Annotated in this window: 58 protein-coding genes and 1 pseudogene (2 of these 59 only partly in view); 31 read left to right on the top strand and 28 right to left on the bottom strand. The window is 73.8% G+C overall.

All coding sequences use genetic code 11. From position 1 onward, the window contains the following. The 4 genes in view from Val02_RS12265 to Val02_RS12280 are tightly spaced (at most 9 nt apart) and all read right to left on the bottom strand, a layout consistent with a single transcriptional unit that may run on beyond the window. On the bottom strand, window positions 1–264 hold the 5' portion of the coding sequence (locus Val02_RS12265) for a BUD32 family EKC/KEOPS complex subunit (RefSeq protein ID WP_239152763.1). 708 nt of this gene lie to the left of the window's left edge; only the first 264 of its 972 coding nucleotides appear in the window; its start codon is at window positions 262–264; its stop codon lies off the left edge, out of view. Further along, entirely contained in the window at window positions 261–545 is a 285-nt protein-coding gene (locus tag Val02_RS12270; protein ID WP_203899095.1) for an Rdx family protein, read from the bottom strand. Before Val02_RS12270 ends, Val02_RS12265 begins: the two co-directional genes overlap by 4 nt. Window positions 546–554: 9 nt before the next feature. Beyond that, complete coding sequence (locus Val02_RS12275; protein ID WP_203899096.1) at window positions 555–1,691, bottom strand: sensor histidine kinase; 1,137 nt, start codon at window positions 1,689–1,691, stop codon at window positions 555–557. After that, entirely contained in the window at window positions 1,688–2,344 is a 657-nt protein-coding gene (locus Val02_RS12280) for a response regulator transcription factor (RefSeq protein WP_203899097.1), read from the bottom strand. The genes Val02_RS12275 and Val02_RS12280 overlap by 4 nt, the downstream gene beginning before the upstream one ends. An 88-nt stretch (window positions 2,345–2,432) precedes the next feature. Between Val02_RS12280 and Val02_RS12285 the strand changes: the two genes are divergently transcribed. The 4 genes and pseudogenes from Val02_RS12285 (at window position 2,433) to Val02_RS12300 (ending at window position 6,046) form a co-directional block, all read left to right on the top strand. Beyond that, entirely contained in the window at window positions 2,433–2,939 is a 507-nt protein-coding gene (locus tag Val02_RS12285) for a hypothetical protein (protein WP_203899098.1), read from the top strand. Beyond that, entirely contained in the window at window positions 2,939–3,952 is a 1,014-nt protein-coding gene (locus Val02_RS12290; protein ID WP_203899099.1) for a peptidoglycan-binding protein, read from the top strand. Before Val02_RS12285 ends, Val02_RS12290 begins: the two co-directional genes overlap by 1 nt. A gap of 34 nt (window positions 3,953–3,986) precedes the next feature. Next, a pseudogene (locus Val02_RS12295) lies at window positions 3,987–4,637 on the top strand (ABC transporter ATP-binding protein); the annotation flags it as partial. Between the two features lie 254 nt (window positions 4,638–4,891). Continuing rightward, window positions 4,892–6,046, top strand: a complete 1,155-nt coding sequence (locus Val02_RS12300; RefSeq protein ID WP_203899188.1) for an ABC transporter permease — start codon at window positions 4,892–4,894, stop codon at window positions 6,044–6,046. Window positions 6,047–6,061: 15 nt separating this feature from the next. Here Val02_RS12300 and Val02_RS12305 read toward each other — a convergent pair whose 3' ends face one another. Both Val02_RS12305 and Val02_RS12310 read right to left on the bottom strand, forming a co-directional pair. After that, a complete protein-coding gene (locus Val02_RS12305; protein ID WP_203899101.1) occupies window positions 6,062–6,361 on the bottom strand; it encodes a hypothetical protein in 300 nt (99 codons plus the stop codon). Window positions 6,362–6,395: 34 nt separating this feature from the next. Continuing rightward, window positions 6,396–6,563: a hypothetical protein gene (locus Val02_RS12310; protein ID WP_203899102.1), complete on the bottom strand. Its 168-nt coding sequence runs from the start codon at window positions 6,561–6,563 to the stop codon at window positions 6,396–6,398. A 229-nt stretch (window positions 6,564–6,792) separates the two neighbouring features. Between Val02_RS12310 and Val02_RS12315 the strand changes: the two genes are divergently transcribed. Continuing rightward, a complete protein-coding gene (locus Val02_RS12315; protein WP_203899103.1) occupies window positions 6,793–7,923 on the top strand; it encodes a coiled-coil domain-containing protein in 1,131 nt (376 codons plus the stop codon). 67 nt (window positions 7,924–7,990) lie between these two features. Further along, window positions 7,991–9,619, top strand: coding sequence for a methyl-accepting chemotaxis protein (locus tag Val02_RS12320; RefSeq protein ID WP_203899104.1), 1,629 nt, complete (start codon window positions 7,991–7,993; stop codon window positions 9,617–9,619). Window positions 9,620–9,635: 16 nt separating this feature from the next. On the opposite strand, the gene Val02_RS12325 is transcribed toward Val02_RS12320, so the two are convergent. Genes Val02_RS12325 through Val02_RS12340 form a run of 4 tightly spaced genes read right to left on the bottom strand, consistent with a single transcriptional unit; the run spans window position 9,636 to window position 13,697 of the window. Next, a complete protein-coding gene (locus tag Val02_RS12325; protein ID WP_203899105.1) occupies window positions 9,636–11,642 on the bottom strand; it encodes a hypothetical protein in 2,007 nt (668 codons plus the stop codon). Between the two features lie 45 nt (window positions 11,643–11,687). Further along, window positions 11,688–12,482: an ABC-2 membrane transporter-related protein gene (locus Val02_RS12330; RefSeq protein WP_203899106.1), complete on the bottom strand. Its 795-nt coding sequence runs from the start codon at window positions 12,480–12,482 to the stop codon at window positions 11,688–11,690. Continuing rightward, window positions 12,479–13,336: an ABC transporter ATP-binding protein gene (locus Val02_RS12335; protein ID WP_203899107.1), complete on the bottom strand. Its 858-nt coding sequence runs from the start codon at window positions 13,334–13,336 to the stop codon at window positions 12,479–12,481. Before Val02_RS12335 ends, Val02_RS12330 begins: the two co-directional genes overlap by 4 nt. Then, window positions 13,326–13,697, bottom strand: coding sequence for a GntR family transcriptional regulator (locus tag Val02_RS12340; protein WP_203899108.1), 372 nt, complete (start codon window positions 13,695–13,697; stop codon window positions 13,326–13,328). Before Val02_RS12340 ends, Val02_RS12335 begins: the two co-directional genes overlap by 11 nt. A gap of 127 nt (window positions 13,698–13,824) precedes the next feature. Between Val02_RS12340 and Val02_RS12345 the strand changes: the two genes are divergently transcribed. From Val02_RS12345 to Val02_RS12370, 6 genes are read left to right on the top strand one after another with little or no spacing between them, the layout of a single operon-like run. Further along, the gene (locus Val02_RS12345; RefSeq protein ID WP_203899109.1) at window positions 13,825–14,400 is read left to right on the top strand and encodes an adenylate kinase; all 576 of its coding nucleotides are present in this window, start codon (window positions 13,825–13,827) and stop codon (window positions 14,398–14,400) included. A gap of 57 nt (window positions 14,401–14,457) precedes the next feature. Further along, entirely contained in the window at window positions 14,458–15,066 is a 609-nt protein-coding gene (locus Val02_RS12350) for a TetR/AcrR family transcriptional regulator (protein ID WP_239152765.1), read from the top strand. Window positions 15,067–15,068: 2 nt separating this feature from the next. Continuing rightward, the gene (locus tag Val02_RS12355) at window positions 15,069–17,213 is read left to right on the top strand and encodes an MMPL family transporter (RefSeq protein WP_203899110.1); all 2,145 of its coding nucleotides are present in this window, start codon (window positions 15,069–15,071) and stop codon (window positions 17,211–17,213) included. A 24-nt stretch (window positions 17,214–17,237) separates the two neighbouring features. Continuing rightward, window positions 17,238–17,636 (top strand): DUF3224 domain-containing protein, encoded by a 399-nt coding sequence (locus Val02_RS12360; protein WP_203899111.1) that lies wholly within the window; start codon window positions 17,238–17,240, stop codon window positions 17,634–17,636. Window positions 17,637–17,644: 8 nt separating this feature from the next. Next, complete coding sequence (locus tag Val02_RS12365; RefSeq protein ID WP_203899112.1) at window positions 17,645–18,199, top strand: MarR family winged helix-turn-helix transcriptional regulator; 555 nt, start codon at window positions 17,645–17,647, stop codon at window positions 18,197–18,199. 9 nt (window positions 18,200–18,208) lie between these two features. Beyond that, the gene (locus tag Val02_RS12370) at window positions 18,209–18,724 is read left to right on the top strand and encodes a GNAT family N-acetyltransferase (RefSeq protein ID WP_239152767.1); all 516 of its coding nucleotides are present in this window, start codon (window positions 18,209–18,211) and stop codon (window positions 18,722–18,724) included. Here Val02_RS12370 and Val02_RS12375 read toward each other — a convergent pair. Further along, a complete protein-coding gene (locus Val02_RS12375) occupies window positions 18,721–19,932 on the bottom strand; it encodes an acyl-CoA thioesterase/bile acid-CoA:amino acid N-acyltransferase family protein (protein ID WP_203899113.1) in 1,212 nt (403 codons plus the stop codon). The two genes, Val02_RS12370 and Val02_RS12375, sit on opposite strands and share 4 nt — an antisense overlap. Before the next feature lie 74 nt (window positions 19,933–20,006). Between Val02_RS12375 and Val02_RS12380 the strand changes: the two genes are divergently transcribed. The 3 genes from Val02_RS12380 to Val02_RS12390 are packed head-to-tail and all read left to right on the top strand — an operon-like array spanning window position 20,007 to window position 21,837. Continuing rightward, window positions 20,007–20,342, top strand: coding sequence for a PadR family transcriptional regulator (locus Val02_RS12380; protein WP_203899114.1), 336 nt, complete (start codon window positions 20,007–20,009; stop codon window positions 20,340–20,342). Then, complete coding sequence (locus Val02_RS12385; RefSeq protein WP_203899115.1) at window positions 20,342–21,151, top strand: ABC transporter ATP-binding protein; 810 nt, start codon at window positions 20,342–20,344, stop codon at window positions 21,149–21,151. The genes Val02_RS12380 and Val02_RS12385 overlap by 1 nt, the downstream gene beginning before the upstream one ends. After that, window positions 21,151–21,837: a hypothetical protein gene (locus Val02_RS12390; RefSeq protein WP_203899116.1), complete on the top strand. Its 687-nt coding sequence runs from the start codon at window positions 21,151–21,153 to the stop codon at window positions 21,835–21,837. The genes Val02_RS12385 and Val02_RS12390 overlap by 1 nt, the downstream gene beginning before the upstream one ends. A gap of 38 nt (window positions 21,838–21,875) precedes the next feature. On the opposite strand, the gene Val02_RS12395 is transcribed toward Val02_RS12390, so the two are convergent. Then, window positions 21,876–23,432 carry an acyl-CoA dehydrogenase family protein gene (locus Val02_RS12395; protein WP_203899117.1) on the bottom strand — a complete coding sequence of 519 codons (1,557 nt, stop codon included), beginning with the start codon at window positions 23,430–23,432 and terminating at the stop codon, window positions 21,876–21,878. Between the two features lie 107 nt (window positions 23,433–23,539). Between Val02_RS12395 and Val02_RS12400 the strand changes: the two genes are divergently transcribed. The 3 genes from Val02_RS12400 to Val02_RS12410 all read left to right on the top strand — a co-directional run bounded on the left by Val02_RS12400 (window position 23,540) and on the right by Val02_RS12410 (window position 25,950). Then, the gene (locus Val02_RS12400) at window positions 23,540–24,217 is read left to right on the top strand and encodes a hypothetical protein (RefSeq protein WP_203899118.1); all 678 of its coding nucleotides are present in this window, start codon (window positions 23,540–23,542) and stop codon (window positions 24,215–24,217) included. A 111-nt stretch (window positions 24,218–24,328) separates the two neighbouring features. Beyond that, complete coding sequence (locus tag Val02_RS12405) at window positions 24,329–25,189, top strand: oxidoreductase (protein ID WP_275415567.1); 861 nt, start codon at window positions 24,329–24,331, stop codon at window positions 25,187–25,189. Continuing rightward, window positions 25,189–25,950 (top strand): SAM-dependent methyltransferase, encoded by a 762-nt coding sequence (locus Val02_RS12410; protein WP_203899120.1) that lies wholly within the window; start codon window positions 25,189–25,191, stop codon window positions 25,948–25,950. Before Val02_RS12405 ends, Val02_RS12410 begins: the two co-directional genes overlap by 1 nt. On the opposite strand, the gene Val02_RS12415 is transcribed toward Val02_RS12410, so the two are convergent. From Val02_RS12415 to Val02_RS12425, 3 genes are read right to left on the bottom strand one after another with little or no spacing between them, the layout of a single operon-like run. Next, complete coding sequence (locus Val02_RS12415) at window positions 25,947–26,645, bottom strand: thymidine kinase (protein WP_239152769.1); 699 nt, start codon at window positions 26,643–26,645, stop codon at window positions 25,947–25,949. The two genes, Val02_RS12410 and Val02_RS12415, sit on opposite strands and share 4 nt — an antisense overlap. A gap of 11 nt (window positions 26,646–26,656) precedes the next feature. Next, on the bottom strand, window positions 26,657–28,051 hold the full coding sequence (locus tag Val02_RS12420) for an MFS transporter (RefSeq protein ID WP_203899121.1): 1,395 nt from the start codon (window positions 28,049–28,051) through the stop codon (window positions 26,657–26,659). An 18-nt stretch (window positions 28,052–28,069) separates the two neighbouring features. Next, the gene (locus Val02_RS12425) at window positions 28,070–28,840 is read right to left on the bottom strand and encodes a glycerophosphodiester phosphodiesterase family protein (RefSeq protein WP_373317886.1); all 771 of its coding nucleotides are present in this window, start codon (window positions 28,838–28,840) and stop codon (window positions 28,070–28,072) included. Window positions 28,841–28,918: 78 nt separating this feature from the next. Between Val02_RS12425 and Val02_RS12430 the strand changes: the two genes are divergently transcribed. Next, a complete protein-coding gene (locus tag Val02_RS12430; RefSeq protein WP_239152772.1) occupies window positions 28,919–30,562 on the top strand; it encodes an Hsp70 family protein in 1,644 nt (547 codons plus the stop codon). A 12-nt stretch (window positions 30,563–30,574) separates the two neighbouring features. Here Val02_RS12430 and Val02_RS12435 read toward each other — a convergent pair whose 3' ends face one another. Continuing rightward, window positions 30,575–31,327: an SDR family NAD(P)-dependent oxidoreductase gene (locus Val02_RS12435; protein WP_203899123.1), complete on the bottom strand. Its 753-nt coding sequence runs from the start codon at window positions 31,325–31,327 to the stop codon at window positions 30,575–30,577. A 63-nt stretch (window positions 31,328–31,390) separates the two neighbouring features. On the opposite strand from Val02_RS12435, the gene Val02_RS12440 reads away from it, so the two are divergent. Further along, window positions 31,391–31,786, top strand: coding sequence for a winged helix-turn-helix transcriptional regulator (locus Val02_RS12440; RefSeq protein WP_239152774.1), 396 nt, complete (start codon window positions 31,391–31,393; stop codon window positions 31,784–31,786). 25 nt (window positions 31,787–31,811) lie between these two features. Here Val02_RS12440 and Val02_RS12445 read toward each other — a convergent pair whose 3' ends face one another. The 4 genes from Val02_RS12445 to Val02_RS12460 are packed head-to-tail and all read right to left on the bottom strand — an operon-like array spanning window position 31,812 to window position 36,800. After that, window positions 31,812–32,471, bottom strand: a complete 660-nt coding sequence (locus Val02_RS12445) for a hypothetical protein (RefSeq protein ID WP_203899124.1) — start codon at window positions 32,469–32,471, stop codon at window positions 31,812–31,814. A gap of 3 nt (window positions 32,472–32,474) precedes the next feature. Continuing rightward, complete coding sequence (locus tag Val02_RS12450; RefSeq protein ID WP_239152776.1) at window positions 32,475–34,397, bottom strand: dynamin family protein; 1,923 nt, start codon at window positions 34,395–34,397, stop codon at window positions 32,475–32,477. Further along, window positions 34,394–35,278, bottom strand: coding sequence for a nucleotide exchange factor GrpE (locus tag Val02_RS12455; protein WP_203899125.1), 885 nt, complete (start codon window positions 35,276–35,278; stop codon window positions 34,394–34,396). Before Val02_RS12455 ends, Val02_RS12450 begins: the two co-directional genes overlap by 4 nt. A gap of 10 nt (window positions 35,279–35,288) precedes the next feature. After that, complete coding sequence (locus tag Val02_RS12460) at window positions 35,289–36,800, bottom strand: dynamin family protein (protein ID WP_203899126.1); 1,512 nt, start codon at window positions 36,798–36,800, stop codon at window positions 35,289–35,291. A gap of 350 nt (window positions 36,801–37,150) precedes the next feature. Here Val02_RS12460 and Val02_RS12465 point away from each other — a divergent pair, with 350 nt between their 5' ends. Genes Val02_RS12465 through Val02_RS12475 form a run of 3 tightly spaced genes read left to right on the top strand, consistent with a single transcriptional unit; the run spans window position 37,151 to window position 40,637 of the window. Continuing rightward, on the top strand, window positions 37,151–39,667 hold the full coding sequence (locus Val02_RS12465; protein WP_239152777.1) for a helix-turn-helix transcriptional regulator: 2,517 nt from the start codon (window positions 37,151–37,153) through the stop codon (window positions 39,665–39,667). 7 nt (window positions 39,668–39,674) lie between these two features. Continuing rightward, window positions 39,675–40,226: a LuxR family transcriptional regulator gene (locus tag Val02_RS12470; RefSeq protein WP_203899127.1), complete on the top strand. Its 552-nt coding sequence runs from the start codon at window positions 39,675–39,677 to the stop codon at window positions 40,224–40,226. Continuing rightward, window positions 40,227–40,637: a GNAT family N-acetyltransferase gene (locus Val02_RS12475; RefSeq protein WP_203899128.1), complete on the top strand. Its 411-nt coding sequence runs from the start codon at window positions 40,227–40,229 to the stop codon at window positions 40,635–40,637. On the opposite strand, the gene Val02_RS12480 is transcribed toward Val02_RS12475, so the two are convergent. Genes Val02_RS12480 through Val02_RS12490 form a run of 3 tightly spaced genes read right to left on the bottom strand, consistent with a single transcriptional unit; the run spans window position 40,634 to window position 42,759 of the window. After that, window positions 40,634–41,239: a helix-turn-helix domain-containing protein gene (locus Val02_RS12480; protein WP_203899129.1), complete on the bottom strand. Its 606-nt coding sequence runs from the start codon at window positions 41,237–41,239 to the stop codon at window positions 40,634–40,636. The two genes, Val02_RS12475 and Val02_RS12480, sit on opposite strands and share 4 nt — an antisense overlap. 9 nt (window positions 41,240–41,248) lie before the next feature. After that, window positions 41,249–42,037 (bottom strand): hypothetical protein, encoded by a 789-nt coding sequence (locus Val02_RS12485; RefSeq protein ID WP_203899130.1) that lies wholly within the window; start codon window positions 42,035–42,037, stop codon window positions 41,249–41,251. Continuing rightward, window positions 42,034–42,759, bottom strand: a complete 726-nt coding sequence (locus Val02_RS12490; protein WP_239152779.1) for an ATP-binding cassette domain-containing protein — start codon at window positions 42,757–42,759, stop codon at window positions 42,034–42,036. Before Val02_RS12490 ends, Val02_RS12485 begins: the two co-directional genes overlap by 4 nt. A gap of 64 nt (window positions 42,760–42,823) precedes the next feature. On the opposite strand from Val02_RS12490, the gene Val02_RS12495 reads away from it, so the two are divergent. Both Val02_RS12495 and Val02_RS12500 read left to right on the top strand, forming a co-directional pair. Then, window positions 42,824–43,960 carry a sensor histidine kinase gene (locus Val02_RS12495; protein ID WP_203899131.1) on the top strand — a complete coding sequence of 379 codons (1,137 nt, stop codon included), beginning with the start codon at window positions 42,824–42,826 and terminating at the stop codon, window positions 43,958–43,960. After that, the gene (locus Val02_RS12500; RefSeq protein WP_203899132.1) at window positions 43,957–44,628 is read left to right on the top strand and encodes a response regulator; all 672 of its coding nucleotides are present in this window, start codon (window positions 43,957–43,959) and stop codon (window positions 44,626–44,628) included. Before Val02_RS12495 ends, Val02_RS12500 begins: the two co-directional genes overlap by 4 nt. Here the strand turns inward: Val02_RS12500 and Val02_RS12505 are convergent. From Val02_RS12505 to Val02_RS12515, 3 genes are all read right to left on the bottom strand, one after another. Next, the gene (locus Val02_RS12505; protein WP_239152781.1) at window positions 44,621–45,715 is read right to left on the bottom strand and encodes a lysylphosphatidylglycerol synthase transmembrane domain-containing protein; all 1,095 of its coding nucleotides are present in this window, start codon (window positions 45,713–45,715) and stop codon (window positions 44,621–44,623) included. The two genes, Val02_RS12500 and Val02_RS12505, sit on opposite strands and share 8 nt — an antisense overlap. A 199-nt stretch (window positions 45,716–45,914) precedes the next feature. Then, a complete protein-coding gene (locus tag Val02_RS12510) occupies window positions 45,915–46,730 on the bottom strand; it encodes a lysophospholipid acyltransferase family protein (RefSeq protein WP_203899134.1) in 816 nt (271 codons plus the stop codon). A 230-nt stretch (window positions 46,731–46,960) separates the two neighbouring features. Next, a complete protein-coding gene (locus Val02_RS12515) occupies window positions 46,961–47,806 on the bottom strand; it encodes a hypothetical protein (RefSeq protein ID WP_203899135.1) in 846 nt (281 codons plus the stop codon). A gap of 157 nt (window positions 47,807–47,963) precedes the next feature. Here Val02_RS12515 and Val02_RS12520 point away from each other — a divergent pair, with 157 nt between their 5' ends. From Val02_RS12520 to Val02_RS12530, 3 genes are all read left to right on the top strand, one after another. Further along, window positions 47,964–49,295 carry a glycosyltransferase 87 family protein gene (locus Val02_RS12520; RefSeq protein ID WP_203899136.1) on the top strand — a complete coding sequence of 444 codons (1,332 nt, stop codon included), beginning with the start codon at window positions 47,964–47,966 and terminating at the stop codon, window positions 49,293–49,295. Window positions 49,296–49,406: 111 nt separating this feature from the next. Further along, a complete protein-coding gene (locus tag Val02_RS12525; RefSeq protein WP_203899137.1) occupies window positions 49,407–49,796 on the top strand; it encodes a YciI family protein in 390 nt (129 codons plus the stop codon). Window positions 49,797–49,906: 110 nt separating this feature from the next. Beyond that, window positions 49,907–50,734: a prolyl oligopeptidase family serine peptidase gene (locus tag Val02_RS12530; protein ID WP_203899138.1), complete on the top strand. Its 828-nt coding sequence runs from the start codon at window positions 49,907–49,909 to the stop codon at window positions 50,732–50,734. Here Val02_RS12530 and Val02_RS12535 read toward each other — a convergent pair whose 3' ends face one another. Then, window positions 50,735–51,871, bottom strand: coding sequence for a hypothetical protein (locus Val02_RS12535; RefSeq protein WP_203899139.1), 1,137 nt, complete (start codon window positions 51,869–51,871; stop codon window positions 50,735–50,737). 257 nt (window positions 51,872–52,128) lie between these two features. Here Val02_RS12535 and Val02_RS12540 point away from each other — a divergent pair, with 257 nt between their 5' ends. Further along, entirely contained in the window at window positions 52,129–52,755 is a 627-nt protein-coding gene (locus Val02_RS12540; protein WP_203899140.1) for a LysE family transporter, read from the top strand. Between the two features lie 84 nt (window positions 52,756–52,839). Here the strand turns inward: Val02_RS12540 and Val02_RS12545 are convergent, their stop codons facing one another. Then, on the bottom strand, window positions 52,840–53,601 hold the full coding sequence (locus tag Val02_RS12545; RefSeq protein ID WP_203899141.1) for a dihydrodipicolinate synthase family protein: 762 nt from the start codon (window positions 53,599–53,601) through the stop codon (window positions 52,840–52,842). Window positions 53,602–53,805: 204 nt separating this feature from the next. On the opposite strand from Val02_RS12545, the gene Val02_RS12550 reads away from it, so the two are divergent. Together Val02_RS12550 and Val02_RS12555 are read left to right on the top strand one after the other, a co-directional pair. Continuing rightward, a complete protein-coding gene (locus tag Val02_RS12550; protein ID WP_239152783.1) occupies window positions 53,806–55,293 on the top strand; it encodes an IucA/IucC family protein in 1,488 nt (495 codons plus the stop codon). Beyond that, window positions 55,290–55,631 carry the start of an IucA/IucC family protein gene (locus Val02_RS12555; RefSeq protein ID WP_203899142.1) on the top strand. Its footprint extends 1,305 nt past the window's final position, so only the first 342 of its 1,647 coding nucleotides appear in the window; it begins with the start codon at window positions 55,290–55,292; its stop codon lies beyond the right edge, outside the window. The genes Val02_RS12550 and Val02_RS12555 overlap by 4 nt, the downstream gene beginning before the upstream one ends.

The raw sequence follows: 55,631 nt of genomic DNA on the forward strand, positions 1-55,631 counted from the left end.
GCCGGGTGAGTTGATGCCGTACTGCCAGTGGGTGGCGAGCCCGAACAGGTTGGCGGTGGAGTGCGGGTGGGCGCGTTCGACGTCGGTGAGCGGGATGCGTTTGGCGAACACGCGTACTGCGTCGACGTCGAGTACGCGGGCGGTGCCGCCGATGCCGGAGCGGGTGATCGGTGTGGCGTCGAGAAGTTCGACCAACTGCTTGTCGCTGCGTACGGCGAGCGTGTCGGCGACGGTCCGGTAGCGCGCGAGCCGTGCCGTCGTCATGTCCTGGCGCGGTCGGCGTGGCCGAGGGGACGGCCGGGTAGGCCGGTGTCGCGGACCCGGCGCTTCAGCTCGACGATGTCGGGGAATCCGCCGTCGGCCTTGCGGTCCCAGACGGTGGTGCCGTCGACGGCGACGACGAAGACGCCTCCGGTGCCCGGTCGCAGGGTGATTCCGCCGAGCTCGGTGCCGAACGTCTGCAGCAGTTCCTGCGCGACCCAGCCGGCGCGCAGGAGCCAGTTGCATTGCGTGCAGTACTCGACGGTGACGTGCGGTGCGGTCATGCCGGAACCCTATCCGGCGGCGGGCAGGCGTACTTCGACGGTGAGTCCGCCGGAGGGCCGTGGTGTCGCGGTCCAGGTGCCGGTGTGCGCGTCGACGACGGCGTCGACGATGGCGAGTCCGAGGCCGTGGCCGCCGGTGCGGCCGCCGCCGCGTTGGAACGCCCGTCGCAGCCGGCCGATGTCGTCGTTGTCGAGGTGGGGGCCGGTGTTCTCCACGGTGAGCACGGCGGTGCCGGCGCGGGCGTCGGTGCGGATCCAGACGGTGCCGCCGTCGGTGTTGTGTCGCACGGCGTTGTCGACGAGGTTGCGCAGCAGCAGTTCCAGCTGGGCGGGGTCGCCGTCGACGGGTGCCGGGTGCAGTGCCGTGTGGACCGTCGGCCCGGCCGGTGGTGCCGCGCGGGCGGCTTCGGTGGCGGCGTGTGCGAGGTCGACGGTTTCGTGGCGGGTGTGCTGTCCGGCGCGGGCGAGGGCGAGGAGGCTGGCCAGGAGGCGTTCGCTGCGGTGGGCGGCGGTGATGACGGTGGCGAACGCGCGCCGGTAGTCGGCCTCGGTGCGGTGCGGGCGGGACAGGGCCTTCTCGGCGGCCGTTTGGATGATCGTGAGCGGGGTGCGCAGTTCGTGGGAGGCGTTCGCGGCGAAGAGGCGCTGTGCCTGGAACGCGCGGCCGAGCCGGTCGAGCATCGTGTTGAACGCCTCGACGAGGGTGTGCAGTTCGTCGGCGGGTCCGTCGTGGGTGATGCGTTCGGAGAGGGTGTCGTGGGATAGGCGTTCGGCGACGGCGGTGACGGTGCGCAGCGGACGCAGTGCGCGGCTGGCGACGAGCCAGCACACGACGAGGGAGACGGCGGCGAGGGCGGCGAACAGCAGCGCCGACTGGTACAGGATGGCGCGCAGCGTCTCCTCGCGGGCGCTGTTGATGAGGGCGGCGGCGGTGTCCAGGTCCTGCGCGGGCTGGGCGGGTCCGGCGATGACGGTCTGCGACGGGTCGGCAGCCACGGCCGGTACGAGTTTCAGGAGGAGGGTCGAGTTCGCGGAGAACAGCTGGCGGCGGGCCAGCAGGTACACCGTGACGAGCAGGACCCCGCCGGTGGTGACGAGGACGGCGGCGTACCAGAGGGTCAGGCGGGTGCGGATGGTCAGTCTCATCGCAGCCGGTACCCCCGTCCGATGACGGTCTCGATCGGATCGGGCGGGCCGAGTTTCTGGCGCAGTGTCTTCACGGTGGTGCGGACCGCGGTGGTGAACGGGTCGGCGTGTTCGTCCCATACCCGGTCGAGGAGCCGTTCGGCGCTGACCAGTTCGCCGTCGGCGCGCAGCAGTTCCTCCAGCAGCCCGAACTCCTTGCGGGCCAGTTGGACGTGGCGGTCGCCGCGGCGGACCCGGTGCCGGCCGACGTCCATGCTGAGGTCGCCGCGGCGCAGGATGTTCGGCAGCCGGGTGGGTGCGCGTCGGCCGAGTGCGGCCACCCGGGCGAGGAGTTCGGTGAACGCGAACGGCTTCGGCAGGTAGTCGTCGGCGCCGAGCATGAGGCCCTCGACCCGTTCGTCGACCGAGGCGGCGGCGGTGAGCATCAGTACCCGGGCCGGTGAACCGGAGCCGACGAGGGCGGTGCACACGTCGTCGCCGTGGACCACGGGCAGGTCGCGGTCGAGGACGACGACGTCGGGGCGGATCTGCGCGGCGCGTTCGAGCGCGGTGGCGCCGTCGTGGGTCACGTCGACGACGAGGCCCTGTTCGCGTAGCCCGTCGGCGAGCAGTTCCGCCAAGGTCTCGTCGTCCTCCACCACCAGCACCCGCATGATCCCAGTGTGCGGGAGGCCGGTGTGGTGTCCGTGTGTGGTCGGCGCACACGGCGACGCCACCGTCGAGCGCGCACGATCACCGGCCATGAGACGACGACACTTCGCGGCCGCGCTGCTCGTGGCCCTGTTCGCGGTGCAGGCCTGCGGCGGGGGCGACGACGCGGAGCAGCCGGCCAGCGATTTTGAGCGGCAGCTGGCGTTCAGCAAGTGCATGCGGGACAACGGCGTCGACATGCCGGACCCGAAGGAGGGCCCCGACGGGTCGATCATCCTCGGGGCGGCCGGCGCCGAGCAGAGCGGCGAGAAATGGGAGGCGGCGTGGGAGAAGTGCCGCACCAAGCTGCCCAACGGCGGCACCCACAGCCTGAGCCCGCAGGAACGGGAGAAGCAGTTGACGTTCGCCAAGTGCATGCGCGAGAACGGGATCCCCGACTATCCGGACCCGGGCGCGGACGGGCTGCCGGCCGGGAAGCTGCCGATCCCGGAGCCATCGGATCCCGGGTACGACGCGGCGATGGCGAAGTTCCAGCAGGCGGGCGAGAAGTGCGGGCTGCCCGCGGGCATGATGCCGGCGCAGCCGGCGGGGAAGTGATGGGGACGCGTCGCCGGCTGCTGGTCGCCGGCGTCGGGGTCACCGGTGCGCTCGCGGCCGGCGGTGCGGCGTTCGGGCTCGGCGGCCGCGGCCGCAAGCCGGTGCCGCGGCAGGCGGCCAGGTCGACGGCGACGGTGCGGCGGATGACGCTCGCGGACTCGCGCACGTTCCCCGCCGAGGTCACCTACGAGGAGCAGGCACCGCTGTCGGTGCGGGTCAGCGGCACGGTCACCGCGCTGCCGGCGCCGGGCACCGTCCTGAATCCCGGGGATGTGCTGTGCCGGGTCGACGACCGGCCGGTGGTGCTGTTCGCCGGCGCGGTGCCCGCGTATCGGCCGCTGCGTAGCGGGGACAAGGGGCCGGACGTGCGGCAGTTGGAGGAGGGGCTGCGGGCGTTGGGCTTCGCCGGGTTCACGCCCGATGACCGGTTCAACGGTGCGACCGCCGACGCGGTGAGCCTGTGGCAGAAGCGGCTGGGCGTGACCCGTACCGGAACGGTGGATTTGGGGCTTGTGACGTTCCGCGAGAAGAGTCTGCGGGTCGGGGAGCACAAGGCGCGGGTCGGTGACGCGGCCGGTGTCCTCTACGACGCGACCGGGACCGAACGGCAGGTCGTGCTCACCGTCGAACGTAAGTATCAGGCCCTCGTCGCGGTCGGGAAGGCCGCCGGGGTGGTCGTCGCGGGACGGACCGTCGCCGGGACGGTCGCCCGGGTGAAGACGGGCGAAAAGGTCACCGCGGTCGTGACCGTGGCCGAGCAGGAGGCGCTCGCGACCGACGCACCGGTCGACGTCCGCCTCGTGACCCGCGAACGTAAGGACGTCCTGGCCGTGCCGATCGTGGCGCTGCTCGCCCTCGACCGGGACCGCTACGGCGTCGAGGTCGTCGACGGCGGCGCGGCCCGGGTCGTGCCGGTCGACGTGGGCCTCTTCGCGCAGGGGCAGGTCGAGGTGAGCGGCGACGGGATCGCCGAGGGCGTCACCGTCAGCGTCCCCGCGGAGCGCGCCGCATGAGGTCTTTCATCAGGCCGGACGCCGGGGCGGTGTCATGAGCGCCGTCGACATGCGTAACGTCTCGCGCGTCTATCCGGGCGGCGTGACCGCGCTGGCCGACGCCACCCTGACCGTCGAGGACGGCGAACTCGTCGCTGTCGTCGGCCCGTCCGGGTCGGGAAAGTCGACGCTGCTGCATTTGGCCGGCACTCTCGACCGGCCGACGTCCGGGACCGTTCACGTCGCCGGGCAGGACGTCGGGCGGCTCTCCGACCGGGCCCTGTCGCAGTTGCGGGCGCGGTCGATCGGGTTCGTGTTCCAGCAGTTCCACCTCGGGGTCGGGGTGACGGCATTGGACGCGGTCGCCGACGGCCTCCTGTACGCGGGCGTGCCCCGCCGCCGGCGGCGGGACGCGGCGGCCGAGGCGCTCGAGCGGGTCGGCCTCGCGCATCGGCTCACCCACCGTCCCCATCAGCTTTCCGGTGGGGAACGTCAACGCGTCGCCGTAGCCCGCGCCATCGTCGGGTCGCCCCGGCTGTTGCTGGCCGACGAGCCGACCGGCAACCTCGACTCGTCCTCCGGTGCCGACGTCGTGGAACTGCTCACGGGTCTGCATCGCGCCGGGACGGCAGTCGTCGTCATCACCCACGACCGTGACCTGGCCCGATCGTTCCCCCGCGTCGTGTCGGTGCGCGACGGCCGCGTCTCGACCACACGACCCGACGGATCCTTCGCAGCGGAGAGCGCCCTGTCCGACGGCGAGCCCCCATCGGGCGGCTGGGTGCCGGCCTCGCCGGACAGCCGGCCGGCACCGGACGGCAACATCCCGGCCTCGGGGCACGGCCGGGCGGCGCCGGGCGGCCACGTCCTCGCTGCGCCGGAGGGCCGGGTGCCGCCCGACGGCCACCCGCCGTCGGGCGGCCGGAGCGCGGCGGAGGCGGCCCGGTGAGGCCGGCGGACATGTTCCGCGTCGGCGCCGTCGGGCTGCGTACCCGGCCGCTGCGGGTCTTCCTGTCGGCGCTCGGCATCGCCATCGGCATCGCGGCGATGGTGGCCGTCGTCGGCATCTCCGCCTCCGGCCGTGCCGCCCTCGACCGGGAACTCGCCGCCATCGGCACGAATATCCTCACCGCCGGTGAGGGCAAGAACTTCGGCGGCGAACGGGTTGCGTTGCCGCGCGATGCGCCCGACATGGCCGGCCGGATCAGCGGCGTCGAGGCGGCCTCGGCGATCGGCCGGGTCGAGGCGAACGTGTACCGCACCGATCGGATCCCCGCCGGCGAGACGAACGCCCTGTCCGTCCTGGCGGCCCGCACCGATCTGCTGGGCACGCTCGGTGGCAGCGTCGCCACCGGTGTGTGGCTGACCGACGCGACGGCACGCGGTCAGGCGGTCGTTCTCGGCGCGCGGACGGCCCGGCTCCTCGGCGTGCACACCGCCGGGCCGGACACGCGGGTGTTCCTCGGCGGGCAGTGGTTCACCGTCGCGGGCATCCTCGCCCCGCAGCCGCTCGCCCCCGAACTGGACACCGCCGCACTCGTCGGCTGGCCGGTCGCGGAGGAGACGCTGGGCTTCGACGGCCACGGCACGACGGTGTACGTGCGCACCGACCCGGAACGGCTGTCCCAGGTGCGCGCACTCCTCGCGCGGACGGTCAACCCGGCCGGACCGAACGAGGTGACCGTCGCCCGCCCGTCCGACGCGCTGGCGGCGCGCAAGGCGGCCGACCGCACGCTGACCGCGCTGCTGCTGGGCCTCGGCGGGGTGGCGCTGCTCGTCGGCGGTGTCGGCGTCGCCAACACGATGATCATCTCGGTGTTGGAACGGCGTGCCGAGATCGGCCTGCGGCGCGCGCTCGGCGCCACGAAGGGCCAGGTGCGGGGGCAGTTCTTCACCGAGTCGCTGCTGCTGTCGGCGCTCGGCGGCGCCGGTGGGGTGCTGCTCGGCGTGGCCGTCACCGGTGTCTACGCGGCCGGGCAGGGGTGGCCGCTGGCCGTGCCGTGGTGGGCGCAGGTCGGGGCGGTCGGCGCGACGGTGGTGATCGGCGGGACGGCCGGGCTGTATCCGGCGGTGCGGGCGGCCCGGCTGCCACCGACGGAGGCGCTGTCGGCGTGACCCGCGGAGCACCGATCACCACGGGGTGACCGGTGTGCGGGCGCAGCGCTTGCCGGCGGCGGTGCGGATCGCCCGCACCGCCGCCGCGTTTGCGAGGCCGTCGCTGCTTCCCGGTGCGTGGGTCGACCGCGGCCGTTCGCCGCTGACGCGGGCGGATGAGCGCCATGAGCTACACCGGCCGGACCGTCCCGTCGCCGAGGAGAGCAGCGGGGAGGCGTCGAACAGCAGCGGCCGGACCCGCCCCTGCGGGTCGGCGAGCATCGCGACGGTGGTGGAGGTGCCGAAGTCGACGGCGAGTCGGTACCCGTGGTTCACGCGCACACCGTAGTGACGCATAGCAATCATGCAACTACTTCATGTAATCGCTCTTCTCGTTGAGCGTTCCGGTCGGACGGGCGGCCGACTTCTTCGGCACCTCCGCTCCGACGACCCGGATCCAGTCGCCGTTGACGTCCTGGACGTTCGACCTGGTCACCGTGGCGGACGCCGGACCCACCCGGACGGTGTCGACCCGCACCGCGGTCGCGTCCAGGTTGCCGTCGGAGGCGATGGCGATCGGGGGAGACCCCGGCTGCCGAGGTTGATCGGGCTGTCCGCCGAGTCGGGCTTGACATCGAGGGCAGGACGGGCACGGCGGACCGCGTGCCTCTCCGATCACGATAACGGTGATTATCATGTATGGCAGATTTCTGAGTTTTGTAAGTCTCGATACTTGATTCGTTTCGCAAAACCGATAAGTTGTACGGGTGCTGACCGAGGACGCCACCACGCGCCGGTGCGGATACACCCGCTGCGGCCGCCCGCTGCCCTACACCGGCCAGGGACGCCCCGCCGAGTACTGCGCCGACCGCCGGTGGCCGCCGGACAACAAGACCTGCAAGCAGCTCGCCGCCGCCGAACGGGCCGGGGAACGCGCCGCCGGCCTGGACGCCCCGCTGGACGGCTTCCGCGCGGCCGGAGACCGGTTCGTGCCGGCGGCGCAGGAGTTGGCGACCCGCCTGGCCGAGATGCTGACCGCGGTCGGCGAGGTGCGCGACGGGGCGCTGGCCCGCACCGCCGAGGCCGAACGCGCCACCACCGCCGCCACCGAACGGGCCCAGGCGGCCGAGGCCGAGACCGCCCGGGCGAAACGCGCGCAGGCCACCGCCGAAGCCGCCCGCGACACCGCCCTGCAGACGGCCCGCGACGCGGAGGCCGTCGCACGGGCCGCCCGCGAGGAGGCGGAGACGCAGGTCGCGCAGGCCTGGCGGCGCGTGGCCGACGCCGACCACGCCCGCGGTCGGGCCGAAACGGTCGCCGAGGCCGCCCGCCGGGAGGCGGAGCAGACGGTCAAGGCGGCCGAACGGGCCCGCGCCGTCGCCGAGGACGCCGCCGCGGCCGCCCGACGCGACGCCCAGGAGGCGGCCGTCGCCGCGCGCCGCGACGCGGAGCAGGCCGTGAAGGCCGCCGAGGCCGAGGCGAAGGCCGCCCGGCGGGAGGTCCGCGAGGCAGCCGAGGCGACCCGCGCCGCGGCCGAACGCGCCACCACCGCCGAATCCGCGCTGGTCCGCCTGCGGGCACAGGCCGACGGCGACCGCCAGCGCGCCGAGGAACTGGCGCGCAAGCTCGCCGAGGCGGAGAAGAACCTGCAGAAGATGGCCGCCGAACTGAACACCGAGCGGGCCGCGGCGAAGGAGGCCCGGGACCGGCTCGCCGGCGCGGTGCGCGACGCCGCCTGGCTGGAACGTCAGGGCGCCACCGACCGTGCCGCCCTCGACGCGGCGCGGGTCAGCGTCGAGGCCGCCGAACGGCGCGCCGAAACGGCCGAGGGTCGCCTCGACCGGATGATCGCCGTCCTGGAACGCCGGCGCCCACCGACTCCGCCGGGCGCCGCCTGAGGATGTGAGCGCGCATACACGTGTGACCGCACCGAAAGGCTAACGGGAACGCGACCACGGTCGAAAGGTGGACACTTCCCCCGCTACGGCCGCCCCGGAGGCCTCCTTGAAGAACCTCACCATCGGCCGCCGGCTGGGTCTCGGCTTCGGCGCGGTCGTGTTGAGCATGGTCGCGCTCGTGAGCCTCGGTGTCGTTCAGGTCGACAGCATCGACGCCCGGATGACGACGATCAACGATCAGAACGCGGTGAAGCAGCGCTACGCGATCAACTTCCGGGGGAGTGTGCACGACCGGGCCATCGCGCTGCGGGACGTCGTTCTGGCGCAGGACGAGGCGTCGATGCGGGCCGAAGTCGCCACGATCAAGAAGCTCGCCGACAAGTACGTCGACTCCGACCGGCGGATGAACGCCATCTTCGCCGACCGGGCCAAGGTCGACGACAAGGAGATCGCCGCCCTCGCCGACATCAACAAGGTGCAGGCCAGGACGTTGCCGCTGATCGAACAGGTGATCGCGCTGCGCGGGGCCGGCGACGCGCACGCGTTGACCGTGCTGATGGACCAGGCGAAGCCGGCGTTCATCGAGTGGCTGCGCGTGATCAACGTCTTCATCGACCTGGAGGAGTCGATGAACCACGCCGAGACCGCCGCCGCGCGCAGCACCGCCGGCAACTTCATCCTTCTGATGGGCGGCCTGTGCGTGGCGGCCATCGTGATCGCCGTCGTGGTCGCGTGGCGTTCGACCAGGGGCATCACCCGACCGCTCGCCGAGGCCGCCGACGTGCTCGCCTCGGTCGCGGCGGGGGACCTGACCCGGCGCCTCGCCGTGACGACCGGCGACGAGGTCGGGCGCATGGGCCGCTCGGTGAACACCGCCCTGGCGGCGATCAGCGAGGTCATGCAGCGCTTCTCCGACAGCGCCGCCAGCCTCGCCGCGGCCAGCACGCAGATCGGTGGCCTGTCGTCGCGCATCGCCGACAGTGCCACGGAGTCCTCGGAACAGGCGCACGTCGTGGCCGGAGCCGCCGACGAGGTGTCGCGCAACGTGGAGACCGTCTCGGCCGGCGCGCAGCAGATGGGCGCCTCGATCCGGCAGATCGCGCACAACGCCAACGAGGCCGCCACCGTCGCCGGGCACGCCGTCGAGGCGGTGCGGACCACCACCGACACCGTCACCCGGCTCGGCGAGTCCAGCCGCATGATCGGCGACGTCGTCAAGGTGATCACGAGCATCGCCCATCAGACGAACCTGCTCGCGCTCAACGCCACCATCGAGGCCGCCCGGGCCGGTGATGCCGGGCGCGGGTTCGCCGTCGTCGCGAACGAGGTGAAGGACCTGTCGCAGGAGACGGCCCGCGCGACCGAGGACATCTCCCGGCGGGTCGAGGCCATCCAGGCCGACACCGCCGGCGCGGTCGCCGCCATCGAGGGCGTGTCGCAGGTGATCGCGCAGATCAACGACTACCAGACGACGATCGCCACGGCCGTGGAGGAGCAGACCGCCACGACGAGCGAGATGCACCGCAACGTCGCCGAGGCGGCCGCCGGTTCGGGGCAGATCGCCGCCAACATCGGCAGCGTCGCCGAGGCGGCACGCACCACGACCGAGTCGGTGGGGGAGTCGCAGCGGGCCACCCAGGAGTTGAGCCACATCTCCGGGCAGTTGCAGCAGCTGGTGGCGGCGTTCCGGTTCTAGACGAACGGGCCTTCCGTCAGAGGGCCGCCCGGCACAGTTCCCGCAGCCGCTCGTCCTCGCTGACCTGACCGCTCGACCCCGGGACGGCGGACGCGTCGAACCTCCGGTTCATCGCGATCTCGGCCCTGAACAGCGGCTCCAGCGCTGCCGCCAGCGGACCGGCGGCAGCTTCGGCGATCCTCGGCCGGGTACGCGGGTTGCCGTGCCAGGCGGCGGCCAGCACCGGCGCGGTCCGTTCCGTGTCGCCGGTGAGCCGCCACAGGGCGAGCGCGGCACGCGTCGGGGTCCACCAGTGCCGCCCCGGCGGGGCGTCCACATAGGTAGCCACCAGTGCCGCGGCCCCGGCCGCGGCGGTGCCCATCGCGGCGATCTCGTCGAACGCCTCGCCGGCGGCCGGGCCGTCGAGATGTGTCGTCAACAGCGCCAGTGCCTCCGACGACCGGTCGATGCGCCGCAGCGCACCCGCCGCCGCCACGGCCAGTCGCGGGTCGTTGCCCGTCGCGGCCCGGCGCAGGGCAGGCATCGCCGCCGACGCGGCGGGGCCGATCCGGCCGAGCGTGGTCGCGGACCAGTCCCGTAAGGGCGATGCGAGCAGGCTCGGGACGGCCGCGGCGGCGGCCGTCCCGAAGGTCCGCAGCGCGACCTGGAAGGCGTACCACTCCGTAGGCAGCCGCTTCCCGGCCGCCGGCACCGGGAAGTGGGGCAGGATCGCGGCGGTGACGCGCTCGCCGTACCGGGGGTAGCCGGCGAGCTTGTACCCTGTCGCCTTCGGGCGTTGCGGCAGGTCGAGGGCGGTCAGTAGCAGAGGCAGGGCGCGTTCGTCGCCGAGGCCCGCCAGGATCTCGATGTACGGGTGCAGCCCCGGCGGATCGTGCGAGTACCGGACGATCCACTCCGGCAGGCCGTCACGCCACGGGCGGGCGTCGATGTCTGCCAGCCGGCGGGCGACGGTGTCCACGGCGGGCGCGGCCACCGGTCCCCAGCCGGTCAGCATGTTCGCGGCCCGTCCGGCGAGGTGCGGTGACCGGTCGAGGAGTCCGGCGACCCGCCGCACCGTCTCCCGGTAGTCGCCACGCCAGGTATTGACCAGCTTGTTCGCGGCGTACAGCGCGTCGCCGGCGAGGTCGTCGTGGGTGGCGGCGAGGAGCGGGTTGACGATCGCGATTCGTTCGGCCACGCGCGGGCCCATCGGGTCGGTGAGGGCCTCGACCATGCGTGTGCAATGCGGTGCGCGGCGTCCCTCGTCGCGTTCCTCGCGCATCACGCGTAGCGACCCGATGAGGGTGTCGGTCCGAAAGTCTGCCGGCTCGACGGCGGGGCCGTCCTCGGCGTAGGCGCGATCGATGAGTTCCGGCACGCCGTCGAGCGGTATCCGGCTCGGGTCGTTGCGGGCCACCGCGATCAGTGCGGCCAGCGCCGTGGAAGCCTGCGCGGACCGGGCCCGACCGAGCAGGTCACCGATCGCGTCGTCGCCGAGCGGCAGGCCGCCCAGGGCGTCGAGCAGGCCCGTCCGGACCTCCGCGTCGGCCTCGGTGTCCAGCAGGCCGAGGAACAGGTGAGGCAGGTCAGGAACCGTCGCGGCCACGGTGACGAGAAGCTTCGGCACGGCACCCCGTACCGAAGCTGCCGGGTCGTCGACAAGGCGCAGCAGTGCCGGTGCCGCGGCCGCCACGAGTGCACGGGCCCGGGTGGCGTGGCGGCGCATCTCCGCCCCGTCGGCGTCCCGCGCGGTGTCCTCCGGCCACCCGCCGAGGTCGGTGATGCTGGTGAGCAGTGCGGCGATGCCTTCCCGGCCGGGCAGATGCGGCGCCGTCAGGGCCTCGATCAGGTACGGCACCGCGGCGACCGTCGAGTCGTAGACGTCGCCCTGATGGTGAACGGCGCCGTACATGGCGTCGAGGGACTCCTCGCGAACCGCCGGGTCGGGATCGACCAGGCCGCGAACCCACGCCGGCACCGCCTCCGCCGAACCGTAGGCATGCCGCAGCGCGCGCCAGTCGACGTCGTCAAGCCCGATGAACACGGCAGAACACTAGTCCGCGAACCCCGCCGTCCCGCCGGCCACGCGCTATACGGCGGCTCGGGCGGCGCGGTGCCGGCCGGCGAACACGATCGCGACGATGTACAGGACGAGGGCGACCGTCGACACGTAGGCGAAGCCGTCCATCAGGGCGATGTCGCCGGTGAAGTCGTCCGGCGGCGCCTCCCGCCGCGGCGCCTCGATCGGCAGCAGCGCCAGCGGCACGCCCAGCAGCGCCGCCCCGCCGAACGCGACGACCAGCCCGACCGGCCACCACACCAGCGACAGCAGGAACGTGCGTGCCGTGCCGCCGGCCACCAGCCCGATGACGCCCGCCGTGACCGCCGTCGAGGCCGACAGGGCCAGCATGAACAGCGGGTTGTTGAGGTGCAGCAGTTCGAGGAGCTCGTAGAGGTCGTTGGCGAGGATCGTGTACCTGCCCATGACCAGCCGGTACGTCAGGCCCACGACGGCGGCGCACGATGCGGCCGCAGCCGCCGCCCAGGCCAGTTTCGCCGTCGCCCACCGGCGCGCCGGCACCGACTGGGTCAGCACGAACGCGGCCGTGTCCTCGTCGCGTTCGCGGGCGAACAGCGGCACGCCGAGCAGCAGCCCCAGCAGGAACGGCGTCGTGGCGGCGAGCAGTTCGGCGCCGAGGATCGCGTCCATCGCCCCGCCGGTGGGCCAGCAGTCGTTCGGGTTGACGCACTCGGGCAGGCCGCGCGCGTCGAGCTGGTGCTGCACCGTCGACGCCGCGGCGAACAGGTAGGCCGTGGCGCCGGCCGTCACGAGCAGCGCCACGAGCAGGTAGGGGCGCATCAGGCGCAGGATCAGGCGGTTCACGCGGAATCCTCACGGAGGTAGGCGAGCACGAGTTCCTCCAGCGACGGCCGTTGCCAGGTCAGCGCGGCCGGCGGTGGCGGGCCGGTGCGCACGAGCGCGGTGAAGCCGCCGCTGCCGGGGCGCACCTCCACCACGTCGGCACCGGCCAGCGCGGCCCGGTCGGTGTCGTCGCCGACGGCCAGGCGGTGACCGTCGACGGCCTCGTCGATCCCGCCGGCCAGCAGGACCCGGCCGCCGCCGAGCAGGACCACGTGGTCGCACATGCCGTCGACCTCGGCCACCACGTGGGTGGCCAGCAGGACCGTGGTGCCCTCGGCGGCGACCTCCGCCATCAGCGTCCCGGCCAGCTCGGTGCGGGCCACCGGATCCAGCGGCGCGAACGGCTCGTCCAGGAGCAGCACGTCGGGCCGTTTCGCCAGGGCCATGATGACCGCGAGGCGCATCCGCTGCCCCGGGGCGAGGCGGCCGACCCGGGCCGACCGGCGCAGGCCCGCCGCGTCGACCAGGCGCTTCGCGTGGGCCGCACTCCAGCGCGGGTTGAGCCGGGCGCCGGCGCGCAGCGTCTCCGCGACGCTCAGCGTGCGGTACAGCGGCGCGTGCTGCCCGACGTAACCGACCCGCGGGCGCACCTCGTCGCCGGACGGCCGGCCGAGAATCTCCAGCGTGCCGCGGTGCGGCAGCAGGCCGGCCATCGCCCGCAGCAGCGTCGTCTTGCCCGCGCCGTTGCGCCCGAGCAGCGCCGTCACCGCCCCGAACGGCAGCGCGAACGACACGTCGTGCAGGACCCGCCGCCCGTGCCGTTCGACCGAGAAGGAATGGGTGAGCACGGCGGGACGGGGAACGTCATCCGACACGGTGACGCACCTCCTCGGCCAGGAACGCCTGAAGGTCGCCCGCGTCGAGCCCGGCGGCGAGGGCGCGGTCGACCCACGCGGACAGCTCGCGGCGCAGGTCGGCCACGTCCGCGACGGGTGGCAGCCGCTCCCGCACGAACGTCCCCGAACCCTGCCGCGGCTCGACCAGCCCGGCGGTCTCCAGCTCCCGGTAGGCGCGGAACACCGTGTTGGGGTTGATGCCGGTGTGCTCGGCCACCTCGCGGGCGGTCGGCAGCCGGTCGCCGGGGGCCAGCCGTCCGGTCCGCACCGCCTGCCTGACCTGCTGCACGAGCTGCACGTACACGGCGGTGCCGGTACGGCGGTCGATCCGGAAGATCACATGACCACCAATCCACTAGTCAACTAGTGAACTGAAGGTACAGCAGGGGTGCCAACGATGCCGTCCCGGACCCGGCGCGGCAGAATCACCGGGTGCACCGCTCACCGAGCCTGAGGAGGGTCCTCCCATGCGACTGCTGCTGATCGGCGCCCCCGGCAGCGGGAAGGGCACCCAGGCCAAGCGCATCGCCGCGCACTACCACCTCACCCACATTTCCAGCGGCGACCTGCTCCGCAAGGAGATCGCCGCCGGCAGCGACATCGGCCGCACCGCCGGCCGCTACGTCGAGGCCGGCGACCTGGTGCCCGACAACGTCGTCATGGACATGCTGCGCGGCCCCGTCGAGGAGGCCGGCCGCGGCAACGGCTACATCCTCGACGGCTTCCCCCGCACCGTCGCCCAGGCGCAGGCCGCGTACCTGGTGGCGCGTTCGCTCGACGTCGCCGTGCAGATCGCCCTGTACCTGGAGGTGCCGCGCGAGGAACTGCTGCGCCGCATGCACGCCCGGGCCGGCGCCCAGGGGCGCGCCGACGACACCGACGAGGTGATGCTGCACCGCCTCGACGTGTTCGACGAGCTGACCGCGCCGCTGCTGGAGTACTACGCGCGCCGCGAGACGCTGCTGTGCGTTCCCGGCGACCGGCCCGTTCAGGAGGTCACCGACACGGTGATCAAGGAGATCGACCGGGTGCGCGCGATCTAACCCCGCTGCAACCGCGGAAAGTTTGCCGCGGCGGCACGATTCGCCGACCACAAGACCGTGACGACGACCGGTCTGCGGGAACGCAAGAAGGCGGCCGTGCGCGCCGCGCTCAGCCGCGCCGCATGGACCCTCATGCTCGAGCGCGGCCTCGACGCCGCCACGCCCGAGGCGATCGCCGACGCGGCCGAGCTGTCGCCGCGCACGTTCCGCAACTACTTCCACGGGCGCGAAGAGGCCATCCTCGACGAGCTGGCCCGCCGGCACCTGCACGTCGTGGAACTCCTGCGCGCCCGGCCGGCCGCCGAACCGGTCTGGGACGCGTGCGCCGCCGTGCTGCCGGCCGCCGTCGCCGACCTCGTCGGGGACCGCAGCCAGCTCGCCACCCTCATGAACGTCGTGCGCGACAGCCCCGCCATGCGCGCCCAACTGCTGCTCGTGCGCGCCGCGCTGGACGCCGGCATGACGGCCGTCGTCGCCGAGCGCACCGGCACCGACCCGGAACGCGACCTCGCCCCGCGCCTGCTCGCCGGTGCCATCGGCGCCGTCGTCGGGACGGCCGTCGAGTTCTGGGCGCAGGGGCGCACCTCCACCTGCCTGCAAGACCTGGTCCGGGACGGGCTGGCGCAGCTGCGCGCCGGCTTCCCCTCATCCCCCTCGGAGCGTTAGAGATGGCCACGTTGCTGTACCGGCTGGGCCGGTTCGCGTTCCACCGGCGCTGGCCGGTGACGATCGCCTGGCTCGCCGTCCTGGTGGCCGTCGGCGCCGGTGCGGCGTTCCTGTCGAAGCCGACGTCGGGGGCGTTCAGCATCCCGGGCACGCCGGCGCAGGAGGCCATCGACCTGCTCAAGGAGCGCTTCCCGCAGGTGTCCGCCGGCGGCGCCACCGCCCGGGTGGTGTTCGCGGCCCCGGACGGGCGGCTCACCGACCCGGCCCGCGCCGCCGCCGTCGCGCAGGCCGTCGCCGACCTGAAGGCCGCCCCGCAGGTGGCCGCCGTGACCGACCCGGCCCGCGCCACCAACCAGGCCGGCACCGTCGGGTACGCGCAGGTCACCTACACCGTTCAGGCGAACGCCCTCACCGACGCCGCGCGGGACGCGTTGGACGCGGCCGTCGCCAAGGCGCGCAGCGGCGGCCTGACCGTGGAGGTCGGCGGCGACGCCGTCCGGCAGCAGCCGCACACCGGCGCCGGTGAGGCGATCGGGATCGTCGTCGCGGCGATCGTGCTCGTGGTGACGTTCGGGTCGCTGCTGGCGGCCGGGCTGCCACTGGCCACCGCCCTGCTCGGCATCGGCATCGGCGTGGGCGCGATCACCGCCGCGACCCGCTTCTTCGACCTCTCCTCGACGACGCCGACCCTGGCGACCATGCTCGGGCTGGCCGTCGCCATCGACTACGCGCTGTTCATCGTCTCCCGCTACCGCCACGAACTGGCGAACGGCCTCGCACCCCGGGAGGCCGCCGGGCGGGCCGTCGGCACCGCCGGTTCGGCCGTCGTCTTCGCCGGGCTCACCGTCGTCATCGCCCTCGCCGGGCTGGCCGTCGTCGGGATCCCGTTCCTGACGCAGATGGGCCTCGCCGCCGCCGGGACGGTGGCCGTCGCCGTCGTCATCGCGTTGACGCTGCTGCCGGCGCTGCTCGGCTTCGCGGGCCGGCGCATCACGCCGGTCGAGGTCAAGGAGCGGCGGACCCGGGGCCACCGCTGGGTGCGTTTCATCGTGCGCCGGCCGGTGGCCGTTCTCGTGGCGGCGCTCATCGGGCTCGGAGTCGTCGCCGTCCCCGCGCTCGACCTGCGCCTCGGCATGCCCAGCGACGGCACCGCCGCCCCGGACACCACCCAGCGCCGGGCGTACGACCTGCTGGCCGGCGGCTTCGGGCCCGGGTTCAACGCGCCGCTGACCGTGGTCGTCGACACCGACGTCGCCACCCAGGTCGCCGACGCGATCCGGGGCCTGCCGCACGTCGCCGCCGTCACCCCGCCGGTGGCGAACCAGGCCGGCGACACGGCGGTGCTGAGCGTCATTCCGGCCGGCGGCCCGAACGACGACGCCACCGAGAAACTGGTGCGCGCCATCCGCGCACTCGACGGCGGGACCGTGGGCGTCACCGGCGCCACGGCCGTCAACCTCGACATGTCCGAACGGCTCTCCGACGCGCTCCTGCCGTATCTGGCGCTCGTCGTCGGGCTGGCGTTCGTGCTGCTGACGCTGGTGTTCCGGTCGCTGCTGGTGCCGCTGACGGCGACCCTCGGCTTCCTGCTCAGCGTCGCGGCGACGTTCGGGGCCGTGGTGGCCGTCTTCCAGTGGGGCTGGCTCGCCGACCTGGTGGGCGTGGCGCAGACCGGGCCGGTGATCAGCTTCCTGCCGATCTTCCTGATCGGGATCGTGTTCGGGCTCGCGATGGACTACCAGGTGTTCCTGGTGACCCGGATGCGGGAGGAGTACGTGCACGGGGCCGGGCCGCGCGAGGCGGTCGTCGCCGGGTTCGGGCACGGGGCGCGGGTCGTCACCGCCGCCGCGCTCATCATGATCAGCGTCTTCGCCGGGTTCGTGCTGTCGCCGGAGTCGATCATCAAGACGATCGGGTTCGGGCTCGGGGTGGCGGTGCTGTTCGACGCGGTGGTGGTGCGGATGATCCTGGTGCCGGCCGTGATGACGCTGCTCGGGAACGCCGCGTGGTGGCTGCCGGCCTGGCTCGACCGGATCCTGCCCGACGTGGACGTCGAGGGGGAGAAGCTGCTGCGCCACCTGGCGACGACGCCGCCCGCGCAGCGCGCGCCGCAGGCCGAACCGGCCATGGCGACGGTTGACATGTGACTGAGTCATACATACGTTGAGGGCATGAGCGAGAAGATCGAACTCAGGCTGAAGATCGACAACTGGGACGAGAAGCCGTACCGGGAGCTGGCCGACGGCACGAAGTTCGCCCGGGCGCAGGTGGCCCTCAGCGACCCCACCGGTGCCGTCGAGTCCGCCGCGTACGAGGGGCTGCTCTACTACGCGGCCGACGGCACCAGCAGTTACGTCACGCTGATGGCGCTGTCCGGCACGTTCGGCGGGCGCGCCGGCAGCCTCGTCCTGCGCGGCAACGGCAGCTACGACGGGACCACGGCCACCGGCCGGATGACGGTCGTGCCGGGCTCCGGGACGGGTGGGCTCGCCGGCGTCACGGGCACCGCCACCAGCGTCTCCACGCACGCCGACTACCCGTTCATGCCGCTCACCCTCGAAATCGCATGAACGGTGGCATGACCGACGTGGATCGGGTCGGCAACGTGCTCGGGGCGCTCGCCCTGTCCGTCACCGACCTCACGGCGGCGGCCATCACCGACGACACCGGACACGCGCCGTCGGCCGCCGCCGCCCTGTCGGCCCTGCACCAGTTCCTCGACCGGCCGACCGTCGACCGGCTGCGCCAGGTGCTCGGCCTCACCCACTCCGGCGCCGTGCGGCTCGTCGACCGGCTCGACGCCGCCGGGCTCGTGGTGCGCGAGGCCGGGCCGGACAGTCGTTCGCGGGCCGTCGTGCTGACCGACAAGGGCCGCGCGGCCGCCGTCCGGGTCACCGCCGCGCGGACCGCCGCCCTCGGTGCCGCCCTGGCCTCCTTCTCCGCGGGGGAACGCCAGACGCTGCACACCCTGCTGAGCAGGCTGATGGCCGGGGTCGTCGAGGCGAAGGACGGCGGCGCCTGGATCTGCCGGCTCTGCGACGTCCAGGCGTGCGGCCGCACGGAGGGCCACTGCCCCACGGCCAACGCCGCCGCCGCGAAATATCCGGATGCGCCGCGCTTCCCGCGCCGGTAAAGATGCGGCGTGCTGGATATCCGCAGCGAAGAGCCCGGTGACCGGGAGCGGGTGCGGGCCGTCGTGCTCGCGGCGTTCGGGGAGACCCGCGTGGCCGATCTCGCCGAGGCGCTGCCGCCCGGCCCGTCCCTGGTGGCCGTCGAGGACGACCGCATCGTCGGGCACGTGCGGCTCTCCCCGTCCTGGGTGGACGCGCCGCGCCGACTCGTCGACACGCTGGTGCTGAGCCCGTTGAGCGTGCTGCCCGGGCGGCAGAGGCGGGGGATCGGCGCGGCACTCGTGCGGGCCGCCCTCGCCGCCGCCGAGAAGGCCGGCGCGCCGCAGGTGTTCCTGGAGGGACACCCCGGCTACTACCCGCGCTTCGGCTTCGGGCCCGGCCGCGACCTCGGCTTCACGCCGCCGTCGACGCGCATCCCGGACCCGGCGTTCCAGGTGGTGACGCTTGCGGCCGACGAGCCGTGGATGCGCGGCGCCCTCGTGTACAACGACGTCTTCTGGCGCCACGACTGCGTCGGCCTGCGCTAGATCCCGGCGACGAACTCCCGCAGCCGCCGCCAGGCGTCCTCCCGCGCGAACGCCGTCGCCTCCGGCGTGCCCCCGTTGTCGAACAGCACCCCCGGCCCCGGCAGCACCGAGACGGTGGTCGGCGAGTACGGCGGCGCCGCGATGAGATGCCCCGCACCGGGGTACACCACGTTCTCGTGCGGGCGCCCGTGCGCGGCCAGCCGCGCGGCGGCGATCTCGTGGAACTCCGGCCCGTAGCCCTGATCGTCCTCTGTGGACAGCAGCAGCACCGGCCCGTTGATCCGTTCGACCGGGATGGTGGCCGCCTCGCGCGTCGGCAGCTCCAGCGCGGGCCGGAACACCGCGCGCAGCGTCGCCGGCGCCCCCTCCGCGACGGCGTCGCGCACCTCGTCGGCCACGACGTGCGGCAGGTACGGCACCGGCTCGCCGCCCAGCGTCCAGCCGGCGACCGGCGTGCTCACGATGTCGAGGAACGACCCGAGCGTGAAGTCGGCCCCCTGCGTCACGACCCCGCTGCCGACGACGCTCACGACGCCGCGCACCGCCGGGAAGTGCGCGCCCACCAGCAGCGCCGCCTCGCCGCCCTTGGAACCGCCGGCCACCACCACCCGGGACGGGTCCACCCGCGGGTGCGCGGCGAGCCGGTCGACGGCCCGGGCGAGGTACTCCAGCGGCACGTCGACCAGCGCCGGCGGCAGCCCCGCGGCGCCGAAGTAGGCCAGTGCCACCACGACGAAGCCGTGCCGGGCGAGCAGGGCCGCGTCGGTGTCGTGCAGCCCGCCCTCGGAGCCGCCGAGCAGCAGCACACCGGGCAGCCCGGTGGCGTCACCGGCCGGCTCGTAGCAGACGCCGACCGAGCCGTCACCGAGGTCGCTGCGATGAAGCCCGTCGGGGACGCGTAGCCGTTCGACATGAACGACGGCGACCGGGGCGGCGTCGACCTCGGCGACCAGGGTGAGCACGTCGGGCGTCGCGATCGGGGCGTCGGCGTCGGGGGTCATCGACGTGATCAGCCGCATCGGACGCTCCGGCACGACGGTCCCGTCCGCCCCGGCGGTGAACGTCTCCACCGCGCCCCACGGCGTCCCGGTCGGGTCGGTCTGCGACGCGCGCATGGTGACGGCGGCGCCGGCCGGCAGCCCGTCGACGACGATCGTCAACGCCTCGTCGAACGCGGGCCGAGGCGGGGAAACCGTGATACGCGGCATGCGAGCACGCTACGGCACCCCACCGACAAGCTAGGTTTCGGCACTACCTAGATAGCTGTGCTATCTTCCTCCGCGTGGATCCGGACCGGCGCAGCCAATGGCTTCGCGGCGTGCTCGACCTGTGCGTGCTCGGACTGCTCGCCGACGGCGAGTCCTACGGATACGAGCTGGCCCAGGCGCTCACCCGCGCGGGCCTCGGCCCCATTCAGGGCGGCACCCTCTACCCGGTGCTGCTGCGCCTGGAGCGCACCGGCCTCGTCGCCACCGACTGGCGCGCGGGAGAGGCCGGCCCGGCCCGCAAGTACTACCGGCTGACCCCGGCCGGCGAGCAGACCCTGCGGGCCGCCGCCAGCGACTGGCGGGGGTTCGCGGGGCAGGTCGGCACGGTACTGGAAACGGCGGTGAAGTGATGCAGGACTGGTTCGACGTCTTCCGGTCGGCCCTGCTGCGTCGGGGCGTCCCGCACGCCACGGTGCGGCAGGTGGTCGAGGAGGCACGCGCCCACACCGGCGACAGCGGCGAGCCACCGCTGTCGGCGTTCGGCGGCCCCGAGGCCTACGCCGACGCGGTCGTCGCCTCGCTCACGCCGACCGACCCCGGCCGCACCCGCGCGCCGCGCGGCGACGTCCTGCTGCGCGCCCGCGGCATCACCAAACGCTTCGGCCGCCGCACCGTCCTGCGCGACGTCGCCCTCGACGTGCACGCCGGCGAGGTGCTCGCGATCGTCGGCGCGAACGGCTGCGGCAAGAGCACGCTGCTGAAGATCTGCGCCGGCATGGTCAGCCCGGACAGCGGCACCGTCGAGATCGCCGGCCGGGTCGGCTACTGCCCGCAGGACGGCGGCACGATCGAGTTCCTCACCGCCGACGAACACTTCCAGCTCGTCGGCGCCGGCCGCGGACTCGGCCGGGCCGACGCCCGCGAACACGGGCGCACCTGGGCCGGCCGCCTCGACTGGGCCGACCCGGGCGCCACCCAGGCCCGGCACCTGTCCGGCGGCACCCGGCAGAAGCTGAACCTCACCATGTCCGCGCTCAGCGAACCCGACGTGCTCCTGCTCGACGAGCCGTACCAGGGCTTCGACCGCGGCACCTACCTCAACTTCTGGGACCTGGTGTGGGCGTGGCGCGACCGCGGCCGCGCCGTCGTCGTGGTCACCCACCTGCTCGCCGAGCTGGACAAGGTCGACACCGTGCTGACCCTGGGGGAGTCGCGCTGATGCGCAAGACGTGGACCATCGCCGAACTGACCGTTCGGGACGTGCTGCGCCGCCGGGGCGTCATCGTGCTGATGCTGCTCCTGCCGACGGCGTTCTACCTGCTGCGGCACAACGACTCGCCGGGGCAGTCCGTGCGGCTGCTGTGCCTCGGGCTCTCGTGGGGCGTCAGCACCGCCGGGCTGTTCGTCGCCGCGAGCGCGCGGGCCGTCGAGCCGCGGCTGCGCCTGTCCGGATACGCCACCGCCCAGCTGTACCTGGGGCGGCTCTGTGCACTGTGGACACTCGGGTTCGCGCTGTTGGTGCCGTTCGCGGTCGTGGTGCGGTTCGACCATCCGTGGATGCGCCCGGCGGGGATCGTGCTGGCCATGGCGTTCTGCGTGCTGATCGGGGCGCCGCTCGGGCTGCTCATCGGCGGGCTGCTGCCGCGCGAGCTGGAGGGCATGCTCCTGCTGCTGATCGTGTGCGCGCTGCAGATGATGGTCAACCCGGACGACCTGCTCATGGAGATGCTGCCGCTGTGGTCGTCCCGGGAGATCGGCATCTGGGCCGTCGACGAACCCGACGACCTCGGCTACCTGCTGCGCGGGGTGGCCGCCGGGGTGGCGTGGACGATCGCGCTCGTCGGGCTGGTCGGCGGGGTGTCGGCGGTCCGGCTGCGCCGCAGGGCCCACGTGCGGGCGCTCTAGAAATTTCTACGCCGCCCGGCGTGTCCGGTTTCGGGGCCTTATGTGCCCGCCATGACGGCAAGGTCGGCGGCGATGTCCGCGCCCTCGATGCGGCCACGGCGCCACAGCTCCGCGTGCCGTGCCTCGCCGTGCGCCTCCAGTTGCTCCGCCGCCAGGTGGAACGCCACCCGCATGGCCAGCCCTCGCGCGCCCGCCACCACGTGCGCGGCGGTCGGGTCCTTCGCGGCGGCCGTCACCTCGTCGCGCAGCCCGGCCGGCACGGCGGACATGCCCTCGCCCCGGGACAGGGCGCGCAGCACGTCGAGGGAGAGCACGTTCGTCGTGCCCTCCCAGATCGGCAGCACCTGCGCGTCGCGCAGCAGCCGGGGCAGCCCGGTGTCCTCGACGAACCCGGCCCCGCCGAACGACTCCACCAGCTCGCTCGCGGCGGCCACGGCCAGCTTCGCGGTCGCCAGTTTCGCCAACGGCGCCACGATCCGCAGCCGGTCGGCCGCCTCGGCGTCGCCGTCGACCTCCACGCGTCCCAGCAGCGCGAACGCGTGCGACGCCAGGACGAACGCCGCCGCCGCGTCGACCTCGACCGCGCCGAGCGTCGCCCGGTGCAGAGGGCTGTCGGCGAGCCTCGTCGGACCGGCCACGAGGCGACGTTCGGCGTAGTCCCGGGCGTAGGCGAGCCCGCGTGCCATGCCGGCGGCGGCCGCGGCCGCATTGTGCAGGCGGGTCACCACGACCAGCGTCATCATCCGGGACAGCCCGCCGTTTCGCGGGTCGCCGAGCGGCACGCCCTCGGCCCGTTCGAGCGCCACCTCGGCCGTCGGCACCGCACGCGTGCCGAGCTTCTCCTTCAACCGGTGCAGCCGCACGCCCTCCTGCGCCCGCGGCACCAGGAACGGCGCCAGCACCCGGCTGCCGCCGCCGGCGCCCTCCGGACGGGCCAGCGCGACCGCCATCGCCGAGTCGATCGCCGAACAGAACCACTTCTCGCCGGTCAGCCGCCAGGTGCCGGTCCCGCCGTCGGGATGGGCCACGGTGTCGGTGCGGGAGATGTCCGAACCGCCCTGCGACTCGGTCATCCACTGGCCGCTCGTGACGGCGGTGTCCGGGTCGGTGCTGGTGAGGCGTTCGAGCCAGGGGCCGCCGTCGACCTCCGGGCGGGACAGCAGGGCGGCGGCGCCGTCGGCCATCGCGACCGGACAGGTGAACGTCGCCGACTCCGGCCCGAAGACGTGCAGCAGCGCGTGCTGCACCACCCGGGCACCGGCACCCCACGTGCGGCGCGCCTGCGGCAGGTACGGCAGCGCCACGATCGCGTGCCGGGCGGCCGCCCGCCGCAGCGTCTCCCAGCCGGGTGCCGTCTCGACCCGGTCCACCCGCGCGCCCCAGCCGTCGTAGCGGCGCAGCACCGGCGGATGCTCCTCCGCGTCCCGGTGCGCCTCCCGCAGCGGCCCGGCGGCGTCGGCCGACAGTTCGACCAGATGTTTCTCCGCGGCGGCGTGCCCGTCGGCGCCCAACGCCCGCGCCAGCCACCCGGCTAGAACGGGGTCGCTACCGTACGGATCGCAAAGCCGCGGCTCCTGCTGCACGAAACGGGGCATGCCTTACAGGGTGCCCCGTCGTCGGCGATTTCGCGGCCGCACCAACCGGACGCCGCCCCCGGCGCGTCTGTCCGGGCGACGGGACCGCACGACCGGAAGGCCGCACGGTGGACAGGACGCCCCCGCCGCGACACCTCGAACTCGAGCCCGTGGTGCTGCGCCACCCCGACCCGGGCCGGGTCGCACCGCCGCCGGCGCCACCGGGACGGCTGCTCACCTGGACCGCGTACGCGTCGGCCGGACTGATCCTGCTGTTCGGCGTCTCCGTCGTGTACGTGCTCGCGGCGCGCGCCTTCCCCGGCGCGGCACCCGACCCGGTCGTCGGGAGCGACCCGCCCGCGGCCACGGCTTCGGTCGCGCGAACGGCCTCGCCGGCCGCCGCGGCACCGGCCGTGGTGGGCACGCTCGGTCCGGGACACTGCCCGCCGGCCGTGACGTACGGCGGCGGCCGCCCCGAGGCGCTGCCGCAGCGCGCGCCGACCCGCGTCACCGTGTGCCGGTACCGGTTCCCGACGGCCGGCGCCGCACCCGGGACCCTCGTGGGAACGCCCGTCGACGGCCGGCCGCGCGACTTCGACGCCGCCGCGCGCGCCTACCTCGACGGCGACGCCTGCCGCCCGGCGAAACCCGACGGCGACGCGGTCCCCGTCGACGTGGTGTACCTCGTCTACGGAAACACGCCCGCGGTGTTGTGGATCGTGCGCGCGCCGTGCGCCGACCCGCGGGCCACGGATCCGGCCGCCGCGCTGCAAAGCGCCGTCGACGACCTGCTCGGCCCGCCCTGACACCTGAGCGAGTGCAGAGCGCGGCGCCTGGACCGCAGCGCAGCGGAGGGAAGCCGCCGTGGGGCGGAGCCGTGCACCGAGCGGGAAACACTGCGGAAAGGGCTAGTCTCGATGGCCGTGACGAGTGAATCTTGGGCATTGGGCGGCGACCGGCCCGTCGCGCGCATCGGCTACGGGGCCATGAAGCTCACCACGTGGCCGCGCGGCGACCGGCGGCCCGACCGCGACACCGCGCTGGCGATCCTGCGCCGTGCCGTCGACTCCGGTGTGAACCACATCGACACGTCGCACTACTACAGCCACGACGGCGTCGCCGCGAACGACCTCATCCGCGAGGCGCTGCACCCCTACCCGGCCGATCTCGTGATCGTCACCAAGGTCGGCGCGCTCGTCGAGGGTTCCGACGTCGGGCTGCCGCCCGGGGAGCTGTCCGGGCTCACCCGTGACGGGCTGCGCCGCGGCGTGGAGAACAACCTGCGCACCCTCGGCGTCGACCGGCTCGACGCGGTCAACCTGCGCCTCGGCGAACGCGGCCGGGTCGGCGGTCCCGTCGCGGAGGCGCTGACGACGCTGCTCGCCCTCCGGGAGGAGGGGCTGATCCGGCACCTCGGCGTCTCCAACGTGACCGCCGCCCAGGCGCGCACGATCGCGCCGATCGCGTGCGTGCAGAACATGTACAACATCGCGCACCGCGACGACGACCCGCTGATCGACGAGCTGGCGGCGGCCGGCATCGCCTACGTGCCGTTCTTCCCCGTCGGCGGGGGTCACCAGCCGATCGCCGCCGACGCGCTCGCGGCCGTCGCGGCCCGCCACGGCGCCACCGTCCAGCAGGTGGCGCTGGCGTGGCTGCTGCACCGTTCGCCGAACATCCTGCTCATCCCCGGCACCGGCAGCCTCGCGCACCTGGCGGAGAACCTCGCCGCCGCCGACCTGAAGCTGACCGCCGACGACCTCGCGGAACTGCGCTGATGGACCGGCAGCGGCTCAGCAGCATCGCCCACACGCACCACCCGATCGCGTCGCCGATCTTCGGCCACAACGCCAACCGGCTGCTACACCGCTGCGGCCGCCGCCCGAACGCCCGCATCCTCGACCTCGGCTGCGGCGAGGCGGCGTGGACGCTGCAGGCCCTGGCGTTGCACGTCGACGGGACGGCCGACGCCGTCGACACCAGCCCGTACGCCCTCGAACGCGCCGCCGCCGCGGCCGAGGCGCGGGAACTCGCCGACCGGATCACGCTGCACGAGCGCGACGCCCGGTCGTACGTTCCCGACGGGGACTACGACCTCGTCATGTGCGTCGGCTCCACGCACGTCTTCGGCGGCTTCACCGACACGCTTGCGCACGCCGGCCGGCACGTGAACGCCGACGGCGTGCTGCTGGTCGGCGAGGGCTTCTGGCAGGTGCCGCCGACCGACGCGGCGCTGGCCGCCCTCGACGCGACCCCGGAGGACTTCACGGATCTGCCGGAGCTGGTCGACACGGCCGAGGCGGCCGGCTGGACACCGGTGTACGCGCACGTCAGCGACCCGGCCGAGTGGGACAACTACGAGTGGTCGTGGGTCGGATCGCTCACCGAGTGGGCCATCGACAACCCGGGCCACCCGTCGGCGGCGGAGGCGCTGGGGCTCGCCCGGTCGCACCGGGAGGGATGGCTGCGCGGCTACCGGGGCGTGCTGGGCTTCGCGACGTTCGTGCTGCGGCGGCTCTCGCCGGACCGCGCGGTCTAGACGAGCCTGAGCTGGCCGGCCGCCGTCGTCAGCGGCCCCAGGTCGCCGGTGCGGTGGTGCCGCCGGCACAGCACCTGGTAGTGCACGTCGGCCGGCTGTTCCTCGGCCGCCTCGGTGATGTCCCCGACGACGAACTGCGCCCCCTCGCGGGCCACCGTCCCGTCGACGACCCGGGCGTTGAGCAGCCCCGGCCGGCCGCACCAGCACAGCACCTCCACCTGGAGGCGGACCAGTTCGTCGGCCATCTCGAACAGCTTGCGCGCGGCCGGGAACAGCGCCGTGCGGAAGTCGGTCGCCAGGCCGAACGCGTAGACGTCCACGTCGGAGTGGTCGACGAGGTCGGCGAGCTGGTCGACGTGTTCCTCGGTGTAGAAGTGGACCTCGTCGCAGACCAGGTAGTCGACGCGGCCGCCGTCGGCCCACCGTTCGCGCACGAGGGCGCGCAGGTCGGTCTCGTCGGTCACCTCGACCGCGTCCCGGCCCAGGCCGATCCGGCTGCTGATCTTCGCCTCGCCGCTGCGGTTGAACCGGGTGAGCAGCATGCCGACGCGCCCCTGCCGGCCGTGGTTGTGGTCCAGCTGGAGCGCCAGCGTCGACTTGCCGGCGCCCATCGGCCCGTAGAAGAACTTGAGCGCGGCACCGTGGCGCAGCCGGCCGTCACCGGAGACTGCGCACGCTTCGGGGTCGAGGGTCACGATCGGGCAGGTTACAGCTTCTCCGGCGGAACGTTGCCGGCAGCCGTGATCGCGCGACGCATCGGCACCAGCGCCACGCAGACCGTTCCCACGAGGAAGAAGACCAGCAGCGAGATGATCGCGACCCGGTAGCTGCGGGTCAGGTCGTAGGCGAGGCCGAACAGCAACGGCCCCATCCAGCTCGTCCCGCGACTGGAGATCTCGTAGAGGCCGAAGTACTCGCCCTCCTTGCCGGCCGGGATCAGCTGGCTGAACAGCGACCTGGCGAGGGCCTGGCTGCCGCCGAGCACGATCCCGATCGCGGCCCCCATCGCGATGAACGCCCACGCCACCCCCGCCGGCAGCACGTAGGCGACGAGGACGATGACGGTCCACAGCACCAGGCTGACGATCAGCGTCTTCATCGCGCCGATCCGCTTGGCCATGGCGCCGAGGCCCAGTGCGCCGAAGAACGCCAGGAACTGCACCATCAGGATGGTCGGGATGAGCACGTCGTCGGGGAGGTCGAGCTCCTCGGCGGCGTACACGCTGGACAGGCCGATGACGGTCTGGATGCCGTCGTTGAAGATCAGGAAGGAGACCAGGAACGCCAGCGTCAGCGGGTACGCCCGCAGCGACCGGAACGTGTGCCACAACTGCGTGAAGCCGGCCGACAGGACCCGCCCCACGCCGCCCGACACGACGCCGTCGACCGGCGGCCGGTCCCGCAGCAGCGCCACCGACACCGTCGTGAACGCCGCCCACCACACCCCGGCCGAGGCGAGGCTGTAGCGGGCCACCTCTCCGGTCGACATGCCGAGGTCGTCCTTGAACAGCACCGCCACCACGTTGAACAGCAGCAGCAGCCCGCCGCCGAGATAGCCGAACGCCCAGCCGACGCTGGAGACCGAGTCGCGCTGGTCGGGGCCGGCGATCTGCGGCAGGTACGAGTTGTAGACGACGACGCTGCAGCCGTAGAAGATGTTCGCCAGCAGGAACAGCACCGCGCCGAGCATGTACCGGTCGCCGGTGAGGAAGAGGAACCCGATCGTGCAGGCGGCCCCCAGATAGGCGCCGCCGCCCATCAGCCACCGCTTGTGCGCCGAACGGTCCGCGATCGCGCCCATCACCGGCAGTACGAGCACCGTCACGATCACCGAGACGACCGTCGCGTACGGGTACACCGAGCCGGGCGCCACGTCGATGCCGAAGAACGGCACCGTGGCGTCCTTGCACGGGTCGTCGTCGACACAGCCGGCCGCCGTCTTGGCGATCGCCGTCAGGTACGGGCCGAGGAAGACCGTGATGACCGTGGTGTAGAACGCCGAGTTCGCCCAGTCGTACCAGTACCAACCGACCCGTTCGCGACGGGTGCTCGGCTCCGGCGGCCCCGCGGGGACCGTATAGCCGGCGACCGGTACGGACATGGCGCCACCTTCCAGCACTCAGGAGAACCATGCGCCGCGGGCGGTGTACACCTCGCGCAGAATCTCGATGCGATCGGTCATGATGCCATCCACACCGAGATCCAGTAAGTGGTGCATCGCCCGCGGGTCGTCGATCGTCCACACGTGCACCTGGAGCCCCAGCCGGTGCGCCATCGACACGAACGCCTCGTCGACCACGGTGATGCGACCCTGGCGCCACGGCACCTGCGCGGCGACCACCCCGGCGGGGATCCGCGGCGGCCGGCGCAGCCGGGCGGCCAGCCACAGCCGGGCCACCTCGCGCTTTCCCATCGAGGTGGCCAGTTCCGGCCCGAACTCCTTACGGATGCGGGCGAGCCGCCGATCGGAGAAGGATGCAAGCAGGACCCGCTTCTCGACCCCGGCCCGACGGACGAGATCCACTGTTGGGCCGACGGCCGGGTCCGCCTTGACGTCGATGTTGAATCGGACGTTCGGCCATTCTTCGAGAACCTCATCAAGCCGGGGCACAACGGTCGCGCCCCCGTCGCGGACGCTCCTCAGGTCGGCCCAGCTGACGTCGCGGACCCGTCCGGGACGGCCCAGCATCCGGTGGAGGGTCTTGTCGTGGAACACCACCACGACCCCGTCGGAGGTGGCGTGCACGTCGGTCTCGACGTACCGGTAACCGGCGGAGATCGCCCGGGCGAACGCCGCGGGGGTGTTCTCGTCACCGACGGCCGCACCGCCGCGGTGGGCGAACGCGATGGGGCGCGGGGCGTCCAGGTACGGGTGCACGTTCGGCAGTATCCTCCGGACGACCGACCGGCGGGTTGACGACAGATGGCCTGACCCCGGCGCGGGTGCGGCCTTAGTAATGTGGCGGGCATGCGCGTGCTGGGTATCGACTTCGGCACGTCGAACACTGTGGGCATGCTGCGGCTGCCGGACGGGCGGCTGCGCCCCCTGCTGTTCGACGGGTCTCCTCTGCTGCCGTCGGCGGTCTACCTCGGCACGGACGGGCGGATGCTGATCGGCCGTGACGCCGAGCGTCACGCCCGTCTCGACCCGAGCCGGTTCGAGCCCAACCCGAAGCGGCGCATCGACGACGGCCACATCTTCCTGGGTGACCGCGAACTGCCGGTCGAGCAGGTGTTCGGCCAGGTCATCGGGCAGGTCGCCACGGAGGCGCGGCGCCAGCTCGGCGGCCCGCCGCAGGAGGTGCGCCTGACCCACCCGGCCCGCTGGGGCGAGCGGCGGCGGGGCGTCCTGATGGAGGCGGCGCGGGCCGCCGGCCTCGGCACGCCGCGGCTGTTCGCCGAGCCGGTCGGTGCCGCCTCGTACTTCACGGCGGTGCTCGGGGCGCAGGTGCCGGTGGGGCGCAGCCTCGCCATCTACGACCTCGGCGGCGGCACGTTCGACGCGACGGTGGTGCGCCGCACCCAGAACGGCTTCGACGTGCTGGCCGAGGAGGGGCTCGCCGACGTCGGCGGCCTCGACTTCGACCACGCCGTCGTCGAGCACCTGGGCCAGACGTACCGGGCCTCGCACGGCGCCCAGTGGGAGAAGCTGGTCAGCCCGACCGACGCCGCCGACCGGCGGTCCCGGCGGATGCTCTACGAGGACGTGCGCGGCGCCAAGGAGATGCTGTCGCGCACGACCAACGCGGACATCCACCTGCCCGCGCTGGAGGTCGACGCGCACCTGACCCGCGAGGAGTTCGAGGGGCTGGTGCGGCCGTATCTGGAGCGCACGGTCGCCTGCCTGCAGCGCGCGATCGCGGCCGCCCGGGTCCAGCCGAACGAGCTGGTGGGGATCTTCCTGGTCGGTGGTTCGTCGCGGATCCCGCTCGCCGGGCACCTGATCCACACCACGCTGGGTATCGCCCCTACCACGCTCGAACAGCCGGAGACGGTGGTCGTCGAGGGCGCGTTGTGCATCGGCGCGGCCCGCCCGACGGGTGCCTCGTCCGGGGTGCCGCAGACCGCCCCGCCGCGCGGCCCCGCCGGGCCGGGTCCCGCGCGTCCGGGTCCGGTGGCGCCGGTCTCCGGCCCGCAGAACAGGCCGATCTCCGGGCCGGCCGCCCAGCCGCAGCGCCCCGCGGTGCAGCAGCCGATGCAGCCCGCCGCCCAGCAGATGGCCCGCCCCGTATCGGCACCTCCGCCGCAGCAGCAACGGCCGGTCTCGACGCCGCCGATGAACCAGCCGCCGATGCAGGCGGGGCCGCAGGTGTCGTTGCAGCGTCCGGGGCCGCGCCCGCCGCAGGCCGCCACGTACCGGCCGGGTCCGGCGGTGCCGCAGCGCCCGGTGGGGCCGGCCGTGCCGCAGGGCCGCCCGATGCAGCAGACGCCGCCGCAGATGATGCGCCCGCAGCCCCAGCAGCAGCGGCCCCCGGTGCAGCCGATGCGTCAGGCGCCTCCGCCGCAGCAGCGCACCTGGTACACGGAGCCGACCGTGCTCGGCACCATCGGGGTGCTCGTCGTCGTGGCGATCCTGTTCATCGTGCTGCTCAACACGGCGTTCGGCGGCTGAGCCCCGGGCGGTTCAGCGCTGGCCGCCGCTGACGAGGAGGACGTCGCCGGTGATCCATCGGGCGGCCGGGGAGGCCAGGAAGACGGCCACCGGGCCGTAGTCCTCCGGGGTGCCGAGCCGGCCGAGCGGGATGCCCGCGACGGTGGCGTCGGCCTGCGGCGATCCGACGAACCCCATGGCGCGGGTGCCGTCGGTGTCGGAGGGGCTGGGCGCGATGGCGTTCACGCGGATGCCGCGCGGTGCCAGTTCCTTGGCGGCGATCAGGGTCACCGAGTTGACGGCGCTCTTCGTGGCGACGTACATGGCGCTGTAGGGCGGATGGCCGACGGTGCCGGCCGTGGAGAGGTTGATGATCGCGCCGTCGTCGATGTCGTTCTGGGCGGCCATCGCCTGCATGGTCAGCAGGGTGCCCCACAGGTTGGTGTCGACCTGCCGCCGGTAGTCTTCCTCGGTGACGTCGGTGAACGGCGCGAACGTGTACACGCCCGCGTTGTTCACCAGGACGCGCACCGGCCCGAACGCCTCGCGGGCGGCGGCGAACAGCGCGGACACCTCGCCGCGGCGGGTCACGTCGGCCCGTACGGCGACGGCTCGACCGCCGGCCTCGGTGATGTTCCTGACGACCCGCTCGGCGGCGGTGTCGTCGGTGCGGTAGTTGACCACGACCGGGGCTCCGGCGGCCGCGAGCGCGGTGGCGATGCCGGCCCCGATGCCCTTGGCGGCGCCGGTGACCACGGCCGTGCGGTGGTGCAGTGTGTCGTTCATGGCGCCGACCGTAGGCACATCGGTTTCTTTTCGTAAGTACGTACCTTTTTGTAAGCTACTGCCGTGGCGGTGAGTGAACAGCTCCAGACGGCGTACCGGATGCTCGCCGGTGACACGTTCGACAGCCGGTGCGCGTCGCGACCGGTGATGGACCAGGTGACGACCCGCTGGGGCACCCTGGTGATCGCGGCGCTCGTCACCGGCCCGCACCGCTTCTCCGCACTGCACCAGCGCGTCGGCGGCATCAGCCAGAAGATGCTGTCGCAGAACCTCAAGTCGCTGGTGCGCGCCGGACTCGTCGAGCGGCACGTGGAGCCGACGGTGCCGCCGCAGGTCACCTACAGCCTGACCGCGCTCGGGGAGAGCCTCGCCGAGCCGCTGTGCGAGCTGCTGCGCTGGTTCGGCGAGCACACCGAGGCGATGCTGGACGCGCAGCGGCGCCACGACGCGGCGGCCTGACGCCGGTGCGCGTCGGCGGGGCCGGTCAGGTCGGCGACCACCAGCGCCCGAGCGAACTGGCGGCCGGGTCGTCGCTGCCCAGCAGCGCCGCCCACGGGTCGCCGGCCCCCTCGGTGGCGGCGTAGTCCAGCAGGTCCGCGCTCGGCGGCGCGTCCTGCGGCACGGTCGTCGGGTCGTCGCCGGTGCCCGGTTCGGCCACGGCGGAGGGGTCGCTCCACGGGTAGCCGTCCACCGGGGCCGGCGGCGTCAGTTCCAGCTGCTCGGGGAAGTCGGCCGGGCTCCAGTCGGCGTCCGGGTCGACGTCGGGGTTGGCGCCCACGACCGTCTCGGTGCTGACCGGCTCGCCGTCGTCGTCGGGCAGCTGCCACGCGTCGGGGCCGTCGCCGTGCGGCGGGTCGCCGCCGTCGTCGCCGGGCGTGTCGTCGGCGCCCAGGTCGGCCAGGTCCTGACCGTCCCCGAGCACCGACATCGGCTCGTCTTCGAGGTAGCCGGCGTCGGCGTGCCCGTCCTCGTGCCCGGGGTCGTCGCCGGAATCACCGGGGTCGCCGAGGTCGTGGGCCTCCGGGTAGCCGCCGGGGTCGTCGTACCCCAGCGACTCCTCGGCCCCGGGAAGGTCGCCGGTGTCGGCGGAGGTGTCCCCGGTGTGGTCCTCGTCTTCGGGCCAGCCGCCCCAGTCGTGATCCATGTGTTACCCCTGAGCCTCGGCCGGGTCGACCGGCGCCGCCGGGAGGATCTGGCGTACGCGCACCAGCACCTCGTCGAGCTGTTTGATCCGGGCCCGGAGCCCTTCGCGTTCCTGGGCCAGGGCCGCCTTCTTCTTGGCCCGGCCGGCCTTGTCCTCGGCCATCGCCTTGTCGATGTTGGCGATGTGGGCGTCGAGCTGCTGCAGGCGGCGCTCGATCGCCTCGTCGAGGGCGAGGGTCAGCGCGTACTGCAGGTCGGTGAAGCGGTGCATGATCTCGTCGGAGAGGGCGGCCCGGGCTTCGCCCATCACCTCGCGCAGCCACTGCCGGGCCTGCTGCCGGTCGGCCATACCCTTCCGCTTGAAGATCATATAGGCGCCGGCGGCGAGGCCGATGCCGATCCCGACGACGGGCAGCGCGACCGACGCCGCCGTCAGGGCGCCGCCGCTGAGGCCGAGCGCGCCGACCCCGGCCGTGGCACCGGTGATCGCCCCCCGGCCGGCCATCATCGCGATACCGGCGCTGGACATGACCACCATGCCGCCGTCGCCCGGGGCCTTGTCCGGCCGCCGGGTCGAGGTGAGCGCGTGCCGGAGGCGGGCGTTCAGCTGGCGCAGCACGTAGTGCAGCTCGTGCGGGTGGAACACCTGGGCGAGGACCCGCTCGCCGACCTTGCGGAAGCGGAACTCCAGGTCGTGCGAGAGCCGCACCGACAGGGCGTGCAGGGAGCGGTCGACCTCCTCGGGAAGGTTCTTGATGTCGCCGCTGCTCGCCTTGTCGATCTTGTTGAGGTACTCCTCCTGCAGCTTGCCCACATACGTACGCAGCCGCGTGGTGGCCTCGACCCGGGCCCGCTGCGTCTCGGTGTTGAGCGCTAGGGACCACTGGCGGGACTCGGTGCGCTTGCGGGCGGCGACCTTCGCACGTTCGTCCTTGGCGCGCTGCGCGTCGGCCGGGTCGGGGTCGGTCGCCTTCATCTTCTCGCCGATCTCCACGTCGAGGCGGATCACCTCGCTGCGGACCGAACGCAGCACGTTCGCCAGCTGGATCGCGTGGCCCTTGCGGGACAGCTCGATCAGCGCGTGCTGCAGCTCGGCGATGCGCGACTCCTTGATCAGCTCCGCCTGCGCCTCGCCCTGCATGGTGATCGCCATCTCGGCCAGCCGCGCCGACACCGGGAACCACGGCGCCGTGCCGAACCGGGGCGCGTGCGCCTGCAGCTGTCCCTTGTTGTCGGCGAGGATGGTGCGCCAGCCGTGGTTGGCGTCGACCTTGGTCAGCGCGAACAGCACGAAGTTGACCCGCTTGCTCGCCTCGATGAGGAAGTCCAGCTCCGGCTTGGAGAACGGCGAGGACGAGTCGACGACGAACAGCAGCGCGGTGGCCCGTTCGACGGCGTCGAGCGCGATCTCGGCGTGCATCGGGTCGAGCCCGCCGACGCCCGGGGTGTCGATCAGCGACATGTACTGCAGCAGCGGCGCGGAGTGGTGCACCTCGATCCGCCGCGGCGGGCGCATCCCCTCCGGCACCCGGCCGAACACGGTGCCCCAGTTGCGCAGGTCGTTGTGGGTGAGCGAGATCGGGTCCTCGCGTCCGGGCACCCACGCGCGGGCGGAGTGCTGCGCCGCGTGCCGGAACTCCAGGAACGCCGACGTCGCGACGGCCGCGTCCACCGGCGACAGGTTCGGCACGCCGATCAGCATGTTCGTCAGCGAACTCTTGCCACGCTTGGTCTCCCCGACGATCACGATCGACGGTCGGGTGACGTCGCGGCGCTTCATCACGTCCAGGTCGGCGGCCGCATCGGGGTCGATCTTGCGCAGGAACGCCAACCCACCGTCGACGCCCTGCTTGAGCAGCTTCTGCAGGGCCGCTTCCGGGTTGGGTCGCTGGCCTCCGGCCTGTTGCTGCTGGGCGGGCGCTGTCACCGGTCCTCCTCGTTCGCACGGCTGTTGGTCGAACGGCCGGCGGCCGTCTGGTACACGGTGACGATCGGTGGCCGCAGCACCCGCCCGGTCCGGTCGGTGTAGCCGGGCACCTCGACGGCGGCGATCGTGCCGGCCTGCGTCGGGTCCTTCGTCGGCGTGGTGCCGCCGGCCTCGTGCCGCGCCGGGTCGAACCGGTCGCCGAGCGGCTCGACGCTGGTGACGCCGGCGTCGGCCAGCGCCGCGTTGAGCCGGTCGGAGAGGGCCTTGCTGGTGACCCGGTCCCGCACGTAGATGCAGGCCCGCACCAGTGCGGCACGGTCGGCCTCGGTGCGCGAGCCGTCCCCGCCGCCGCTGCGCTGGGTCGTGTGGGCGTTCACCGGAGGGGCCGAGGTCGGCGCGCCGGAGACCGGGGCGACGGCGCCGACCGGCCGGCGCACCGAGCGCCCGGCGACGACCAGGATCACGAGCGTGATCAGGCCGGTGACGCCGGCGCCGAGCAGGGCCGCCAGGGCCGGGAACGGCGAGAAGACCGGCGCCTTGCAGTCGGCCAGCTCCTTGTCGGCCCGGGCGCGCGCCTCGGCCTGCGCCTGAGCCTGTGCCTGGGCCTGCGCGTCCTGCTTGCTCTTGTCGGCGGCGGCGTCGCCGAAGTTGCTGTCGGCCGTCGGCGTGGCGGTCCGCGGGGCGAGGCCGCCGCTGGTGGGGCTCGGCTGGGCGGTCGGCTGCGCCGGTGCGGTGGTGGCGACGGCCGGCACGAGATCGGCCCCGTTCGGCGGGCATCCCGGCGGGGTGGACCGGCTGACGAGGCCGACCACGATCGCGGTCACCAACGCGAGCACCGCCGCCGCGGCTCCGGCGAGCACCCGCAGGCTGTTGGGAGACATCCGTTCGCTCCTAGTTGAACCGGGCCTGCCCGCGCACGCGCTGGGACAGCAGATAGAAGCCACGATGCGCGACGAGCGCAACCCGTGACTGGGCGGGGCTGGCTCCGGCGACGGCGTATGCGCGCCACCGGGTGGCGGCTTCGAGGGCGGCCTTCACCAGGTTCTCGTTCGGGGCGCCGGGCAGGCTCAGGATCCAGTGCGGGTCGCTGGACAGGGCGAGCTTGGTCAGCTCGTTCTGCATGTCGTCGGGCAGCTCGACGGCGCCGGTCGTCACCAGCTGGGCGGCCTCCAGCAGCCGCAGCCGGTGGTAGTCGGCCTGGCCGAGGACCCGTTCGATGGCGTCGCGCAGCAGTTCCCGGTCGGCCGGCCGTTCGGCGTGGCTGGCGATCTTCTCCAGGCTGGACAGCCCCCAACCGGCCTTGATCGCGTCGCTGCGCCACCGGAACGCCTGGTCGAGCGTCTGCCGCAGCCGCATGAACCCGGAGGCCTGCAGCAGCAGCCGCACCAGCTCACCGGTGGCCAGCTGCGGCCGCTGGACGAGCATGTGGATGGCGAAGCTGATCCCGTAGAGGTCGAGCAGGCGCAGCAGGCGTTCCCTCGACTCACGGGTGACGACCGACTCCCGGGAGCAGAACAGGTCGACGGAGGCGAGCAGCACCTGGCGCTCGACCTGGGGCAGGGCGGACAGCTGCCGCAGCGCCTCGCAGTCGGCGGCGGTGAGCCGGCCGGCCTCGGTGGTCTCGGCGAGCAGCCCGACGATCGGAACGACGTCGGAGACCACCCGCCGCAGCACCTTCGCCTGGTCGGAGGCGAGCGGCTCGGCGACCGGCCACGGGTCGGCGCCGCTGCCGGCGAGCTTGTCCACCTTGTTGAACAGCCCGAGCGAGTTGATCGGGTTGCTGGACAGCCGCGCCGACATCGACCGGAACGCCTCCAGGGCCTGCACGTCGTCCTCGCGCACGGACTGGGTGAAGACGTAGATGATCGCCTCCGACCCGGACAGCGCACGCGCGGAGTCGTCGTCGATGTCGTCGTCGATCGGCGCCTCGTTGAACAGGAAGCGCCGCGCCTGGTCGGAGACGGCCGTGTTGGCGCTGGCGAGGCCGGGCGTGTCGATGACGGTCAGGTCGCGCAGGTGGTTGCTGGTCAGCGTCACGTCCACGTAGGCGATCTCCGAACGCGGCACGCCGAGACGCTGCGGGATCATGCCCGCCTCGTCCAGCGGCAGGCTGGCGCGGGTGCCGTTGTGGCGCACGACGTCGACCCGGTCGGATGCCCCGTACCGGAACTGCGTCACGATGCGGGTGCACTCGCCGACCTCGGTCGGCGCGACGCGGCGGCCGATGAGCGCGTTGACGAGGGTGGACTTACCGGCTTTCAGCCGTCCGGCGATCGCCACCCGTAGCGGCTCTCCGAGCCGTCGGCGCACGTCGAGAACCTGCGCCTGGGTCGCACCGCCGAGTCGGTGGCCGACCTCCTGGCAGAGGTCGGCCACCCGCGAGCTCAAGGGTCCTGGTGCCATCTATGAAGTTTCGTCCTGTATGTGATCGGTCGGTCGGGGCGTCGACTCATACTGTCGCGGATCCGCAAGTGGTACCAGTGGCGACACCCGCTGGCACGCACGTTCGTATCCCCGACACGACAGTAGGAACCGCGGGTGTACTGGGCCACAATGGCGTCGTGGCCGTCATCCGGACGGTCCCGTAGTGTTCGCTGTCGGCGTTGCTCTTGCTCGCTGGCTGGTATGTGGTCTGTATCGGTCAGCGACAACAGTACGAATATCCTGCCCGCGGCAGGATCCCATGTTTGTGCCAGCCCGTGGGGAGGACAGGAGTGCCGGAGTCGCCGGAGGGTGCTGTAGGTTCGGCGCCCGTGGTGGGTCGCGCCCGTGTGGCGGATCCGGCCGAGCCGTCGGAGTCGTCGGACCCGGTCGCCGCCCTTCTCGCGGCCGCCGCCGCGACCCTGCGCGACCCGGGACTTGTCGTCATCACCGGGGCGCCGGGCAGCGGCCGTTCGACGCTGCTGCGCCGCCTCCAGGAGAGCTTCCGCGGCACCGTCTACGCCGGTGGCGGCCTGGCGATGCTGCGCGGCGTCCCGGCGCTGCCGCTGGCCCGCGCCGTCCGGGTGCGGCTGCCCGTGCACGACCCGGCCCTGCTCGCCGAGGCGGTCCGTTCCCGGGTCCGGCAGGGCCTGCTCCTCATCGACGACCTGCAGTGGGCCGACCCGCTGACCGTCGCCGCGCTGCCGGCGATCGCCGCGCACTGCCGCGTGGTGATCTCGTTGCGCACCCCGCACCGGCTGCCGGCCGAGGCGGAGAAGGCGTTGCGCGCCGCGGCCGCGTCGTGGCTGTCCGCGCCGCCGCTGCCGGCCGCCGCCGCGCAGGCGCTCGTGCAGCAGTTGGCGCCGGCCGCGTCCCCGGCCACCGTCGCCGACGTGGTCCGCCGCGCCGGCGGCATCCCCCTCGCCCTGACGACCCTGGCCCGCCGCGCCGCGGCCCGCAAGGACGGCGCCCCCGACCCGGGCGCCGACGGTTCGGGGCTGGCCTACGCCGTCGCCGCCGCACTGGCCGACCTGGCCCGCCCGGCCCGTACCGCCATGGCGGCCCTCGGCCTGCTCGGCCGTCCGGCGCAGGCCGCGCTCCTCGGTGAGGGCGTCGCCGAGCTGGCCGCCGCCGGCCTGATCGACCTGACCGACGGGGTCGCGACCCCGCTGTCGCCGTACGTCGCCGAGATCGCCGCCGGGCTGCTCGACCGGACCGAGCGGGTCGCGCTGCACCGGCGGCTCGCGGCCGTCGTCCCGCCCCGCGAGGCGGCCCGCCACCTCGCCGCCGCCGGTGCGTCGGGCGAGGCCTACACGGTCGCCGTCAGCGCCGCGGCCGCCACCAATTCCTCGGGGGAACGGGCGGAGCTGCTGCTGCTCGCCTGTGAGCTGCCCGGCGTGGTGGTGGCGCCGGATGTTCGGCTCGCGGCGGCCAGTGCGGCTCTGGTGGCCGGCCGTCCCCAGGCGTGCCTGCGGGTGATCGGCGGCGCCGGTGAGCCGTTCGAGGTGCCGCCGGCCATGCTGCCCACCGCCGCCGTGCTGCGCGGGGAGGCGCTGCTGCAGACCGGTGCGGCCGGGGCGGCGCGGGTGGCCGTCGACGACGTTCCGGACGATGCGGCGCCGGAGATCGTCGGCGCGCGGGACCGCCTCCGGCTGCTCGGCCTGCTCGGTGCGGACCGGGCCGCCGCCGAGGCGGAGACCGCCCGCATCCGTGCCCGCCACGGCGACGAGCCGGCCCACCTGGGCCTGCGTGCCGCGCTGGCCGCGGTACGGGCCGCGTCGCGCACCCCAGGCTGGGAGTACGGCCTGGCCAGTGCCGCCGCGGCGGCCGGCACGGGCGGCGACCCGCTGGCCGCGCGGTGGAGCGCCTGGCTGCTGGTGGAGACCCTCGCGGCGGACGGGCGGCTCGGTGACGCCGCCGGTGCGGCCGCGACCGCCGGTGCCGCGTGCGCGGCCGACCTCGCCTACAGCTGGCAGACCCGGTTCCTCGCGGCGGAGCTGTGGTGCACGGCGCTGCGCGGCGCCGACCTCGACGACGTGACCCGCCGGGCCGGCGACCTGACCGACCGGACGCTGCCGGCGATCGCGCGCGGCTACGCGGCCGCGGCGGCGAGCCTCGCCGAGGCCGACGGCGGGCTGCTGGCCTCCGCCCGTTCCCGGCTGGGAGAAGCGGGACGCGGTCCGGCGGCCGCGGTCGTGGACTGGGTGTCGCGGGAGGCGGCCTGGCTCGACGGCCAGCCCGACCTCGCCTCGGCGGCCCCGGAGACACCGGCGCCGCCGCTGCTGGAGGGCCTGCGCCGGATCACCGCGCACTGGGCCGCCTACGACGGCGGGCGTCCCGGCCCCGACGGCGCGTTCGCGGCGCTCGGTGCCGCGGCCGATCCGCCGGCGGTCAGCCAGACGATGGCGGCGTGGTCCGCTCGCTCGGCCGACGCGTTCGGTCCGGCCGCCGACGCCTGGCACGACGTGGCCCGCCGCGAGGAGGTCCGCTGCCTGCTCGCCGCCGGGGTGCTGGACGACTCGGCCGACCGCGCGGTGCCGGTGCTGCTGCGCGCCGAGAAGCTCGCCGAGGAGGCCGGCCTGGTGGTGCTGCTCGGCCGGGCCCGGCGGGCGCTGCGCCGGCACTCGGTGCGCCGCGACACCCGTGGCCGGCGGGCCGGTGACGAGCTGACCGACCGCGAACGGGACGTGCTGAAGCTCGTCGCCAAGGGGGAGCCGACCCGGCGCATCGCCGGTCAGTTGGGAATCTCGCGCGAAACGGTGGAGACCCATATCCGCGCGGGTATGCGTAAGCTCGGCGCCCGTACCCGCACCGAAGCAGCCGCGCTGGCGATGGAGAACCTCACGTGACGGACCGATGACCGGTGAACCCACGGCACCGCGCTACATCGTCGACGGCGGGGCCGAAGCGACGAGCGTTCTGCGCCGGCTGGCGCGTGCCGGCTGGACCACCCGCGAAGGCTTCGCCCTGCCCGAGACCACGTGGGACGTGACCGACGCGAAACTGGTGCTGTTCGGCCGCGTCGCCGACTCCGACACCGCCGAGCTGGCCGTCCTGGCGGCCGCCCGCGGTGCCGGTGTGGTGGCGATGTCCGACGTCGCCAGCGATGTGGGCCGTGCCCTGCTGGCCGACCTGACCCGGATCGGACCGGTATCGACCGATCCGGATGCGCCGGTGGCGGGGGAGAGCGGCGACGGCGGTGCCGGTTCGGGGCCGCAGCTGGCTCCGGAGCAGCGGGCGCTGCTCGAACGGCTCGCCGGCGGGGAGACGATCGCGGCCGCCGCCGCGGCGGAGTTCCTGTCGTTGCGCACCGCCAACCGCCGCATCGCCGAGGCCCGCGAGGTGCTCGGGGTGCGGACCACCCGCGAGGCCGTGCTGGCCTACCTGCGTATCCGCAAGGACTCCTGAGTGGAGATCGTCGTCGCGGCCGAGCACACGCTCGACCGCGACGAGATCGTGGACCTGTACGACAGCGTCGGCTGGACGGCGTACACCGCCGACGTCGACCAGTTGATGCGTGCGCTCGCCGGTTCCCACCTGGTGCTCACGGCGCGTGACGGTACCGGTGCGCTCGTGGGGCTGGCGCGAACGATCTCCGACGGGGAGAGCGTCTGCTACGTGCAGGACATCCTGGTGCGTCCCGCCGCGCAGCGGCACGGCGTCGGCCGCGCCCTGATGGACGAACTGCGTTCCGTCTACGGCCACTGCCGCATGTTCCTGCTGACGACCGACGCCGACGGCGACGCCGGTGCCTTCTACCGCGCGTCGGGCCTGGTCCCGCACGCCGAACGCGGCCTCATCGCCTACAGCCGCCCCTAGAGCGGATCCGGTTCGACACCGGCGATCGCCGCCAGGTCCGCCTCGGGGATGTCCAACGCCCGGGCGATCCTGCGCACCAGGTCCGGCGTCGGCGGGCGTCCTCCGTGCCGAACGGCGGTGACGGTCGACCTCGCCCGTCCGGTGCGCATGGCCAGTTCCATCGTCGTGACCTGCCGGATGTCCATGAGCCGTCCGAGCACGGCACCGAACGGATGCGGCTGCGACTGCGACTGCCTGGCCTCGACGTGGCCCGGCTCGATCAGCGTGGTGCCGACCTTCGCCTGCACCGACAGCAGCCGGTCGCCGTCGAGGCGGACCCGCGCGGAGAACGGCAGCGGCTGCCCCACCCCGCTGTGCACCATGCCCGGCACGTAGACGTCGACGAAGGGTTCGGTACCGCCGGCCCCGCGCGGATACGCCGGCCCGGCCCGGGTGACCCGCCACGCGCGGTCCCACCACGGCAACTCGTCGAGCAGCCCGTTGAGGAACGGCAGCAGAACGGCGAGATCGACCGGGGCCGACGGTTCGGCATGCCCGGTGTCGGGCCAGTGGCGCAGAGCGTCGAGCACCGCGGGGTCGAGCGGGCGGCCGGAGACATTCATCGCCACAGATTAGGCGTCGCGGCGTTCGACCAGAACGAGCGCGACCCCGAGCGGCACCAGCGCCCACGCGGCCATGACGGCCAACGCGACCGGCGGGGCCAGCAGGTGCGTGTACACCGACTGCGCGCCGCCGACGGTCACGACCTGGTCGGCGAGCGCGGCCGGCAGGACGGCCCCGACCCGTTCGGCCCACCGGCCGGGAACGTTGCCCAGGATGATCGGCAGCCCGTACCAGAGCAGCACCAGGGTCACGATCGACGCCACCGCCGACCGGGTCAACGCGGCCAGCCCCGTCCCGAGCAGCCCGCACATCACCACGGACAGGGCGAGCACGGCCAGCGCGCCGACGGTGTTCTCCGCCGGCCCCGGCTGGCCGTTGATCACCCGGTCGCCGATGATCGCGTTGACGGCCAGCTCGGTCAGGACCACCGCCCCGGCGCCGGCGCCGGCCGCCACGAGGCCGACGAGCAGCGCCTTCGCGCCCAGCACCAGCCGCCGCCGGGGCATGGCGACGAACGTGGCGCGGATCAGGCCGCTGCCGTACTCGCCGGTGACGGAGAGGATCCCGAGGACGGCCACGCACAGGGCGGCGATCCATCCGGCGACCGGCGGCAGCCACGACACGTAGCTGTCGGCCTGCCGTTCGGCGGGGACGTTGTCCCACTGGGCGACGGCGGAGAACGCCAGCAGGCACATCAGCGCCGCCCCGCCGAACCCGCCGGCCAGCAGCCACCAGGTGATCCGCACCGTCCGCAGCTTGATCCACTCCGCGGCGACGGCGTCGCCGAACGCGTTCACGTCGTCGCCTTCAGGTAGAAGTCCTCCAGCGACAGCCCGTCGCCCAGGGCGGCGAGGGGCGCGTCGGCGACGACCCGGCCGCGCACCACGATCACCACCCGGTCGGCGGTCCGCTCGAGTTCGCTCATCAGGTGGCTGGACAGCAGCACCGTGCGCCCCTGGGCGGCGAACCCGCGCAGCAGGTCCCGGATCCAGCGCACCCCGTCGGGGTCGAGCCCGTTGACGGGTTCGTCGAACAGCAGCACCGGCGGGTCGCCGAGGAGCGCACCGGCGATCCCGAGCCGCTGCTTCATACCGAGCGAGAACCCGCCGACCCGCCGCCGGGCCACGTCGGACAGCCCCACGTCGGCCAGCACCTCGTCGACCCGCGTCGCGGGCAGCCCGGCGGCGCGGGCCTGCCAGCGCAGGTGGTCGACGGCCCGCCTGCCGCCCGCGACGGCGGACGCGTCGAGCACCGCCCCCACCTGCCGGGTCGGCCGGTCCAGGCCCCGGTAGGCGGCGCCGTTGACGGTGGCGGTGCCGGCGTCGGGCCGGTCGAGGCCGAGGATGATCCGCATCGTGGTGGACTTGCCGGCGCCGTTCGGGCCGAGGAAGCCGGTCACCTCGCCGGGGCGGGCCGTGAACGTCAGCGCGTCCAGCGCCGTCGTCCCGCCGTAGCGTTTCGTCAGTTCGCACACTTCGATCACGGCGCACAGCCAACCGCCGCCCGGCGGGACGCGCATCGGAGCACGGGATGAGCGACCGTGGGTGGAGGCGCCTGCGCCGTGGGATCGCTACCGTGACCCGGTGGACGACGACGGCCTGGCCATCCCGCGGCTGCGCCCGGCGCAGCTGATCGCCGTCGACGCCGCCGTCGCGGCGCTCTACACCCTGGTCACGGCCCTGACCGCGGTCGCCTGGGTGGAGCTTCCGACAGGTCTCGTCGTCGGCTGGGTCGCGCTGGTGGGGCTGCCGGTGGCGGTGCGCCGGGTGTGGCCGAGGCCGGTGTTCGCGGTCGTGCTGTGCGCCTCCGCGCTGGGGCTCGTGGTCGGTGTGGTCGGCGATCCGCTGCTGGCCGCCGCGTACGCGCTGTATCCGCTCGCGGTGGCGACGCCGCGGCGCCGCCGCGAGCCGACGCTGGCTCTGGGCGTTCTGAGCGGAATGCTGTTGCTCGTCGGGTCGGTGATCGGGACGGAGCGGCCGTTCCCGGCCGGCGTCGTGGTCACCTCGGGGGCCACCCTCGGCCTGGCGTGGACGCTCGGCCGGGCGACCCGGGAGCGGCGCCGGGCCCGGGCCCGGGAGATGACCGACCTCGCCGAGCGCGCCGTCGTCGAGGAGCGCCTGCGGATCGCCCGCGACCTGCACGACGTCGTGTCGCACACGCTGAGCCTCATCGGGGTGAAGGCGGCGATCGCCAATCACGTCGCCGACAGCCGTCCCGACGAGGTCCGCGACGCCCTGCGGGTGATCGAGGCGACCAGCCGCGACGCCCTCGTCGAGATGCGCCGGATGCTCGGCGTCCTGCGGACCGACGACACCGATCTTTCCCCCGCCCCCGGGCTCGCCGACCTCCCGGATCTCGTGGCCGTCGCCGCCTCCGCCGGGGTCCAGGTCGATCTGGTCGAACGGGCACCGGGACGGCTCCCGGCCGGTGTGGAGCTGACCGTGTACCGCATCGTCCAGGAGTCGCTCACGAACGTCATCCGCCACGCGGCACCGGCCCACTGCCGGGTGACCGTCACGGGCGGCGACGGCGACGTGACGATCGACGTCGTCGACGACGGCCCCGGCGTGCGGCCGGACAGCGGCCCCGGCCACGGCCTGCACGGCATCCGCGAACGCGCCCAGCTGCACGGCGGCACCTGCACCGCCGGCCCACGCAACGGCGGCGGCTTCGCCGTGACGGTCGTCCTGCCGGTGAACGGCCGGGAGGACGCCGCGTGATCCGGGTCCTCGTCGTCGACGACCAGGCGCTGGTGCGGGGCAGTTTCCGGGTGCTGGTCGACAGCGATCCGGAGCTGAGCGCCGTCGGGGAGGCCGGCGACGGCGCCGAGGCCGTCGACCTGGCCCGCCGGGAACGACCCGACGTGGTGCTGATGGACGTGCGCATGCCGCACGTCGACGGCATCGAGGCGACCCGGCGCATCTGCGGCGACCCCGACCTGGCCGGCGTGCGGGTGCTGATCCTGACGACGTTCGACCTGGACGAGTACGTGTACGCGGCGCTGTCGGCCGGGGCGAGCGGGTTCCTGCTGAAGAACGCCCCACCGGCGGACCTGCTCGCCGGGATCCGCGTCGTCGCCGCCGGGGACGGGCTGCTCGCCCCGTCGGTGACCGGGCGGCTGATCGCCGAGTACGCCCACCGGCCCCGCCCCGCCCCGGTGCTCGGCCGGCTCCTCGACCCGCTCACCGCCCGCGAACGGGAGGTGCTCCTGCACGTCGCCCGCGGCCTGTCCAACCCGGAGATCGCCGCGCACCTGCGGGTCAGCGCCGCGACGGTGAAGACCCACATCGGGCACCTGCTCGACAAGCTGCACGCCCGCGACCGGGCCCAACTGGTGATCGTCGCCTACGAGTCCGGCCTCGTCACCGCCCGGAACGCCGCTACCTGAACACCGGCTCCGGCTCGCTCTGGCGGCGGCGCAGCAGCACCCAGAAGATCCAGCCCATGCCGATGATGAACCCGAGGCTGATCATCCGGTACAGCAGCACCGCCGCGATCGAATCGGACGTGGTGAGCCCACCGGCGACCAGCCCGATGATGAGGGCGCTGTCCACCAGGCCGAGACCGCCCGGCACGATCGGGATCGACGCGGCCGCCATCCCGGCGCAGTAGGCGATCAGCAGCTGCGTGGCGGTGATCGTGTCGGCGCCCACCGCGATGCACGCCATCCACAGGCACGCGGCGTCGAGGAGCCAGTTCGCGACGGCGAACCACGCCGCCACCGTGAAGTCGGCCGGCCGCAGCCGCACCGTCCGCAGCTGCGCCACGAACGACACCACCCGGTCCCGGCCGTGTTCCTCCGGCCGGCGCCGCAGCCGGTTGACCCGCGCCAGCAACGCCCCGGCCGGCTGCACCAGCCACTGCGGCCGCCGCGCCACGGCCCGCACCGCACCGGCCAGCAGCGCCGCCACCGCGATGTAGGCCAGCAGCGTCGACCAGTTCGCGCTGCCGCGGGTGAGGATCGCCCCGACGACACCGATCGCAACCAGCGCACCGGCGGACAGGATCCCGGACAGGGCGATGCACCACGACGCCACCGCCGCCGAGGCCCCGAACCGGCGCATCTGCCGGAAGTTGAACGACGTCGAGAACGCCGGCCCGCCCGGCAGCGTCACGCTCAACGAGTGCGCCGCGTACGCCATCCCGACGACCCGCCGCAGCGGCACCTTCGTCCCCGCCGAACGCAGCAGCCGCCGCTGCATCCGCGCGTACACACCCATGGAGGCGATCTCCACCACCAGCGCACCGGCGAGCCACCCCGGATGCGGCGAACGCAGCTCCTTGACCGCCTGCGCGAGGGACGGCCAGCCGATGACCAGTTCGACCGCGAGGATGGCGACCACGACGGCGACGGTGACGACGGTGCGGCGCCGGCGCCGGAGGGCCGCGTCCTGACAGCGCCGACGCCGCGTCGTGACGGCCGGATGGGTGGTGACGCGCTCCGTGATGTCCGTCGTGCCCGTGACGGCCGGCACGACGTCACCGTCCGCAGCCCGGGGGCTGGTCGGTGACGCCGGCGGGGACGAGCCGACGGTCATGCAGCCCATGCTTCCACCGGCTCGGCCCGCGATCGGTCCGAACGAACGTCGTTCAGGTCACATCCGGGACATTTAACAGTCGTCGTGCGGCCTTTCGCCCCTGTTCGAGCGCTTTCCGCCGGCCGGCGCCCGACCGTCAGCGGCCGGCGCGGCTCTTCTCGTGGCGACTGCGCGCCGTCGACACCGGCCGCGTCTCGTCCACGAACCGGGGCAGCAGCGGCTCGTCCGCGCGCAGCCCGACCAACTCGTCGGCGATGGCGGCCATGATCCGCTCGGTGGCCCGCATCGCCGTCCCGTGCGCCCCGTCGGCCGCCAGATCGGCCAGCTCCACCGGCGCGCCGAAGTGGACCCGCACCACCGGCCGCACGAAGATCGCCCGGACCACGGAGAAGACCATCTCGATCGGCCCGGCGTAGGCGACCACCTCGTGCGCGCCCCACTGCGCCACCGGCACCACGGTCGCACCCGTCTTCAGCGCGAGGCGGGCAAGACCGGTCTTGCCCCGCTCCGGCCAGCCACCCGGATCCAGCCCGATGCGGCCCTCCGGATACATGGCGACCAGCGCACCCCGGGCCAGGGCCTCCTCCGCCTCGTGCAGCGCGTCGGCGGCGCTGGCCGAACGCCGGTTGACCGGAATGTGCCCGCACCGGCGCAGGATCGGCCCCACCACCGGCACCCGGAACAGTCCCGCGGCCGCCAACAGCCGCGGCGACAGCCGGCGCACCCGCATCGCCGCCACCAACGCGATCGGGTCGAACGTCCCGATGTGGTTGCTCGCCACGATCACCGGCGTGCCCCGCAGCTGCGCCGGAATGTCGCCGGTGACGCGCAACCGCCCGACGAGCGCCACCGCGAACCGGGCGGCGACCATCAACGCGCGCCACAGCGACGACGGCCGCCACTGCGCCGGAATCGCCGCCTCGCCGCTGCGCGGGGAAATGGGACTGCTCATCGGTCCGGGATCATGTCACGCGACGCGGTCACGTCGGAAGCGTCGCACGGGCAGGTCGCCGCCCTCCGCCCGACCGGCCGGGCCGACAGCTCACGTCCGCGCCGCCCGAGGTGCCCCACCCGGCATCCTCGATCGTGGACCCGGGGGAGTGCTTCGAGCGCGCACGGCCACCCGGCGGCGTCCCGACCGTGCGGGGCGCCGCCCGACCGCGTATACCCGGCCCCGTGCGCTCAGCCCGCGTCGCTGAGCTCGGCGAGGCGCGACTCCACCTCGGCCAGCTCCGCCCGCAGCCGCTCCGCCTGCCGCTGCGCCTCGTCCCGCGCCGCGGACACGATCTCCTCGACCGCCTCCTGCACACCCGGCACGTCAAGCATCGACACCATCTTCAGCGCCTCGGACGCCTTCACGATGTACGGCTTGGCCAGCGCCTTCGAGCCCTGCTGCGCGCTGACCATCCACTCGCCGTCGGTGTAGGCGACCGTGACGGTCAACGACGGCGCCGGCTTCGGCTTGGCCGCCTTACGCGCGGCCGGCTTCGGCTTCTCCGCCTCCGGAGTCCCGGCCGCCGCTGCTGCCGGCGCCGGGGCGGCCTTCACCGCGGCCGGCGGAACACTCTTCGTCGCGGCGACGGCAGCGGGCGCGGGGGAGACCGGCGGAGCGGTTTTGGTGGGCGACGGCGACACGGACGACTCCTCGGACGACACGGACGGAACGGGATCGGCACTCTTGTCGGCGGCCTTCACGGCGCCGTTTCCCTGCTGGTACGCCGCGGCGAGCGCCGGACCGGCCGGCGCCTCCGTACGCGGTGACGGCACCGGATCGGCCCGCCGGGGCGGCGCCTTCGTCGGCATCGCCAGATCGGTCGGCGCGAACGGCAACTCGTCCCGCCCGAACCGCACCACCACCCATTCCTCGGACACCTCGGGATCCGTCAACCGGATCACCTGCCCGACCTGCCCCACGATCTGACCGGCCGACTCCGTGAACACGACCTTGGGTTTGCGCCCCGCCGCCAACGTATCCCGGATCTTGGTCAGATCGGAGGTGCTCAGGCCGCGCGCCACCGCCGTCGCCATCGCGTCGCCCCTCCTCTCACGAACATGTGTACGGATGCTTTTCTAACAGGCCCCTACGACATTCCCGCCGTGGAGCCCCGCGACGCGCCGTCACGAGGGTTCATCGCCATCGTTAAACTCCGACCCGCCCGCACCCCGCACAAGCCTCCGAGGAACCATGCCACCGCGTACCGCACACCCGGTCACCGTCCCGTCGTGGCTGATCGTTCCCGGGGCGGCGCTGCTCGTCGCGTCGTTCGCGTGCTACGTGCAGCTCGTCCAGGCACATCCGGGCGTGGTGCTCGGCGGCCTCGACCTCGCCGTCTACCAGGGCGGCGGCGAAGCCTGGCGGCACGGCGAAGCGGTCTACGACAAGACGTTCACCCACGCGAACCTCGGCTTCACCTATCCACCCGTGACCCTGCTGCCCTTCGCCGTACTCTCCCTGATCCCGCACGCCACCGCGGCGAAACTGGTCGCCGTGGCGATCGCGGCCGCGGCCGGGCTGACGGCGTTCCTCGTCACGGGCGTGCTCGGGCACCGGGGGAGCGCCGGCCGGCTGGGCCTCGCCGCAGCGGCCACCGGCGTCGCGATCTGGCTCGAACCGGTGCACCTGTCGATGAACCTCGGCCAGATCAACGCGTTCCTCATGCTGCTGGTCGTCGCCGACTTCGTCCTCATCGGACGCACCCGCTGGGGCGGCATCGGCATCGGACTGGCCACCGCCGCGAAGCTCGTACCGGGCCTGTTCGTCGTCTACCTGCTCGTGACGCGCCGGTTCCGGGAGGCGATCACCGCCGGTGTCGCGTTCGTCGCCGCGACCGCGCTCGGCTGGATCGCCGACCCCGACGGCTCCAACGACTTCTGGATCGGCGGCCTCTTCTACCGCGACGACCGGGTCACCTCCGCCGTCAGCACCGAGTACATCTACAACCAGTCCCTGCACGGGCTCACCGCACGGCTGCTGCCCGAAGGGATCGCCGGCGTCGCGTGGATCCTGCTGGCGCTGCTGGTCGTCGTCGGCGGCCTCGCCCTGGCCCGGTTCGCCCACCGCCGCGACGGCGAACCGGCCGGGATGCTGGTGTGCGCGTTCACGGCGCTGCTCGTGTCGCCGATCGCGTGGACGCACCACTGGGTGTGGATCGTGCCGGCCCTCGTGTACGCCGCCGATCTGGTGCGCCGCGCCCCGGCCCGGCTGCGCACCGCCGTCGTGCTCCTGCCGACCGGGCTGCTGCTGGCGTTCCTGGCGTGGCCGCTGCGGGCGTTCGCCGGGTCGCCGCTGGTGCCGCGCGGCGTGCTGCTCTACGGGCCGGATCTCGACATCGAACGGCCGGCGCACCGCACGTTCGCCGAGGCGCTCACCGGCGAGACGTACACGCTCGTGGCCCTGGGAACGTTCGCGGTGGCGGCCGGGTGGCTGTGGCGCACCCGCCGCACGCACACCCCGACGGACGCGCCCGGAACAGTCGACCCGGAGCCGTCCGACCCGGAAATATCAGCGGTTCGATAATGTACATTATGTCAACCAAACTTTCTCCGGCCGCCGTGTAGAGAACCCCCGGACCGCTCCGACGTCCCCCACGAACAAGGCACCATGAGACGTCGACGAAGGAGCTGACCGATGAAGTACATGCTGCTGATGAACAGCAACGGCAACGCATGGGGCGGCGACGCGGGCCTGCCCGGCTGGAGCCCCGAGGACATCGACCGCATGATGGGGTTCATGGAGGACCTCAACAAGGACCTCCAGGCGCGCGGCGAATGGATCGACGCCCAGGGGCTCACCGGACCCCAGGACGCCAAACTCGTGCGCGCCCGCGACGGACAGCCGGTCATCACCGACGGCCCGTTCGCCGAGTCGAAGGAATTCCTCGCCGGCTACTGGCTGCTCAAGCTCGAGAGCGACGAACGGGCCGTCGAGATCGCCACCCGGATCTCCGTGTGCCCCGGACCCGGCGGCGCCCCGCTCAACCAGGAGATCCAGATCCGCCCGATCGCCGAACTGCCCTGACACCGCTCCCCCGGCGACTTAGTCGATCTTGCAGTTGGGGCAGGCGCACAACGCCGCGACTGCAAGATCGACGCAACGGGGCACCACCGCCCGGACGCTAACGTGTCCGCATGGCCACCGACGCGATCACCGGCACCGCCGCCGGCGTCCCCTACACCGCACTCCCGCCGAGCGCTCCCGGAAACGGCACCGCACCGCTGCTCATCGCGTGGCACATGATGGACGCCCCCCGCACCGACGCCGCGTTCGCCGCCGCACTCCCGCTGCACGACGTGCCCGCCTGGCGGGTCCACCTCGGCATGCCCTGGACCGGACGCCGCCCCTACCCACAGGGCGAGCAGGACGCCGGCGAGGACCCCGTCCGCAAATACCTCGAACCGGTGATCGGACAGGCCGTCACCGAGTTCCCCGACGCGCTCGACGCCCTGCGCCGCGAACTGCCCGTCGACGACGGCCCCGTCGCCGTCCTCGGCGGCTCCCTCGGCGGCGCCGTCGCACTGCGCGTTCTCGCCGAGGGGCAGACACCGGTCGCCGCCGCCGCCGTCGTCAACGCCGCCATCCGCGCCCGCACCGTCGTCGACCTCTTCGACACCGTGCGCGGCACCACCTACGAATGGGCCCCCGACGCCGAGACCACCGCCGACCGCCACGACTTCGTCGCACGCGCCACCGACATCGCCGCCCGCACACCCCAGCCGCCGCTGCTCGTCGTCTCCGGCGACGACGACTTCCCCACCTTCCGCCAGGACGCCTCCGCACTCGTCGCCGCACTGCAGGCGGCCTACGACTCCCCCGCCACCGTCGCCCTCGCAGCCGTCCCGGGCCTCGCCCATCCCCTGGCCGAACGCCCCGGCGAGCACCCCGCGCCACAGACCCCCGAGGCGCGCCGCGTCGACGAGGCGATCACCGCCTGGCTCACCACACACTGGACCCGCTGATCAGGCGCCCGACCAGACGACCTTCCCGTCCACCACCGACACCGACCCGGCGACCGTGAACTCCACCGACACCGGCGGCGCCGGCGCACCCCGGTACACGTACGACACCGTCGCCCGACCCTTACCGCCCTCGGCCGTGCGCACCGACACCGGCGGCGCCTCCGCCGTGGGCGTCCTCGTCACCGCCAACTCCACCGTCGGATACGTCTCGACCTTCCACGAGATCTGCGTCGAGTCCGCCTCGAACAGCTGCCCCCGCGAATGCTCGAACGGACACGTGCGCCCGCCCACCTTCGGCACGAACACCTGCTGCGCCGCGCACGCGTCCAACCGCGCCCGCACCTGCCGCTCCACCTCGGCCTTCGCCGTGTCCCGCACGGTCAGCGCCGGCTGCACCACCGTCGCCGTCCCGCCCCGCGCCAACGTGCCCGCCACCGGCACCTGCGCGGGCGCCGACGACATCAACGGATCGGTCTCCTCCCCCGCCACCGTGTACACCCCGAACAGCACAGTGATCTGCGTGCGCGCCGACGACGGCCGCCGCGCCGGCACCGTCACGGCCGCCACCCGCATCTGCTTCGCCGTCTCCGACACCGGATCGATCGCACCCGTCGCACCGGCGACGATGCGCCACTCCCCCAGCGGCCCACCCTCCGGCCGCTCCACCCGGATCGTGCCCGAACGACGTTCCCCCGCCAGGTCGTAACGAACCGCGACGTCGGCGGTGTCCTCGGACATCTCGCCCACCACCGCCACGACCGTCAACCCCGACGGCGGCTGATACCCCTCGGCCAGCGCCCCCGGCTGACACAACCGGCCCGGACACCCGACCAGCCGCACCGCCCGGTCCAGATCACCGCCGCGCAGCGCCGTCGCCAACTCCTCCACCGGCTTCTCCGGCGTATAACCCACCCACTGCACGAACCGGTAACCGCCGCACACCAGCAGCACGCTCAACACGACCGTCGCCACCAGGATCCAGCGCGTCCGCGGCGCCAACGAACGCCACCCGCGCCCCAGCACCCCCAGAACGCGCCGCGGCCACGGCTGCCCCGCGGCACGCGCACCGGACGACGGCTCGCTCGGCAGGTCCGCCGGACGCGGCGTCCCCACCTCGATCGGCTCCCGCTCGCTCATCGCCGGTAACTCTATGCGCCACCCGTCCCACCCGCTTATTCGCTTGCCCGGCGACCACCGCCCCGCGCACGATGCGACCCATGAACCGACACTGTCGACACCTGATGCCCACCGCCCCATCGGCGAGTGGAGCACCCCGACAGCAGAAGCTCACCGGAGGGACGGCGCCCAAGCCCCAGCGGTGACGGCATGACTGCCGCAGCGAAGTGCAGGTGGTCATGCCGTCGGTTCCTTGTCGCTCTTCCGGGCGGCACGGCATGACCGACACCGTTCTCGCCGGGCTCATCGCCGGATACGGGGTCGCGATCCCCGTCGGCGCCATCGGCGCACTCCTGGTCAGCCTCACCGCACGCACCTCGATGCGGATCGGCGCCGCCGCGGCCCTCGGCGTCGCCACCGCCGACCTGCTCTACGCCGTCGTCGCCGTGCTCGGCGGAGCGGCCATCGCCCGGTTCATCGCACCGGTCACCGGGGCGCTGCGCTGGACCGCCGCCGTCGTCCTCGTCGCCCTGGCCGCCCGCACCGCGTGGACGGCCTGGCGCGCGCACACCGCCGGGGCCACCGGGCAACGCGAGGTCGACGGGCTGCACAACCCGCCGCGGGCGTTCCTCGCGCTGCTCGGCCTGACCCTGCTCAACCCCGCCACGATCATCTACTTCGCCGCCCTCGTCCTGGGCCGGCAGGCCGCCGGCGGGGACACCGACGCAGGCGACGCGGCGGTCTTCGTGACGGCCGCGTTCGTCGCCTCGGCCAGCTGGCAGCTCCTGCTCGCCGGCAGCGGCGCCGTCCTCGGCCGCGTCCTGACGAGCCCGCGGGCCCGCCTCGGCACGGCGCTGGTGTCGGCAGCGGTGATCGCCGCGCTGGCCGTCACGCTGGTCGCGTAACCGCAGTCGATCTTGCAGTTGTGGCTGGGACACCGCGGGGCAAAACCGCACGCCCCGGGCGCCACAACTGCAAGATCGACGGGCCTAGCCGAGGCGGGAACCCAGCGGGGTGCCGAAGCGGGCCGCCGTCGCCTCCTTCAGGCCCCGCGGGAACGCGCGCCTCGCGTCGCGGTGCACCGACAACAGGCGACGCTGAGCGGCCGCGTCCCCGGACCACGCCGCCACACAGTCCTCCGGCGCCACGTTCGCCGCGGCCAGGATCGCTCCGGCCGCCCCCACCAGGCCCGCGTAGGCCGTCAGCAGCACCGAACCGGTGTACAGCGCGCCGTCCCACGACTCCAACGTGGTCAGGAACCGTTCGGGCTCACCCGTCGAGTCCTTCATCCCCGCGAGGGGCAGCCCGGGCAGCGCGTCGAGCGGAATGGGGCCACCGGCCGTTCCCGGATAGTGGTAGCCGAGCACGGGCACCGAACCGGCGGCCGCCGACACGGCCGAGTAGTACGCGCCGAGGTCGGTAGCCGTGCGCGGCGGCGCCACCAGCACCCCGTCCGCCCCGGCCGCGACGACACCCGCGACGCGCGCCGCCGCCGGCTGCCACCAGTCGCCCGAGGCACCCGACACCACCGGAACGTCCGGGCAGGCCGCCTTGACCGCCGCGACGAGTTCGGCCCGCTCGGTGTCGGTGAGCGCGGACGCCTCCCCCGTGCTGCCGGCGATCACGATCGCGTGCACGCCCTCGCCGACGAGGCGGGCGGCGTGTTTGGCGGTGGTGGCGAGGTCGACCGCGCCCTCGTCGTCGAAGAAGGTCAGCAGCGCGACGGCGACACCGTTCCAGAGCAACGTCATGGGCCCATCCTCCCCCGGCCCAGAAGTTGATCAAGCCTCCCTTGCCAGGAGAGGGAGAAGTACGTTCGAGATCACATCGCGTAGGTGCGTCCTAGGACGCTAGTATTGGGCGCCCGGACGAAGCGGGCACACGGGGAGTCGTTACGGTTAGGGCACCCTTACCAACGCCGATGACGGGGTCACCGCGTGCACCCAGAAACACCCGTGGGCATCCTGCCGGGCCTGTCCGCCGCCGAGCGCGCCCACGCCGCCTGGCTCGCCGGACACCGACCCGACCTCGCCGCCCGCTACACCACCGCGCTGCCCGGCGCCCGCGCCACCGTCCTGGCCAAGCTGTGGGGCGCCATGGTGCGCGAGGAACTGCCCGGCCGCACCGCCGCCGCCCCGGACCGGGTCACGATCAACGGCCACGAGGTCCGCGGATCCGCGGCCGCCGCACAGCCGTTCGCCGCCGTCGCCCCGCAGTTCTCCCTCTCCGGGAACGTCATGCCGCACGCCGTCGCCGCCACGCTGTGGCCCGAACGGCCCGCGTTCGCCGCGGAGCTCGACGAGAGCGTCGCCAACCTGGCCCTGGCCCGCGCCGCCGACCCGCACCGCCCGGTCGACCCCGACAGCCTCGTCGCCGCCGAACAGTCCGTCGCCGACGGGCACCCCCTGCACCCGTGCTGCCGCACCCGCACCGGCATGGACACCGCCGACCAACTCGCCTACGCACCCGAACACCGGCCCGTCGTCCGCCTCGCCGTCGTCGAGGTGCCCGCCGGCCGCTGGCACGGCACGCTGCCGCCGATCCTGCCGGTGCACCCCTGGCAGTGGCACCGGCTGCGGGAGGAGTTCCCGTGGCTGCGCGACACCGGACGGCGGCTCCCGGCGCGGCCGCTGATGTCGCTGCGGACGTTCGCGACCGCCGACGGGCACGTCAAGACCAGCGTGGACGTGCGGATGACCAGCGCCGTGCGGGGCGTGTCCGCCGCCGCCGTGCACAACGGACCCGTCCTGTCCGCCCGGCTCGAACGGCTGCTGCGCGGCACCCCGATCGCCGTTCTCGCCGAACCGGGCGCCGGCAGCGTGCTCGTCGACGGCGCCCCGTACCGAGGGCTCGCCGTCGTGCGACGCCACGCGCCCACGCTCGGCCCCGACGAACGCGCACTCCCGTTCGCCGCGCTCACCGCCGGGCGCCCCTCCGCCGCCGAACTCGTCCACGCCGGCTACGGCGGCGACCCCCACGCGTTCCTCGGCCACCTCGCCGGCCTCGCCCTGCCCACCCTGCTGCGCCTGCTGGAACGCGGCATCGGCCTGGAGGCCCACGGCCAGAACCTGCTCCTCGTCGTCGCCCACCACCGCGCCGCCCGGCTGCTCTACCGCGACCTCGGCGGCGTGCGGGTGCACGGCCCCGACGCGGCCGGGCTCACCGGCGACATCCCCACCGACGACCCCGACGCGCCGGCGGTCAAACTGCTCGCCTCGTTCGTCTCCACCGTCCTCGCCGAACTCGTCACCCACCTCGCCCGACGCTTCGGCACCGACCCCGACGGGCTGTGGCGCACCGTCCTCGCCGCCGTCCCGCGCGACACCCCGCGCCGCGACGTGCTGCTGCGGCCCACGCTGCCGCTCAAGGCCCTCACCGCGATGCGCCTGCACGACACCGTCGAGGACATCTGGACCCCGCTACCCAACCCCATGGCCCGATGAGGTCCACCGCCGCCCGCGCCGCGACCGCCGTCGAACGCACCGACCGGGACCTGCGCGCCCTCGACCCGGCACTGCACGCCCGGTGGGCCGCCGCGCTCCCGCACGCCACCGACACCGCCGCCCGCCGCCTCCTCGCCGCCCTGCACCGCGAACGCCTCGCCGGCGTGCACACCGACGGCGGCCGCCTGTACAGCCCCGCCGGCACCGTCACCGCCCGGCACCACGGCTTCGGCCGCGCCGAACCGGTCGGCCCGCTGCCCACCGAGCCCGACGCGTTCCTCGACGCGCTGCTGTCCACAGTGGACCCCGCCGGCGGCCTCGCGGCGGAACTCGACAGC

Origin of the sequence: Virgisporangium aliadipatigenens (genome assembly GCF_016863615.1) — a bacterium.
GTDB classification, from domain to species: domain Bacteria; phylum Actinomycetota; class Actinomycetes; order Mycobacteriales; family Micromonosporaceae; genus Virgisporangium; species Virgisporangium aliadipatigenens.

Bases quoted from the DNA above. Each gene is read 5' to 3' on its own strand.
- Val02_RS12270 (WP_203899095.1), bottom strand. From the start codon at position 545: ATGACCGCACCGCACGTCACCGTCGAGTACTGCACGCAATGCAACTGG.
- Val02_RS12275 (WP_203899096.1), bottom strand. From the start codon at position 1,691: ATGAGACTGACCATCCGCACCCGCCTGACCCTCTGGTACGCCGCCGTC.
- Val02_RS12280 (WP_203899097.1), bottom strand. From the start codon at position 2,344: ATGCGGGTGCTGGTGGTGGAGGACGACGAGACCTTGGCGGAACTGCTC.
- Val02_RS12285 (WP_203899098.1), top strand. From the start codon at position 2,433: ATGAGACGACGACACTTCGCGGCCGCGCTGCTCGTGGCCCTGTTCGCG.
- Val02_RS12290 (WP_203899099.1), top strand. From the start codon at position 2,939: ATGGGGACGCGTCGCCGGCTGCTGGTCGCCGGCGTCGGGGTCACCGGT.
- Val02_RS12300 (WP_203899188.1), top strand. From the start codon at position 4,892: ATGTTCCGCGTCGGCGCCGTCGGGCTGCGTACCCGGCCGCTGCGGGTC.
- Val02_RS12345 (WP_203899109.1), top strand. From the start codon at position 13,825: ATGCGACTGCTGCTGATCGGCGCCCCCGGCAGCGGGAAGGGCACCCAG.
- Val02_RS12355 (WP_203899110.1), top strand. From the start codon at position 15,069: ATGGCCACGTTGCTGTACCGGCTGGGCCGGTTCGCGTTCCACCGGCGC.
- Val02_RS12360 (WP_203899111.1), top strand. From the start codon at position 17,238: ATGAGCGAGAAGATCGAACTCAGGCTGAAGATCGACAACTGGGACGAG.
- Val02_RS12365 (WP_203899112.1), top strand. From the start codon at position 17,645: ATGACCGACGTGGATCGGGTCGGCAACGTGCTCGGGGCGCTCGCCCTG.
- Val02_RS12375 (WP_203899113.1), bottom strand. From the start codon at position 19,932: ATGCCGCGTATCACGGTTTCCCCGCCTCGGCCCGCGTTCGACGAGGCG.
- Val02_RS12385 (WP_203899115.1), top strand. From the start codon at position 20,342: ATGCAGGACTGGTTCGACGTCTTCCGGTCGGCCCTGCTGCGTCGGGGC.
- Val02_RS12390 (WP_203899116.1), top strand. From the start codon at position 21,151: ATGCGCAAGACGTGGACCATCGCCGAACTGACCGTTCGGGACGTGCTG.
- Val02_RS12395 (WP_203899117.1), bottom strand. From the start codon at position 23,432: ATGCCCCGTTTCGTGCAGCAGGAGCCGCGGCTTTGCGATCCGTACGGT.
- Val02_RS12405 (WP_275415567.1), top strand. From the start codon at position 24,329: ATGGCCGTGACGAGTGAATCTTGGGCATTGGGCGGCGACCGGCCCGTC.
- Val02_RS12410 (WP_203899120.1), top strand. From the start codon at position 25,189: ATGGACCGGCAGCGGCTCAGCAGCATCGCCCACACGCACCACCCGATC.
- Val02_RS12420 (WP_203899121.1), bottom strand. From the start codon at position 28,051: ATGTCCGTACCGGTCGCCGGCTATACGGTCCCCGCGGGGCCGCCGGAG.
- Val02_RS12430 (WP_239152772.1), top strand. From the start codon at position 28,919: ATGCGCGTGCTGGGTATCGACTTCGGCACGTCGAACACTGTGGGCATG.
- Val02_RS12435 (WP_203899123.1), bottom strand. From the start codon at position 31,327: ATGAACGACACACTGCACCACCGCACGGCCGTGGTCACCGGCGCCGCC.
- Val02_RS12445 (WP_203899124.1), bottom strand. From the start codon at position 32,471: ATGGATCACGACTGGGGCGGCTGGCCCGAAGACGAGGACCACACCGGG.
- Val02_RS12455 (WP_203899125.1), bottom strand. From the start codon at position 35,278: ATGTCTCCCAACAGCCTGCGGGTGCTCGCCGGAGCCGCGGCGGCGGTG.
- Val02_RS12460 (WP_203899126.1), bottom strand. From the start codon at position 36,800: ATGGCACCAGGACCCTTGAGCTCGCGGGTGGCCGACCTCTGCCAGGAG.
- Val02_RS12470 (WP_203899127.1), top strand. From the start codon at position 39,675: ATGACCGGTGAACCCACGGCACCGCGCTACATCGTCGACGGCGGGGCC.
- Val02_RS12480 (WP_203899129.1), bottom strand. From the start codon at position 41,239: ATGAATGTCTCCGGCCGCCCGCTCGACCCCGCGGTGCTCGACGCTCTG.
- Val02_RS12490 (WP_239152779.1), bottom strand. From the start codon at position 42,759: ATGCGCGTCCCGCCGGGCGGCGGTTGGCTGTGCGCCGTGATCGAAGTG.
- Val02_RS12510 (WP_203899134.1), bottom strand. From the start codon at position 46,730: ATGAGCAGTCCCATTTCCCCGCGCAGCGGCGAGGCGGCGATTCCGGCG.
- Val02_RS12515 (WP_203899135.1), bottom strand. From the start codon at position 47,806: ATGGCGACGGCGGTGGCGCGCGGCCTGAGCACCTCCGATCTGACCAAG.
- Val02_RS12520 (WP_203899136.1), top strand. From the start codon at position 47,964: ATGCCACCGCGTACCGCACACCCGGTCACCGTCCCGTCGTGGCTGATC.
- Val02_RS12525 (WP_203899137.1), top strand. From the start codon at position 49,407: ATGAAGTACATGCTGCTGATGAACAGCAACGGCAACGCATGGGGCGGC.
- Val02_RS12530 (WP_203899138.1), top strand. From the start codon at position 49,907: ATGGCCACCGACGCGATCACCGGCACCGCCGCCGGCGTCCCCTACACC.
- Val02_RS12535 (WP_203899139.1), bottom strand. From the start codon at position 51,871: ATGAGCGAGCGGGAGCCGATCGAGGTGGGGACGCCGCGTCCGGCGGAC.
- Val02_RS12540 (WP_203899140.1), top strand. From the start codon at position 52,129: ATGACCGACACCGTTCTCGCCGGGCTCATCGCCGGATACGGGGTCGCG.
- Val02_RS12545 (WP_203899141.1), bottom strand. From the start codon at position 53,601: ATGACGTTGCTCTGGAACGGTGTCGCCGTCGCGCTGCTGACCTTCTTC.